This is a genomic window from Streptomyces sp. NPDC088745 (assembly GCF_044751045.1).
Taxonomy (GTDB): domain Bacteria; phylum Actinomycetota; class Actinomycetes; order Streptomycetales; family Streptomycetaceae; genus Streptomyces; species Streptomyces cremeus.
On record NZ_JBIVLB010000004.1, the window covers coordinates 1 to 57671 of the forward strand.

The 57671-nt window shown below is 72.2% G+C and carries 44 protein-coding genes, 1 tRNA gene, 1 rRNA gene and 1 pseudogene; 29 read left to right on the top strand and 18 right to left on the bottom strand.

All coding sequences use genetic code 11. The features are described 5' to 3' along the window. Together rrf and ACIP93_RS12940 are read left to right on the top strand one after the other, a co-directional pair. A 5S ribosomal RNA gene (rrf, locus tag ACIP93_RS12935) occupies positions 1-93 on the top strand; the annotation flags it as partial. A gap of 257 nt (positions 94-350) precedes the next feature. Then, a tRNA-Thr gene (locus ACIP93_RS12940) sits at positions 351-423 on the top strand. Positions 424-517: 94 nt separating this feature from the next. Here the strand turns inward: ACIP93_RS12940 and ACIP93_RS12945 are convergent. Continuing rightward, complete coding sequence (locus ACIP93_RS12945; protein WP_401757967.1) at positions 518-3157, bottom strand: SpoIIE family protein phosphatase; 2640 nt, start codon at positions 3155-3157, stop codon at positions 518-520. A gap of 387 nt (positions 3158-3544) precedes the next feature. Here ACIP93_RS12945 and ACIP93_RS12950 point away from each other — a divergent pair, with 387 nt between their 5' ends. From ACIP93_RS12950 to ACIP93_RS12995, 10 genes are all read left to right on the top strand, one after another. Further along, complete coding sequence (locus ACIP93_RS12950; RefSeq protein WP_345217311.1) at positions 3545-8965, top strand: HAMP domain-containing protein; 5421 nt, start codon at positions 3545-3547, stop codon at positions 8963-8965. A gap of 327 nt (positions 8966-9292) precedes the next feature. Next, complete coding sequence (locus tag ACIP93_RS12955; RefSeq protein WP_345217312.1) at positions 9293-9976, top strand: response regulator; 684 nt, start codon at positions 9293-9295, stop codon at positions 9974-9976. A gap of 254 nt (positions 9977-10230) precedes the next feature. Further along, positions 10231-13080 carry a DNA translocase FtsK gene (locus ACIP93_RS12960; RefSeq protein ID WP_401757969.1) on the top strand — a complete coding sequence of 950 codons (2850 nt, stop codon included), beginning with the start codon at positions 10231-10233 and terminating at the stop codon, positions 13078-13080. A 296-nt stretch (positions 13081-13376) separates the two neighbouring features. Further along, a complete protein-coding gene (locus ACIP93_RS12965) occupies positions 13377-14234 on the top strand; it encodes a helix-turn-helix domain-containing protein (RefSeq protein WP_401757971.1) in 858 nt (285 codons plus the stop codon). Between the two features lie 194 nt (positions 14235-14428). Beyond that, positions 14429-15937 carry a 30S ribosomal protein S12 methylthiotransferase RimO gene (rimO, locus tag ACIP93_RS12970; RefSeq protein WP_401757973.1) on the top strand — a complete coding sequence of 503 codons (1509 nt, stop codon included), beginning with the start codon at positions 14429-14431 and terminating at the stop codon, positions 15935-15937. Further along, positions 15934-16590: a CDP-diacylglycerol--glycerol-3-phosphate 3-phosphatidyltransferase gene (pgsA, locus tag ACIP93_RS12975; RefSeq protein ID WP_401757975.1), complete on the top strand. Its 657-nt coding sequence runs from the start codon at positions 15934-15936 to the stop codon at positions 16588-16590. Before rimO ends, pgsA begins: the two co-directional genes overlap by 4 nt. Then, positions 16587-17099 carry a CinA family protein gene (locus tag ACIP93_RS12980; RefSeq protein WP_380836529.1) on the top strand — a complete coding sequence of 171 codons (513 nt, stop codon included), beginning with the start codon at positions 16587-16589 and terminating at the stop codon, positions 17097-17099. Before pgsA ends, ACIP93_RS12980 begins: the two co-directional genes overlap by 4 nt. Before the next feature lie 109 nt (positions 17100-17208). Then, complete coding sequence (locus ACIP93_RS12985; protein ID WP_345217317.1) at positions 17209-17604, top strand: helix-turn-helix transcriptional regulator; 396 nt, start codon at positions 17209-17211, stop codon at positions 17602-17604. A 233-nt stretch (positions 17605-17837) separates the two neighbouring features. Then, positions 17838-18308, top strand: a complete 471-nt coding sequence (locus tag ACIP93_RS12990; RefSeq protein ID WP_345217318.1) for a DNA starvation/stationary phase protection protein — start codon at positions 17838-17840, stop codon at positions 18306-18308. Between the two features lie 134 nt (positions 18309-18442). Further along, complete coding sequence (locus tag ACIP93_RS12995; protein ID WP_401757978.1) at positions 18443-18754, top strand: hypothetical protein; 312 nt, start codon at positions 18443-18445, stop codon at positions 18752-18754. On the opposite strand, the gene ACIP93_RS13000 is transcribed toward ACIP93_RS12995, so the two are convergent. The 3 genes from ACIP93_RS13000 to ACIP93_RS13010 all read right to left on the bottom strand — a co-directional run bounded on the left by ACIP93_RS13000 (position 18702) and on the right by ACIP93_RS13010 (position 25552). Then, the gene (locus tag ACIP93_RS13000; protein WP_401757980.1) at positions 18702-19499 is read right to left on the bottom strand and encodes an SDR family NAD(P)-dependent oxidoreductase; all 798 of its coding nucleotides are present in this window, start codon (positions 19497-19499) and stop codon (positions 18702-18704) included. The two genes, ACIP93_RS12995 and ACIP93_RS13000, sit on opposite strands and share 53 nt — an antisense overlap. Positions 19500-19532: 33 nt before the next feature. Next, positions 19533-20387: an Fpg/Nei family DNA glycosylase gene (locus ACIP93_RS13005; RefSeq protein WP_401757982.1), complete on the bottom strand. Its 855-nt coding sequence runs from the start codon at positions 20385-20387 to the stop codon at positions 19533-19535. A 479-nt stretch (positions 20388-20866) separates the two neighbouring features. Continuing rightward, positions 20867-25552: a DEAD/DEAH box helicase gene (locus tag ACIP93_RS13010; RefSeq protein ID WP_401757984.1), complete on the bottom strand. Its 4686-nt coding sequence runs from the start codon at positions 25550-25552 to the stop codon at positions 20867-20869. A 91-nt stretch (positions 25553-25643) separates the two neighbouring features. Here ACIP93_RS13010 and ACIP93_RS13015 point away from each other — a divergent pair, with 91 nt between their 5' ends. From ACIP93_RS13015 to ACIP93_RS13025, 3 genes are all read left to right on the top strand, one after another. After that, the gene (locus ACIP93_RS13015) at positions 25644-26519 is read left to right on the top strand and encodes an AraC family transcriptional regulator (protein ID WP_401757986.1); all 876 of its coding nucleotides are present in this window, start codon (positions 25644-25646) and stop codon (positions 26517-26519) included. 223 nt (positions 26520-26742) lie between these two features. Beyond that, positions 26743-27522, top strand: a complete 780-nt coding sequence (locus ACIP93_RS13020) for an AzlC family ABC transporter permease (RefSeq protein ID WP_345217323.1) — start codon at positions 26743-26745, stop codon at positions 27520-27522. Then, complete coding sequence (locus ACIP93_RS13025; RefSeq protein ID WP_345217324.1) at positions 27519-27827, top strand: AzlD domain-containing protein; 309 nt, start codon at positions 27519-27521, stop codon at positions 27825-27827. Before ACIP93_RS13020 ends, ACIP93_RS13025 begins: the two co-directional genes overlap by 4 nt. A 16-nt stretch (positions 27828-27843) precedes the next feature. On the opposite strand, the gene ACIP93_RS13030 is transcribed toward ACIP93_RS13025, so the two are convergent. After that, entirely contained in the window at positions 27844-28803 is a 960-nt protein-coding gene (locus ACIP93_RS13030; protein ID WP_401757989.1) for a hypothetical protein, read from the bottom strand. A gap of 79 nt (positions 28804-28882) precedes the next feature. Between ACIP93_RS13030 and ACIP93_RS13035 the strand changes: the two genes are divergently transcribed. The 4 genes from ACIP93_RS13035 to recX all read left to right on the top strand — a co-directional run bounded on the left by ACIP93_RS13035 (position 28883) and on the right by recX (position 32680). Continuing rightward, on the top strand, positions 28883-29077 hold the full coding sequence (locus tag ACIP93_RS13035; protein WP_345217326.1) for a DUF3046 domain-containing protein: 195 nt from the start codon (positions 28883-28885) through the stop codon (positions 29075-29077). Between the two features lie 242 nt (positions 29078-29319). Then, complete coding sequence (locus ACIP93_RS13040) at positions 29320-30465, top strand: AI-2E family transporter (RefSeq protein WP_380836613.1); 1146 nt, start codon at positions 29320-29322, stop codon at positions 30463-30465. A gap of 292 nt (positions 30466-30757) precedes the next feature. After that, positions 30758-31894: a recombinase RecA gene (gene recA / locus ACIP93_RS13045; RefSeq protein ID WP_345217327.1), complete on the top strand. Its 1137-nt coding sequence runs from the start codon at positions 30758-30760 to the stop codon at positions 31892-31894. A 3-nt stretch (positions 31895-31897) separates the two neighbouring features. Further along, positions 31898-32680: a recombination regulator RecX gene (gene recX / locus ACIP93_RS13050; RefSeq protein ID WP_401757992.1), complete on the top strand. Its 783-nt coding sequence runs from the start codon at positions 31898-31900 to the stop codon at positions 32678-32680. A gap of 271 nt (positions 32681-32951) precedes the next feature. Here recX and ACIP93_RS13055 read toward each other — a convergent pair whose 3' ends face one another. The 8 genes from ACIP93_RS13055 to ACIP93_RS13090 all read right to left on the bottom strand — a co-directional run bounded on the left by ACIP93_RS13055 (position 32952) and on the right by ACIP93_RS13090 (position 39327). Then, on the bottom strand, positions 32952-33365 hold the full coding sequence (locus ACIP93_RS13055; protein ID WP_345217329.1) for a rhodanese-like domain-containing protein: 414 nt from the start codon (positions 33363-33365) through the stop codon (positions 32952-32954). Next, positions 33362-33898 (bottom strand): cysteine dioxygenase, encoded by a 537-nt coding sequence (locus ACIP93_RS13060; protein WP_345217330.1) that lies wholly within the window; start codon positions 33896-33898, stop codon positions 33362-33364. Before ACIP93_RS13060 ends, ACIP93_RS13055 begins: the two co-directional genes overlap by 4 nt. A 107-nt stretch (positions 33899-34005) precedes the next feature. Continuing rightward, positions 34006-34092: a putative leader peptide gene (locus ACIP93_RS13065; RefSeq protein WP_380836616.1), complete on the bottom strand. Its 87-nt coding sequence runs from the start codon at positions 34090-34092 to the stop codon at positions 34006-34008. A 32-nt stretch (positions 34093-34124) separates the two neighbouring features. Continuing rightward, the gene (locus tag ACIP93_RS13070) at positions 34125-35762 is read right to left on the bottom strand and encodes an FAD-dependent monooxygenase (RefSeq protein WP_401757994.1); all 1638 of its coding nucleotides are present in this window, start codon (positions 35760-35762) and stop codon (positions 34125-34127) included. Between the two features lie 225 nt (positions 35763-35987). Continuing rightward, a complete protein-coding gene (locus tag ACIP93_RS13075) occupies positions 35988-36878 on the bottom strand; it encodes an amino acid ABC transporter permease (RefSeq protein WP_401757996.1) in 891 nt (296 codons plus the stop codon). Beyond that, complete coding sequence (locus ACIP93_RS13080) at positions 36875-37549, bottom strand: amino acid ABC transporter permease (protein WP_401757998.1); 675 nt, start codon at positions 37547-37549, stop codon at positions 36875-36877. The genes ACIP93_RS13075 and ACIP93_RS13080 overlap by 4 nt, the downstream gene beginning before the upstream one ends. A gap of 78 nt (positions 37550-37627) precedes the next feature. Continuing rightward, entirely contained in the window at positions 37628-38458 is an 831-nt protein-coding gene (locus ACIP93_RS13085) for a glutamate ABC transporter substrate-binding protein (RefSeq protein ID WP_401758000.1), read from the bottom strand. Positions 38459-38541: 83 nt separating this feature from the next. Next, the gene (locus tag ACIP93_RS13090) at positions 38542-39327 is read right to left on the bottom strand and encodes an amino acid ABC transporter ATP-binding protein (RefSeq protein WP_345217335.1); all 786 of its coding nucleotides are present in this window, start codon (positions 39325-39327) and stop codon (positions 38542-38544) included. 292 nt (positions 39328-39619) lie between these two features. Here ACIP93_RS13090 and ACIP93_RS13095 point away from each other — a divergent pair. Next, positions 39620-40321: pseudogene (locus tag ACIP93_RS13095) on the top strand (response regulator transcription factor); the annotation flags it as partial. 207 nt (positions 40322-40528) lie between these two features. Then, on the top strand, positions 40529-41941 hold the full coding sequence (locus ACIP93_RS13100; protein WP_401758003.1) for a sensor histidine kinase: 1413 nt from the start codon (positions 40529-40531) through the stop codon (positions 41939-41941). A gap of 60 nt (positions 41942-42001) precedes the next feature. On the opposite strand, the gene ACIP93_RS13105 is transcribed toward ACIP93_RS13100, so the two are convergent. Continuing rightward, the gene (locus ACIP93_RS13105; RefSeq protein ID WP_401758005.1) at positions 42002-43000 is read right to left on the bottom strand and encodes a TAXI family TRAP transporter solute-binding subunit; all 999 of its coding nucleotides are present in this window, start codon (positions 42998-43000) and stop codon (positions 42002-42004) included. A gap of 118 nt (positions 43001-43118) precedes the next feature. Here ACIP93_RS13105 and miaB point away from each other — a divergent pair, with 118 nt between their 5' ends. Then, positions 43119-44603, top strand: coding sequence for a tRNA (N6-isopentenyl adenosine(37)-C2)-methylthiotransferase MiaB (miaB, locus tag ACIP93_RS13110; protein ID WP_345217338.1), 1485 nt, complete (start codon positions 43119-43121; stop codon positions 44601-44603). Between the two features lie 125 nt (positions 44604-44728). Further along, on the top strand, positions 44729-45445 hold the full coding sequence (locus tag ACIP93_RS13115) for a class III extradiol dioxygenase subunit B-like domain-containing protein (protein WP_401758007.1): 717 nt from the start codon (positions 44729-44731) through the stop codon (positions 45443-45445). A 112-nt stretch (positions 45446-45557) separates the two neighbouring features. Here ACIP93_RS13115 and ACIP93_RS13120 read toward each other — a convergent pair whose 3' ends face one another. Together ACIP93_RS13120 and ACIP93_RS13125 are read right to left on the bottom strand one after the other, a co-directional pair. Further along, entirely contained in the window at positions 45558-45806 is a 249-nt protein-coding gene (locus tag ACIP93_RS13120; protein ID WP_345217340.1) for an antitoxin, read from the bottom strand. Between the two features lie 73 nt (positions 45807-45879). Beyond that, entirely contained in the window at positions 45880-46203 is a 324-nt protein-coding gene (locus ACIP93_RS13125; RefSeq protein WP_401758009.1) for a hypothetical protein, read from the bottom strand. A gap of 183 nt (positions 46204-46386) precedes the next feature. Between ACIP93_RS13125 and miaA the strand changes: the two genes are divergently transcribed. The 6 genes from miaA to hflX all read left to right on the top strand — a co-directional run bounded on the left by miaA (position 46387) and on the right by hflX (position 54694). Next, positions 46387-47325, top strand: coding sequence for a tRNA (adenosine(37)-N6)-dimethylallyltransferase MiaA (gene miaA / locus ACIP93_RS13130; RefSeq protein WP_401758011.1), 939 nt, complete (start codon positions 46387-46389; stop codon positions 47323-47325). Positions 47326-47431: 106 nt separating this feature from the next. After that, complete coding sequence (locus tag ACIP93_RS13135; protein WP_401758815.1) at positions 47432-47944, top strand: hypothetical protein; 513 nt, start codon at positions 47432-47434, stop codon at positions 47942-47944. 147 nt (positions 47945-48091) lie between these two features. After that, positions 48092-48997 (top strand): diaminopimelate epimerase, encoded by a 906-nt coding sequence (dapF, locus tag ACIP93_RS13140; protein ID WP_401758013.1) that lies wholly within the window; start codon positions 48092-48094, stop codon positions 48995-48997. A 162-nt stretch (positions 48998-49159) separates the two neighbouring features. Further along, positions 49160-51352: a RelA/SpoT family protein gene (locus ACIP93_RS13145; RefSeq protein ID WP_401758015.1), complete on the top strand. Its 2193-nt coding sequence runs from the start codon at positions 49160-49162 to the stop codon at positions 51350-51352. Positions 51353-51455: 103 nt separating this feature from the next. Further along, complete coding sequence (locus ACIP93_RS13150) at positions 51456-52934, top strand: M1 family metallopeptidase (RefSeq protein ID WP_401758017.1); 1479 nt, start codon at positions 51456-51458, stop codon at positions 52932-52934. Positions 52935-53215: 281 nt separating this feature from the next. Next, entirely contained in the window at positions 53216-54694 is a 1479-nt protein-coding gene (gene hflX, locus ACIP93_RS13155; protein WP_345217347.1) for a GTPase HflX, read from the top strand. 135 nt (positions 54695-54829) lie between these two features. Here the strand turns inward: hflX and ACIP93_RS13160 are convergent, their stop codons facing one another. Continuing rightward, positions 54830-56014 (bottom strand): trypsin-like serine peptidase, encoded by a 1185-nt coding sequence (locus ACIP93_RS13160; RefSeq protein ID WP_401758019.1) that lies wholly within the window; start codon positions 56012-56014, stop codon positions 54830-54832. A 173-nt stretch (positions 56015-56187) separates the two neighbouring features. Beyond that, positions 56188-57411, bottom strand: a complete 1224-nt coding sequence (locus ACIP93_RS13165) for a trypsin-like serine peptidase (protein WP_401758021.1) — start codon at positions 57409-57411, stop codon at positions 56188-56190. Positions 57412-57671: the final 260 nt, after the last annotated feature.

The window sequence follows — 57671 nt, forward strand, 5'->3', positions numbered from 1 at the left end:
ACGCCCGGTTACATTCCGAACCCGGAAGCTAAGCCTTTCAGCGCCGATGGTACTGCAGGGGGGACCCTGTGGGAGAGTAGGACGCCGCCGAACAAGTTTTGATACGGGAAAGCCCCGCACCATTCATGGTGCGGGGCTTTTCTGCGTTCGGGGTCGCTTGGGGGGAGGCATGGGGGGCACGGGGAGTGGGTTCGCCGGCCGTACGGCAAGGGCCTTGTCAGGGTTTGGCCGTATGTGTGCCTGGCGGCAGAGGTGAGCGCGGGGGGCCAGAAGATGTGGTTCGGAGTTCTGACTTTTTATGGGTATGATCTATCTCGTTGAAGCCGAGCAGAACAGCAAGGCGCAACGAGGCCCCTATAGCTCAGTCGGTAGAGCGTCTCCATGGTAAGGAGAAGGTCTGCGGTTCGATTCCGCATGGGGGCTCAGCAGAAGGAAGAAGGCCCCCCGCCACCAGGCGGGGGGCCTTCTTCGTGTTGGGAGTCGGGGGAGAGGCCGCGGGCCGCAGTGCGCGCGGCAGTCAGTTCTGGAGGGGCTCCGGGACGCGCATGGCGAGGATGGCCATGTCGTCGGAGGCGGGTTCCGCGGCGAAGCGTTCCACGGTGCGCAGGACGCGGGCGGCGATGGCGCCAGCGGTCAGGCCCGTACAGCCGGAGAGGACTTCGGCCAGGCCGTCGTCGCCGAGCATGCGGGTGCCCTCGCGGCGCTCGGTGATGCCGTCCGTGACGCAGAGGAGGACGTCGCCGGGGTAGAGGGTCAGGGTCTCCTCGTAGAGCTCCAGGTCGTCCATGACGCCCAGAAGGGGCTGGGGTTCGGCGGCGGGCGTGACCGTGCCGTCCTGGCGGAGGCGGAGTGGGAGGGGGTGGCCCGCGCAGACCAGTTTGAGGACGGAGCTGCCGTCCTCCTGGGGCCACAGCTCTCCGTACAGGAGGGTCAGGAAGCGGCTGCGCTCGCCCTCGTCGAGGATGGCGGCGTTGAGGCGTTCCAGGACGGCTGGGCCGCCGAAGCCCTCACGGGCCAGGAGGCGCAGGGCGTGCCGGGCGAGGCCCGTGACGGCGGCGGCCTGGGGGCCCGTGCCGCAGACGTCGCCGATGGCGAAGCCGTAGACCCCGTCGCGGATCGGGAAGATGTCGTAGAAGTCGCCGCCGACCTCGTTGCCCTCGCCGGCCGCGCGGTAGATGACCTCGACCTCCATGCCCGGCACGTTCGGCCGCTCCGGGGGGAGCAGGCTGCGCTGAAGGGACTGGCTGATGGCCATGCGCTCGGAGTAGAGGCGGGCGTTGTCCAGGGCCAGGGCGGCGCGGCGGGAGAGGTCCTCGGCGAGTTCGAGGATCTCCTGGCGGAAGTGGTCGTCGGTGGGCTTGCCGAGGGTCAGCATGCCGATGACGCGGTTGCGGGCCACCAGCGGGAGGACGACGGTTTCGCCGCCGACGGCTGCGGCCGTCGCGAGGGTGGTGCCGATTCCGGAGCCCAGCTGGGGGGTCGAGCCCAGGCCGAGGCTGCGCATGGAGGTGCGGAGAGCCGCCTGGTGGGCGGCCTCGCCGGGGACGTTCCAGATGCGGGCGCCGGGGGTGGGGACCGGGTCGGGCGGGCTGACGCGGGACAGGAGGGCCTTGAGGCCGTCGATGCGTTCCTCGTCCTCGTGGAGGACGTAGGAGAGGTAGGGGGCGGACGCCGGGTCGGCGATCGTGTAGACCGCGCACCAGGTGGCCAGGGTGGGGACCGTCATCTGCGCCATCAGGGCGAGGGTCTGGTCGCGGTCGAGGGTGCCGGCCAGCAGGTCGGAGGCCTCGACGAGGAAGGAGAGGGAGCCGCGGCGGAGGCGTTCGAGTTCGCCGAGGCGGGCGGACTCGACGGCGAGCGCGATGCGGTCGGCGGCGAACTGCAGGCGCAGCGCCTCGTCGTTGGTGTACCGGCCGGGGGCTTCGGCGGCGACGCCGAGCGAGCCGGTGAGGCGGCCCTCGACCTTCAGCGGGACGGTCACGACGGAACGCATCCCGGTGCCGCCCAGGAGGGGCACCGCGCCGGGGACGGCGATCAGGTCCTCGTGGACGGCGGGCATGCGGGCGGAGCCGTACCTGCCGGTGCCGGCCTCGACGGGGACGCGGGCGAAGCGCTGGCGGGCGGAGGGCAGGCCGGTGGTGGCCCGTACCTCCAGTTCGGTTTCGTCGTCGGTGGCCAGGAGGAGGAAGGCGGAGTCGGCGTCGAGCATGTCGCGGGCGCGCTCGACGGTGCGCTGGAGGAGGCCGTCCAGGTCGTCGGGGGCGGGGGAACCGATGAAGACCTCGAAGGGGTCGGTGGTGCGGCCCTCGGTGAGGGAACCGCCCGCCGGGTCGGCCGCCGCGGTGCGCTGGGGGGTCTGCAGGACGGCGCGCTCCACTTCCCGCACCAGGAGGCAGATGGTGGACGGCTCGCCCTCGTTGTCGCGGACGCGCAGGTGGGAGGCGTACACGGGGATGACGCGGCCGTCCGCGCCGCGGATGCCGTAACTGCCCTCCCAGCGGGACATCTGGAGGGCCTCGGCGATGCCCGTGCCGATGCCGGGGGTCTGCGGCCAGGCGGTGAGGTCGGTGAGGGGCTTGCCGGTGACCTGCTCGGCGGCGTAACCGAAGAGGTCCTGCGCGTCCTCGTTCCAGGAGGCGATGGACCCGCCGCGGTCTATCTGCACGACGGCGACGCGGATGCGGCCGTCGGCGACCGGGAGCAGCCGGTCGGGGAGGACCGGGCCCGCGACGCGGGTGCCGACCGGGCGCTGGGGGAGGTCGAGTTGGAACCAGACGTGCTTCTGGGTCGGGGTGTACTCGACGCCCCACTTGGAGGCGAGGGCGGCGCACAGGAGGAGGCCGCGGCCGCCCTCCCGGTCGGGGCCGCCCAGATTGAAGCCGGCGCCCTGGAGGGGGACCTCGCGCTCGGGGTAGCGGTCGCCGACCTCGACGCGGATGCCTTCCTCGGTGCGCAGGCACAGGACGTCCGCCTGGGTGCCCGCGTGGACGACCGCGTTGGTGACGAGTTCGCTGGTGAGGACGACCGCGTCGTCGACCAGCTCGGAATGCCCCCAGCCCTGGAGCGTGTCGCGTACGAAGGCCCGGGCAGTCGCCACCGACCGTCCGACCGGGTCGAAAGTGGCCGCCGCCCGCGCCGTGATCACAGCACTCCCCATGTGGTGTTCGTCGCTTCCCCGAGTCCTGTGCCCGTTTCTCGCGGCTTCGATTCGCCTTTGCCAGGCTAGACGGTCGCCCGACGCGTTGTGCCACTGCGTCCCGAGAACGTACGGGGAAGGGCCGGGCGACGGGGCGGGCCGACCCGGTGACTGTATGCTTCAACGATTTGGCGCCGGAGGCGTCACGCGTCGCCTGCCGAACACGGCGGTGCGGCAAGGTGGAAGACTGGGAAAGCTTCCAGCGAAGACCTGGGAAGTACGGTCGATCCCTGCGGGAGGGACACGGTGGAGTCTGGCGTGGCGGCGCGGGGCAGGAGCACGCGCACAAAGGGCGGACGGTCCCGGAACAGTGGGACGACCGAGGTGGACACGGCTGCGCTGAACCGCATGCTGGCGGCCTTGGTGTCGATGCGGGACGGGAACTTCAGGAAGCGGCTGACGGTCTCCGGCGACGGGGTGATGGCCGAGATCGCCGCTGTGTTCAACGAGGTCGCCGACCGGAATCTCCATCTGACGGGTGAGCTGGCACGGGTGCGGCGCATGGTCGGCCGGGAGGGCAAGCTCGCGGAGCGGCTGGAGACCGGGTCCTGCGAGGGGTCCTGGGCGGCGGCGATCGACGCGTCGAACGCGCTGGTGGAGGACCTCGTACGACCGGTGTCCGAGGTCGGGCGGGTGCTGTCGGCGGTGGCGGAGGGCGACCTGGAGCAGCGGATGGAGCTGCGGTCGCAGGCGCGCGAGGAGGGCGCCGGGCATCCGTTGCGCGGTGAGTTCCTCAAGGTCGGGCGGACGGTCAACAACCTCGTCGACCAGTTGTCGGCGTTCACGGACGAGGTGACGCGGGTCGCGCTGGAGGTCGGCACCGAGGGCAAGCTCGGCGGGCAGGCGCAGGTGCGCGGGATGTCCGGGTCGTGGAAGGACCTCACGGACTCCGTCAACACGATGGCGTACCGGCTGACGGCTCAGGTGCGCGACATCGCGCTCGTGACGACGGCGGTGGCCAAGGGCGATCTGTCGCGCAAGGTCACGGTGCACGTGGCCGGTGAGATGCTCCAGCTGAAGAACACCGTGAACACGATGGTGGACCAGCTCTCGTCGTTCTCCTCCGAGGTCACGCGGGTCGCGCGGGAGGTCGGCACCGAGGGCGAGCTCGGCGGTCAGGCGCAGGTGCCCGGGGTGGCGGGGGTGTGGAAGGACCTCACGGACTCCGTGAACCTGATGGCGGGGAACCTCACCTCGCAGGTGCGGGGCATCGCGGAGGTCACCACGGCGGTGGCGAGCGGCGACCTGTCGCGGAAGGTCACGGTCAACGCGCGCGGCGAGGTCGCGCAGCTCGCCGAGACGATCAACCAGATGACCGAGACGCTGCGGACGTTCGCCGACGAGGTCACCCGGGTCGCGAGCGAGGTCGGCGGGGAAGGACTGCTCGGCGGGCAGGCGCAGGTGCCGGGGGCGGCGGGGACCTGGAAGGACCTCACGGATTCCGTGAACACCGCCTTCCGCAACCTCACCGACCAGGTGCGCAACATCGCGCAGGTGACGACGGCGGTGGCCAACGGCGACCTGTCGCAGAAGGTCACCGTCGACGTGGCCGGCGAGATGCTGGAGCTGAAGAACACCGTCAACACGATGGTGGACCAGCTCCAGTCCTTCGGTTCCGAAGTGACGCGGGTGGCCCGCGAGGTCGGCGTCGAGGGGCAGTTGGGCGGGCAGGCGCAGGTGCCGGGGGCGGCCGGGACCTGGAAGGACCTGACCGATTCGGTCAACACGGCTTTCCGCAACCTCACCGGGCAGGTGCGCAACATCGCGCAGGTGACGACGGCGGTCGCCAACGGCGACCTGTCGCAGAAGGTCACCGTCGACGTGTCCGGCGAGATGCTGGAGCTCAAGGTCACCGTCAACACGATGGTCGACCAGCTGTCCGCGTTCGCCGATCAGGTCACGCGGATGGCCAGGGACGTGGGCACGGAGGGGCGGCTCGGCGGGCAGGCGCGCGTCGACGGCGTCAGCGGTACGTGGAAGGAACTCACCGACTCCGTCAACTTCATGGCGGGGAACCTGACTTCGCAGGTGCGCCAGATCGCCCAGGTGACGACGGCGGTGGCGCGGGGCGACCTGTCGCAGAAGATCGACGTGGACGCGCGCGGCGAGATCCTGGAGCTGAAGAACACCATCAACACGATGGTCGACCAGCTCTCGGCCTTCGCGGACCAGGTGACGCGGGTCGCGCGCGAGGTGGGTACGGAAGGGCGGCTCGGCGGGCAGGCGCAGGTGCCGGGCGTCGCCGGTGTGTGGCGTGATCTGACCGACTCGGTGAACGGCATGGCCGGGAACCTCACCGCCCAGGTGCGCAACATCGCGCAGGTCGCCACGGCGGTGGCGCGCGGCGACCTGTCGCAGAAGATCGACGTGGACGCGCGCGGCGAGATCCTGGAGCTGAAGAACACCCTCAACACGATGGTCGACCAGCTCTCGAACTTCGCGGAGCAGGTGACCCGGGTGGCCCGGGAGGTGGGCACCGAGGGCATGCTCGGCGGTCAGGCCGAGGTGCAGGGAGTGAGCGGGACCTGGAAGGACCTCACTCAGTCCGTGAACTTCATGGCGAACAACCTGACCTCTCAGGTACGGAACATCGCCGAGGTGACGACGGCGGTGGCCAAGGGCGACCTGTCGAAGAAGATCACCGTGGACGCGAAGGGCGAGATCCTCGACCTCGTCACGACCGTGAACACGATGGTGGACCAGCTCTCCAACTTCGCCGACGAGGTCACCAGGGTGGCCCGCGAGGTGGGCACCGAAGGCATCCTCGGCGGTCAGGCCAGGGTGCGCGGGGTCACCGGCATCTGGAAGGACCTCAGCGACAACGTCAACACGATGGCCAACAACCTGACCTCGCAGGTGCGGAACATCGCCCGGGTGTCCTCCGCCGTCGCCAACGGCGACCTGACGAAGAAGGTCACCGTCGAGGCGCGCGGCGAGGTCGCCGAGCTGGCCGACACGGTGAACACCATGGTGACGACCCTGTCGTCGTTCGCCGACGAGGTCACCCGGGTGGCCCGCGAGGTGGGCACGCAGGGCCAACTGGGCGGCCAGGCCCGGGTGCCCGGAGTCGCGGGTACGTGGAAGGACCTCACCGAGTCGGTGAACTCGATGGCGTCCAACCTGACCGGCCAGGTGCGGCAGATCGCGACCGTCACGACGGCCATCGCGAAGGGCGACCTGACGAAGAAGATCGACATCGACGCGCGGGGCGAGATCCAGGACCTGAAGGACACCATCAACACGATGGTCGACCAGCTGTCGTCGTTCGCCGAGCAGGTGACGCGGGTGGCCCGCGAAGTGGGCACCGACGGGCAGTTGGGCGGCCAGGCGCGGGTGCGGGACGTCGACGGCACCTGGCGCGACCTCACCGAGTCGGTGAACGAGATGGCCGGCAACCTGACCCGTCAGGTGCGGGCCATCGCGAAGGTCGCCACCGCGGTGACCAGGGGCGATCTCAACCTGAAGATCGACGTGGACGCCGCCGGGGAGATCCAGGAGCTCCAGGACAACATCAACACGATGATCTCCAACCTGCGCGACACCACCCTCGCCAACGAGGAGCAGGACTGGCTCAAGGGCAACCTGGCCCGCATCTCGGGCCTGATGCAGGGCCGCCGCGACCTGGACGACGTCGCCTCGCTGATCATGAGCGAGCTGACGCCGGTCGTCTCGGCGCAGCAGGGCGCGTTCTTCCTGGCGATGCCGTCGGGGTCGTCCGCGGCCAAGGGCGCGGAGGTCGGCGCGGACGCGGAGCGCTCGTACCAACTGCGGATGCGCGGGAGTTACGGGTACTCGGCGGGTTCGATGCCGACGGTCTTCCGGCCGGGGGAGACCCTGATCGGGACCGCCGCCGAGGAGAAGCGGACCATGCAGTTCAAGGCGCCCGAGGGGTATCTCAAGATCTCCTCGGGGCTCGGGGAGGCACCGCCGGCGCACGTGATCGTGCTGCCGGTGCTCTTCGAGGGGCAGGTGCTGGGCGTGATCGAGCTGGCGTCGTTCCAGCCGTTCACGCAGATCCAGCGGGACTTCCTGAACCAGATCGCCGACCTGATCGCGACCAGCGTCAACACCATCAGCGTCAACACGAAGACCGAGGTGCTGCTGGAGCAGTCGCAGGAGCTGACGGAGCAACTGCGCGAACGCAGCGAGGAGTTGGAGAACCGGCAGAAGGCCCTCCAGGAGTCCAACGCCGAACTGGAGGAGAAGGCCGAGCTGCTGGCGCGGCAGAACCGCGACATCGAGGTGAAGAACACCGAGATCGAGGAGGCCCGGCAGGTCCTGGAGGAGCGGGCCGAACAGCTCGCCGTCTCCATGCGGTACAAGTCGGAGTTCCTGGCGAACATGTCGCACGAGCTGCGCACCCCGCTCAACTCGCTGCTGATCCTGGCCAAGCTGCTCGCCGACAACGCCGACGGGAACCTCTCCCCGAAGCAGGTGGAGTTCGCCGAGACCATCCACGGGGCCGGTTCCGACCTGCTCCAGCTCATCAACGACATCCTCGACCTGTCCAAGGTCGAGGCGGGCAAGATGGACGTCTCGCCGACCCGGATCGCGCTGGTCCAGCTCGTCGACTACGTGGAGGCCACCTTCCGGCCGCTCACCGCGGAGAAGGGACTCGACTTCTCGGTACGGGTCTCCCCGGAGCTGCCCGCCACCCTGCACACCGACGAGCAGCGCCTCCTCCAGGTGCTGCGCAACCTGCTGTCCAACGCGGTGAAGTTCACCGACACCGGAGCCGTCGAGCTGGTGATCCGGCCCGCCAACGCGGACGTACCGCACGAGATCCGCGAGCAACTGCTGGAGGCGGGGTCGCTGCGGGACTCCGACGGGGACCTGATCGCCTTCTCGGTCACCGACACCGGCATCGGCATCGCCGCCAGCAAGATGCGGGTCATCTTCGAGGCGTTCAAGCAGGCCGACGGGACGACCAGCAGGAAGTACGGCGGTACGGGCCTGGGCCTGTCCATCAGCCGGGAGATCGCCCGCCTGCTCGGCGGCGAGATCCACGCGGCGAGCGAGCCGGGCCGCGGCTCGACGTTCACCCTGTACCTGCCGCTGCACCCCAGTGAGCTGCCCCCGCAGGGCTATCCGCAGGTCAGTCCCGGCGGGCTCGAACTGCCGCGCCGGGCGCAGCAGCAGGAGGCCCCGACGTCACCGGACGCGGCGTCCCCTCCGTACCACCTGGGTGTCGTACGCAACGAACCGCAGACGGGTTCGGCCGGGCTCTTCCGGCGGCGGCGCAAGGCGATCGGGCAGGCCGAGGAGCGGCCCGCGCTGCCCGGCAGGACCGCCGCCCCGGCAGCGGCCGGCAGCACGCCGCAGGAGCCGTGGGCCGGACAGCAGCAGGGCGGGCAGGAGAGTGCGCCCGAGGAGCGGCGGACGTTCGGGTTCTCCGGTGAGAAGGTGCTCATCGTCGACGACGACATCCGCAATGTCTTCGCCCTGACGAGCGTTCTGGAGCAGCACGGGCTCGCGGTGCTGTACGCGGAGAACGGACGCGAGGGCATCGAGGTCCTGGAGCAGCACGACGACGTGACGGTCGTGCTGATGGACATCATGATGCCGGAGATGGACGGTTACGCGACGACGACGGCGATCCGCAGGATGCCGCAGTTCGCCGGGCTGCCGATCATCGCGCTCACCGCGAAGGCGATGAAGGGCGACCGGGAGAAGGCGATCGACTCGGGTGCCTCGGACTACGTGACGAAGCCGGTGGACCCGGACCATCTGCTCGGTGTGATGGAACGGTGGATGCGCGGGGAGGAGTAGAGCCCCGGCGCTCCGTGGGCGCGCGCCTGACCGTACGGTGGTGTGTGCACCGGACCGTGCGGCGGTGCGTGCCGCGGGCGGTCGTGCTGACGGGCCGGGTCGCCGGGACGTGCTGACTGACTGTGGCCGACGGCGTGTGAGAGCACGGGAATCGGGGAACCTATCGGTCTCCCGATGCGTTTTTGCTACGTGCACAGTGACATCGCGGTGACAGGGTGTGGCGACCGGCAGGGTACGGCTACCATGACCGGCACAAGGACGGGCGACGCAAGGGAGTCGTCCTCCGGGGCGGCGCCCGGTGCACTGCCGGGGCGAGGAGGACGGGCCATGGTGCAGAAGGCCAAGATCCTCCTGGTCGATGACCGGCCGGAGAATCTGTTGGCGCTGGAGGCCATTCTCTCCGCGCTCGATCAGACACTGGTGCGGGCATCGTCAGGGGAGGAAGCGCTCAAAGCACTGCTTACCGATGACTTCGCGGTCATCCTGCTGGACGTGCAGATGCCGGGCATGGACGGGTTCGAGACCGCCGCGCACATCAAGCGGCGGGAGCGGACGAGGGACATCCCGATCATCTTCCTCACCGCGATCAACCACGGTCCGCATCACACCTTCCGGGGTTATGCGGCCGGCGCGGTGGACTACATCTCGAAGCCGTTCGACCCCTGGGTGCTGCGCGCCAAGGTGTCGGTCTTCGTCGAGCTGTACATGAAGAACTGCCAACTGCGGGAGCAGGCGGCACTGCTGCGCCTCCAGTTGGAGGGTACGAACCGGGCGGACGCGGGAGCGGTGAAGGAGCCCGCGGGGCTGCTCGCCGAGCTGTCCGCGCGGCTCGCGGCGGTCGAGGAGCAGGCGGAGGCGCTCTCCAAGCAGCTCGACGACGAGTCCGCGGACGCGGCGGCGGTCGCCACGGCGGCGCATCTGGAGCGCAAGCTCACGGGACTGCGCCGGGCGCTCGACGCGCTGGAGCCGGGGACCGGCGGGGGCGCGGGGACGCTGCCCTCGCAGAACTGACGGAGTGCTCGGCGCGCGGGTGGGCGTTGGCCGTGCACGTGACCGTTCGTCAGGTGGGCGACCGCTCGTCGGGCGTGTGAAGGAATGTGAGGGAGCGTGAGCCCCATACCTGGTGTTGTGTCAGGTATGGGGCTTTCGTGCGGCCGGGTGCGGTCGACGGGGCGTCAATTTCGCTGTCTGCGAAGGGCGACACGGTCGGGTGAACCCGTAGGCGCTCCTGTCCGCAGGCGTCTCCCCAGGTAACCTCTTGCCCCATGGCCTCACGTACGTCCGGCAAGGGTTCCCAGGGCACGACGGGCACCGCCAAGCCGCGCGCCGGTCGTACGCCGGGCGCTGCGAAGAAGGCGGCGCCCGCGAAGGCCGTGGCGAGACCGCCCGCGAAGAAGACCGCCGCCAGGAAGGCCCCGGCGAAGAAGGCGCCCGCCAAGAAGGCGGTCCGCCCCGCGCCCCGGCCCGCCCCGTCCCCCACCGGGGGCGTGTACCGGCTGGCGCGCGGCGCCTACCTGGGTCTCGCGCACGGTGTCGGCGCGATGTTCCGCGGCATAGGGCGGGGCGCGAAGGGGCTCGACCCGGCGCACCGCAAGGACGGCCTCGCGCTGCTGCTGCTCGGCCTCGCGCTGATCGTCGCGGCCGGCACCTGGGCGCATCTGCGCGGGCCGGTCGGGGACCTGGTCAAGATGCTGGTCACCGGTTCCTTCGGGCGGCTCGACCTGCTGGTGCCGCTGCTGCTGGGCGCGATGGGAATCCGGCTGATCATGCACCCGGAGCGGCCGGAGGCCAACGGGCGCATCGTCATCGGGCTCTCCGCGCTGGTCGTCGGCGTGCTCGGACAGGTGCACATCGCGTGCGGGTCGCCGGGGCGCGGCGACGGCACCGAGGCGATGCAGGACGCGGGAGGGCTGATCGGCTGGGCGGCGTCGGTGCCGCTGACCTTCACGATGGGCGAGGTGCTGGCCGTACCGCTGCTGCTGCTCCTGACCGTCTTCGGGCTGCTGGTGGTGACGGCGACACCGGTCAACGCGATTCCGCGGCGGCTGCGCCAACTCGGCATCCGCCTCGGGGTCGTCGAGCCGCGGCCGGAGGAGCTCGCCGCCTACGTCGCGGAGGACGACGAGCGGTACGACGAGCAGTGGCGTGAGGCGCTTCCCGCCGACGCACGCGGCGCCTCCGCGCGCCGGAGCGAGGCGGGGGAGTACGACGTCGACGCGGTGGAGCAGGAGGCGCCGGGACGGCGCAGGAGGCCGCGCAGGGCCCCGTCCGCGCAGCCGTCGTCCCCGTACGCCCGGCCGCAGGACGCGGTGGACGTCGCGGCGGCCGCGGCGGCCGCGCTGGACGGCGCGGTGATGAACGGGCTGCCGCCGTCGCCGATCGTCGCGGACCTCACCCAGGGCGTCTCGCAGGAGCCCGAGCGCACCTCGTCCGTGCCGTCGGCGCGGGAGGCGGTGCAGGCGCCGCCGGTGAAGCCCGCGCTGCCCGCCGCGCCGGAACCGGGCCGCCCGGCCGGCGCCGCGCCGGCACCCGGCCGTCCCGCCGGGGCCGCGCCGCCCAAGGTCGCGGACCTCACCAAGGAGCCGCCGAAGGAGCCCTCGGTGCTCCCGGCGCGCGCCGAGCAGCTCCGGCTGTCCGGCGACATCACGTACGCGCTGCCCTCCCTGGACCTCCTGGAGCGCGGCGGGCCCGGCAAGACGCGCAGCGCGGCCAACGACGCAGTCGTGGAGTCGCTGCAGAACGTCTTCTCCGAGTTCAAGGTCGACGCGGCCGTCACCGGCTTCACGCGCGGTCCGACGGTCACCCGGTACGAGGTCGAGCTCGGCCCCGCCGTCAAGGTCGAGAAGATCACCGCGCTGACCAAGAACATCGCGTACGCGGTGGCCTCCCCGGACGTGCGGATCATCTCGCCGATCCCCGGCAAGTCCGCGGTCGGCATCGAGATCCCCAACAGCGACCGCGAGATGGTCAACCTCGGCGACGTCCTGCGCCTGGCGGACGCGGCGGAGGACGACCACCCGATGCTGGTGGCGCTCGGCAAGAACGTCGAGGGCGGCTACGAGATGGCCAACCTCGCGAAGATGCCGCACGTCCTGGTCGCCGGAGCCACCGGCTCCGGCAAGTCGTCCTGCATCAACTGCCTGATCACCTCGATCATGGTCCGGGCCACGCCCGAGGACGTACGGATGGTCCTCGTGGACCCCAAGCGCGTCGAGCTGACCGCCTACGAGGGCATCCCGCACCTGATCACCCCGATCATCACCAACCCCAAGCGGGCCGCCGAGGCGCTCCAGTGGGTCGTACGGGAAATGGACCTGCGGTACGACGACCTCGCCGCGTTCGGGTACCGGCACATCGACGACTTCAACGCGGCCGTGCGCTCGGGGAAGCTCAAGACGCCGGAGGGCAGCGAGCGGGAGCTCCAGGCGTATCCGTACCTGCTGGTGATCGTGGACGAGCTGGCGGACCTGATGATGGTCGCGCCGCGGGACGTGGAGGACTCGATCGTCCGCATCACCCAGTTGGCCCGCGCCGCCGGCATCCACCTGGTGCTCGCCACGCAGCGGCCTTCGGTGGACGTCGTCACCGGTCTGATCAAGGCGAACGTGCCCTCCCGGCTCGCCTTCGCCACCTCCTCGCTCGCCGACAGCCGGGTCATCCTCGACCAGCCGGGCGCCGAGAAGCTGATCGGCAAGGGCGACGGGCTCTTCCTGCCGATGGGGGCCAACAAGCCGACCCGCATGCAGGGCGCCTTCGTCACCGAGGACGAGGTCGCGGCGGTCGTCCAGCACTGCAAGGACCAGATGGCGCCGGTCTTCCGGGACGACGTCGTGGTCGGCACCAAGCAGAAGAAGGAGATCGACGAGGAGATCGGCGACGACCTGGACCTGCTGTGCCAGGCCACCGAGCTGGTCGTCTCCACCCAGTTCGGGTCGACGTCGATGCTCCAGCGCAAGCTGCGGGTGGGCTTCGCCAAGGCGGGCCGGCTGATGGACCTGATGGAGTCGCGGAACATCGTGGGGCCGACCGAGGGGTCCAAGGCGCGTGACGTCCTCGTGAAGCCCGACGAATTGGATGGCGTGCTGGCCGTGATCCGGGGAGAGTCTCCTTCGTAGGGCGTGCGCGGTTTCCCGGGTGCGTGCGAGTGGCCCAGTGATCATCACTCGTACGGGTTCGGAGGCAACCGTTTCCCCTGCGGACACGTCCAGTTGAGGGGAGGGAGGCGTCATGGACCGTCAGCGGTGGGACCATGGACGGCGCCGTGGTGCCTCCGGGGTGCCGGGCTGGTGCGACGGCGTACGAAAACGCCGTTCCGATGGCGTACAAAGACAGCTCTCCCGCTTGCCCCACCCTTTCGTCACCCCCCTAGACTGAACCTCCAGCAGGTGGCTCACGCTCGAAAGGCGCCCCCGTGTCCATCGGCAACTCCCCGGACGGCAACGTCCCGGACTCCCCCGGCAACTCCCCCGAAGACGACCGGCCCACCATCGGCCGTGCCCTCCAGCAGGCCCGGATCGCCGCAGGTCTGACGGTCGACGAAGTCAGCACGTCGACCCGGGTGCGCATTCCGATCGTGCACGCCATCGAGGCCGACGACTTCACCCGCTGCGGCGGCGACGTCTACGCCCGCGGGCACATCCGTACGCTCGCCGCCGCCGTCGGCCTCGACGCCTCGGCGCTCGTCGCGCAGTACGACGGCGAGCACGGCGGACGGCCCGCGCCGACCCCCGCCGCCCCGCTGTTCGAGGCGGAGCGGATCCGTCCCGAGCCGCGCCGGCCCAACTGGACCGCCGCCATGGTCGCCGCGATCGTCGCGGTGATCGGATTCGTCGGGTTCACGATGTTCAGCGGGGGCGACGAGCCCGGCGGGACGCGCAGCGTCGCCGAGGGGGCCACCGCCACCGCGCCCGCCCCCAGGCCCAAGCCGGGCAGGACCATCAAGCCCGCCCTTCCCAAGACCGACGTGACGCCCGGCCCGGCGGACAGCGCCATCGCGGCCGCCCCCAAGGACCGGGTCACCGTCAAGATGGTCGCGACCGGCACCAAGAGCTGGGTCTCGGCGCGGGCGTCCAACAACCGGATCCTCTTCGACGGCTTCCTGAACAAGGGCGACTCCAAAACCTTCACCGACCCGAAGAAGCTCGACCTGGTGCTCGGCGACGCCGACGCCGTCCAGCTCTTCGTGAACGGCAAGGAGGTCGAGGACGACTTCAGCCCCGGCCAGGTCGAGCGGCTCACCTACACCAAGGGCGACCCCGAGGTCGGCTGAGACACCGGGCGCACACGGGGGCGCGCCGGCCCCGCCTCCTGCTTCCACCGCTTCTGCCCGCTTCCACCTGCGGCGATCCGATCACGGACACGGTCGGTACGTCGTCGCAGGTCGGAAGGGGTACATCCGTCGAGGAGCGGCGCACGGCCCCCTCGCGGCCCGGGCGTGCGCCGGAACGAAGTAGGCTTGAGTCCATGCCCGAACGCCGCACCGTCGCCCTTGTCACTCTTGGCTGCGCCCGTAACGAGGTGGACTCGGAGGAGCTGGCAGGCCGCTTGGCAGCGGACGGCTGGGACCTCGTCGAGGACGCCTCGGACGCGGATGTCGCCGTCGTCAACACCTGCGGATTCGTCGAGGCCGCCAAGAAGGACTCCGTCGACGCCCTGCTCGAAGCCAACGACCTGAAGGACCACGGCCGCACCCAGGCCGTGGTCGCCGTGGGCTGCATGGCCGAGCGGTACGGCAAGGACCTCGCCGAGGCCCTGCCGGAGGCCGACGGCGTCCTCGGCTTCGACGACTACGCCGACATCTCCAACCGCCTCCAGACCATCCTCGCCGGTGGTTCCGTCGAGGCGCACACCCCGCGCGACCGGCGCAAGCTGCTGCCGATCAGCCCGGCCGAGCGGCAGGCCGCCGACGTGTCGCTGCCGGGGCACGCGCAGGAGGCCGCCCCCGTGCCCGAGGACCTGCCGGAAGGCGTCGCCCCGGTCTCCGGGCCGCGCGCGCCGCTGCGCCGCCGGCTGGGCACGAGCCCGGTCGCCTCGGTGAAGCTGGCCTCCGGCTGCGACCGGCGGTGCTCCTTCTGCGCCATTCCGTCGTTCCGCGGCTCCTTCATCTCGCGCCGCCCCAGCGACGTGCTGGGCGAGACGCGCTGGCTGGCCGAGCAGGGCGTCAAGGAGGTCATGCTGGTCTCCGAGAACAACACCTCGTACGGCAAGGACCTGGGCGACATCCGCCTGCTGGAGACCCTGCTGCCCGAGCTGGCGGAGGTCGACGGCATCGAGCGGGTGCGGGTCAGCTACCTCCAGCCCGCCGAGATGCGGCCCGGCCTGATCGACGTCCTCACCTCGACGCCGAAGGTCGCCCCGTACTTCGACCTGTCCTTCCAGCACTCGGCGCCCAAGGTGCTGCGCGCGATGCGCCGCTTCGGGTCCACCGAGCAGTTCTGGGGCCTGCTGGAGACCATCCGCGGCAAGGCCCCGCAGGCCGGTGTGCGCTCCAACTTCATCGTGGGCTTCCCCGGCGAGACCGAGGAGGACTTCGCGGAGCTGGAACGCTTCCTCACCGGGGCGCGGCTGGACGCCATCGGCGTCTTCGGCTACTCCGACGAGGAGGGCACGGAGGCCCTGACGTACGAGGACAAGCTGGACGACGACACCATCGCCGCGCGGCTCGCGCACATCTCCCGGCTCGCCGAGGAGCTCACCGCCCAGCGGGCGGAGGAGCGCATCGGGGAGACGCTGGAGGTGCTGGTCGAGTCCGTGCGCCCGGCGGACTCCGACGACGCCGAGGACGAGCCCGCGACCGGCCGTGCCGCCCACCAGGCACCGGAGACGGACGGCCAGGTGGTGTTCACCACCGGCCACGGGTTGACGCCCGGTCGTATGGTCATGGCGAAGGTGGTCGGCACCGAGGGCGTGGACCTCGTCGCCGAGCCCCTGCCCAGTGCCAGTGACGAGGTTCCCAAGGAGGCGGCCAGATGAGCGGAATCCCGGCGTCCGCGGCGGGCGGTACCGGCAGGGCCGCGTCGGTGGCCGGTGGGAAGCTGGGTGCCGTGGCGGTGAATCAGGCCAGTCTGTGGAACATCGCGAACATCCTCACGATGGTCCGGCTCGTGCTGGTGCCGGGCTTCGTGCTGCTGCTGCTCGCCGACGGCGGGTACGACCCGATCTGGCGGGCGTGGGCGTGGGCGGCGTTCGCCGTCGCCATGATCACGGACGTCTTCGACGGCCATCTGGCGCGGGCGTACAACCTGGTCACGGACTTCGGGAAGATCGCCGACCCGATCGCCGACAAGGCGATCATGGCGGCCGGGCTGATCTGCCTGTCCGGGCTCGGGGACCTGCCGTGGTGGGTGACCGGGGTCATTCTCTTCCGGGAGCTCGGGATCACCCTCATGCGGTTCTGGGTGATCCGGCACGGGGTGATTCCGGCCAGCCGCGGCGGCAAGATGAAGACCCTCGCGCAGGGCACGGCGGTCGGCATGTACGTGCTGGCGCTGACCGGGCCGCTGGCGACGTTCCGGTGGTGGGTGATGGCGGTGGCCGTGGTGCTCACCGTGGTGACGGGCCTCGACTACGTACGGCAGGCGATCGTGCTGCGGCGGGCGGGGCTGGCGGCGGAGCGGTCCGGGTGAGTTCCACGGCCGCAGGGGTGCTGGCGGCGCTCGCCGCGCGGGGGGAGACCCTGGCGGTGGCCGAGTCGCTGACCGGGGGCCTGGTCGCCGCGGAGCTGACCGGGGTGCCGGGGGCCTCCCGGGTCTTCCGGGGCTCCGTGACGGCGTACGCGACGGAGCTGAAGCGGGACGTCCTGGGGGTCTCCGGTGATCTCCTGCGGGAGCGCGGGGCGGTGGACGCCGAGGTCGCGCGGCAGATGGCGGCAGGGGCGCGGCGGGTGCTGGGGGCCGACTGGGGTGTCTCCACGACCGGTGTCGCGGGCCCCGATCCCCAGGACGGGCAAGCTGTGGGCACCGTCTTCGTGGCCGTCGCGGGACCGGACGGCAACCGGAAAGTGGCCGCGCTTGGGTTGAACGGCAGCCGATCGGACATCCGTAGAGAGAGCGTACGGGCCGCTTTCGAGCTGCTCTCCGGTGAACTGGTCGAGAATGCGCGGGCACAGGATACGGAACACAACGGGGGGATCTGATGTTTGCAGCCCTGAGTGAACACGACATAGCTCCCCGCACGGCTGCACCGCGAGGCGGTACGGTGGGGCGTGAAGGATGCGGCTACGCGGTCCGAGGAGGGAGCCACCGATGATTCTGCTCCGTCGCCTGTTGGGTGACGTGCTGCGTCGGCAGCGCCAGCGCCAGGGCCGTACTCTGCGCGAAGTCTCCTCGTCCGCCCGGGTTTCGCTCGGCTATCTCTCCGAGGTGGAGCGGGGGCAGAAGGAGGCATCCTCCGAGCTGCTTTCCGCTATCTGCGACGCGCTTGATGTACGGATGTCCGAGCTCATGCGGGAAGTGAGCGACGAACTCTCCCTGGCCGAACTGGCGGCGTCGGCTGCGGCCGGCGAGACGCCGGTGCGCCAGCCGGTACGACCGATGCTCAATTCGGTCTCCGTGACGTCGGTAGCCGGGGTGTCCGGCGTGCCGACCGAGCGAGTGACGATCAAGGCACCTGCGGAAGCGGTGGACGTCGTCGCTGCCTAGCGAAGGAAAGAGTGCGGGACCGGTGCTCCGGTCGACCCCTGTGGGGTCGGCCCGGGTGCCGGTTTTTGCGTTTCGGGGCTGTGCGGTGGGCGCGCCATGGCTGTTCGGGGCCGTTGCGACGCCGCTCTGCGGTCGCTGCTCCGCGCCCGGACCCTGGATGACCGAAATGGATCAGTTGTGGCAGGGTTGATGGTGCTGATCCGGTTTTTCGGTATTCCTGAGGAGGACGCTCCATGTCAGTCGTGAAGAGCACGCTGCCCGAGGCCGATCTCAAGGCCGTCGGCGAGGCGCTGCAGGGCGCGCTGGTGGACCTGGTCGACCTGTCGCTGGTCGCCAAGCAGGTCCACTGGAACGTGGTGGGTCCGCGCTTCCGCTCCGTGCACCTTCAGCTCGACGACGTCGTGACCTCGGCCCGGCTGCACTCCGACTCCGTGGCCGAGCGGGCCTCCGCGCTCGGTGTGAACCCCGACGGCCGGGCCGCGACGGTCGCCGGGTCCTCGGCGATCGGGGAGACGCCCACCGGGTGGATCAAGGACAGCGACGCGGTGCGCATCCTGGTCGACGCGCTCGGTGCGGTGATCGTCCGGATGCGTGAGCGGATCGAGTCGACCGGTGACCCGGACCCCGTCACGCAGGACCTGATCATCGGGCTCACGGCGGACCTGGAGAAGCACGCATGGATGTTCCAGGCGGAGAGCGCCTGAGGGCTGACGCCCGGGACGCCGGGCTGCTGAAGGCCCGGGGCGTGCGGGTGGGGTGCGCCGGAAGCTTCCTGTGCTTCCGGTGCGCCCTCCCGGGCGTGGACGACCGCCGCTAGCGTCGGTCCGAGGAGGCAGCGATGGAGCGACCGCTGGAGGGCCGGTGCCCGGGGCGCAGGGTCGTCCTGGGGACGCTGGTGCTGCTGTTCGGGGTGCTGTGGTGGTGGGCGGTGCTGCGGCTCGCGCTGGTGCCGCAGGAGGCCGGGCCGGTGGAGGGGGCGGTCGCGGCCGGGGGATGGGGCCTGAGCCTGCTGCCGGTGCATGTGGCGGGGCGGGACCGGGTGGGCCGGGTGCGGGCGGGGTCCGTTTCGGCCGGGGCGCGGGTTGCCGGGTCGCGGGCTACCAGGGCATGGCGACGCCGCCGTTCGGGCGGAGGATCTGGCCCGTCGTGAAGGCGGAGGCGTCGCAGGCCAGATGGAGCACCGTCTGGGCGACGTCCTCGGGTTGGCCGACGCGGCCGAGCGGGGTGATGCGGACCATCCTCGCCTCGGTGCTCTCCTGGAGCGTGGCGTCGTGTCTGTCCGTCATGGGGGTGCGGATCCAGCCCGGGGCGACCGCGTTGACGCGGATGCCGTGCGGGCCCAGTTCGGTGGCGAGGGTTTTCGTGAGCTGTACGACCGCGGCCTTGCTGGTGCTGTAGGCGAAGAGCCCGGCGTTGGCGGCGTCCACGGCTCCGGAGGCGACGGTCACGATGCTGCCCGGGCTCCGGGCCCGGAGCATGAGGCGGGCCGCTTCCTGGCAGGCGTACAGGACTCCCTTGAAATTGACCGCCAGGACGCGGTCGAGGTCTGCGTCGCCGGTGTCCAGGACGCTGCTGACGTGCATGATTCCGGCCGCGGCGACCAGGATGTCGAGGCGCTCGGCGCTCTCCATCGCGGTCTTGAGTCCGGCGCGGGACGTCACGTCGAGTGTGTGGGTGCGGGGCGTGCCGTCGGTGGACTCGGTGATGAGGGCGGCCGTCTCGGCGAGGGCGGCCGTCTCGGCGAGGCCCGCCGCGTCGCGGTCCGCACAGTGCACGGTGGCCCCGGCTCCGGCGAGGAGCACGGCGGTGGCGCGGCCGATGCCGCCGGCCGCGCCGGTGACGAAGGCGGTGCGGCCGGTCAGGTCGTACGCGGGGACGCGTACCGCAAGGGGCATGCCGGTGACCGTACGACTCAACCTGACGACCCGTCAACCAGTGGGGCCCGCCTGGCACTTCGGGCACCAGTAGGTGGGACGGTCGCGGGAGCCGTCGCCCTGGTCGGCCTTGCGGACGGGGGTGCGGCAGCGCAGGCAGGGGCGGGACCGGCGGCCGTAGACGTAGAGGAGTTCGGGGGAGGTGACGGTGCGGGTGGCGGGTGAGGTGCGGGCGACGGTGGTGGTGCGGCGGTCGGGGTGGTCCTTGTTGAAGTCCAGCAGGCGGTGGGCGGTGGCGACGAGGCGGGCGGGGACGTCGGGGGCCAGTTCGCCGACCGGGAGCCAGGGGGTGACGCGGGCGAGGAAGCAGAGCTCGGACTTGTAGACGTTGCCGATGCCCGCGAGATTGCGCTGGTCCAGGAGGGCTTCGCCGAGGGGGCGGTCGGGGTCCGCGAGGAGATTGCGTACGGCGCGGGCGGGGAGGGAGTCGGGGGCGTCGGGGTCGTCGGGCCAGGTGGGGGAGAGGAGGTCCGGGCCGAGGTGGCCGATGACGGTGTGTTCTTCGGCGGTGGGCAGGAGTTCCAGGACGGGGAGGCGGTAGCCGACGGCGGTGGCGTCCGTGTTCTGGAGGACCGCGCGGATCTGGTGCTCGGGGCCGCCGCGCCAGGGGGCGCCGGGGGCGAAGACCCGCCAGGTGCCGTCCATGCGGAGGTGCGAGTGCAGGGTGAGGCCGCCCTCGATGCGGGTGAGCAGGTGTTTTCCGTTCGAGGTGACGTCGAGTACCTCGCGGCCGGTCAGGTCGGAGGTGGCGAAGCGGGGGACGCGGAGGTCGGCGTGGGTGAGGGTGCGTCCGGCGAGGGCCGCGTGCAGACGGGCGGCGGCGTGCCAGACGGTGTCTCCTTCGGGCATGTGTCCATGATGCGGGAGAGGGGGGTGTGCGGGGGTGCGCTCGGGGTGCGGGGTGCGGCGTCGAGGGTGTGGGGAGGCGTGTTGTGGGGGGCGAGGGCGCTGAGGCGGGGCCCGGGGAGGCGTGCTGTGGGGTGGGCTCCGCCCGGGGTACCGCGTCGGGAGTGCGGCAGGTCGTGACGTGGGGGCGGGCTTCCGCTGCGGGGCGCTGGGGCGGTATGCGGAGAGCTGCGCCGTGGGGTGCGCCCCTGCTGCGGGGGTGTCGCGTCGGGGGCGCTTGGAGCCCTGCCGTGGGGGTGGGGCGCTGCTGCGGGGATGTCGCGTCGGGGTGTGGAGGGGCGCGGGGCCCCGCACTCGGTCGCCCGTGCGGGGGCCGGTCGGGCCTGTGGGGGCGGGGTGGGGATGGGGGGCGGTGGGTCGCCTTTGCGGTGCGGGACGCGTCGGGGGCCTTTGTGCGGAGGTGGGCGACCCCCTCGTGGGGGTCAGATGCGGATGCGCAGGCCCTTCGGGGTGGCGTGGAAGCCCGCCGCTTCCAGGGTGCGGCTCAGGGGGGAGGTCAGGGCGGGGCCGTTGTTGATGCGTTCGACGGTGACGGTGCCGAGGGCGCCCGCGCGGGCGGAGGCGGTGAGGGCCTCGGTGGCGGCCCGGACGCGGTCGTCGGGGGTTTCGTCGGGGGCGGGGGTGGCTGCCGCCGGGTCGGTGGCGGAGGGGGCCGGCTGGGCGGGCCAGGCCAGGAGGGTCTTGCCGCCGCGTTCCATGTAGAGGGTGAGTTCGCCGTCGACCAGGACGACCAGGGAGCCCGCCTTGCGGCCCGGCTTGTGGGTGACGCCGGCGGGCGGTTCGGGCCAGGGCAGGGCCGCCCCGTACGCGTTGGCGGGATCGGCGGCGGCCAGGACGACGGCCCGGTTCGGGGCGTCGCCCTCGGTGCGGTCGCGGGCGGTCGCCGCGGCGCGCAGGCGGTCGACCGCGCCGTCCATGGCGAACTGGGCCGCGCCGAGCCCCTCGACCACGTAACCCCGGCGGGCCTGCCCGCTGTCCTCGAACGCGGCGAGGACGCGGTAGACCGCGGAGAAGCCGCCCGCGACGCCCTCGGCGGCCACCGCGCCGCGCGTGACGACGCCGTGCCGGTCCAGGAGGGTACGGGCCAGGGCGTGGGCGCGGTGGGTGGGGTCGGGCTCCGGGGCGGGCAGCCGGGACCAGCGGCCGGAGACCGTGGGCGGTCCCGTACGGGACACGGCGCGGGCGGCGCCGGTGAGGGAGCCGTAACGGCCGCGGGGGACCGAGCGTTTCGCGCGGTGCGCCGTGGCCCCGGCGGTGCGGCCCGAGCCGAGGACGGCGCGCAGCGGGGCGAGCGTGTCGTTGGTGAGGCGGCCCGACCAGGCCAGGTCCCACAGCGCGTCGGCCAACTGCGGGTCGGAGGCGTCGGGGTGGGTGGTGGCGCGGACCTGGTCGGCGATCTGGCGGAAGAAGAGCCCGTAACCGCCGGAGAGGGCGGTCAGGATCGACTCGTGGAGCGCCGAGAGTTCCAGGGGGTGCGGCGCGGGGAGGAGCAGGGGGGCGGCGTCGGCGAGGTAGAGGGAGACCCAGCCGTCCTTGCCCGGGAGTGCGCCCGCGCCCGCCCAGACGACCTCGCCGGTGGTGGTGAGCTCGTCGAGGAGGGCGGGGGTGTAGCCGGAGACGCGGTGCGGCAGGACGAGCTTCTCCAGGGCGGACGCGGGGACCGGTGCGCCCTGCAACTGCTCGACGGCGCGCACCAGCCCGTCGATGCCGCGCAGACCGCCGCTCCCGTAGCCCTGCCACTGGGGGAGGAACGTGGCGAGGGCGGCCGGGTCGACCGGCTCCAGCTCCTGGCGCAGCGCGGCCAGGGAACGCCGGCGCAGGCGGCGCAGGACCGTCGCGTCGCACCACTCCTGGCCGATGCCGGCCGGGTGGAACTCGCCCTGGACGACCCGGCCGCTCGCGGCGAGCCGGTGCAGTGCCCCGTCGGTGACGGCCGCGCCGAGGCCGAAGCGGGCGGCGGCGGTGGCGGAGGTGAACGGGCCGTGGGTGCGCGCGAAGCGGGCGAGGAGGTCGCCGAGGGGGTCCTTGACCGGCTCGGTGAAGGACTCGGGGACGCCCACCGGGAGCGCGGTGCCCAGCGCGTCGCGCAGACGCCCGGCGTCCTCGACGGCGGCCCAGTGGTCCTCTCCCGCGATACGGACCTGGATCGCGCGGCGTGCGTCGGCGAGGTCGCGCGGCCACCGGGCGTCCGCGCCGCGGGCGGTCAGCTCGGCGGTGGTGAGCGGGCCGAGCATCCGCAGCAGGTCGGCGACGCCCTCCACGTCCTTGACCCGGCGGTCCTCGGTGAGCCACTGGAGTTCCTGCTCCAACTGGGTCAGGACGTCGGCGTCGAGCAGTTCGCGCAGCTCCGCCTGGCCGAGGAGCTCGGCGAGCAGACGGGAGTCCAGGGAGAGTGCCGCCGCGCGCCGTTCGGCGAGGGGGGAGTCACCCTCGTACAGGAACTGGGCGACGTAGCCGAAGAGGAGGGAGCGGGCGAAGGGGGACGGCTCGGTGGTGGTGACCTCGACCAGGCGCACCCGGCGGGCCTCGATGTCGCCCATCAGCTCGGTCAGGCCGGGGACGTCGAAGACGTCCTGGAGGCACTCGCGGACCGCTTCCAGCACGATCGGGAAGGAACCGAACTCGGAAGCCACCTGGAGGAGCTGCGAGGCGCGCTGGCGCTGCTGCCACAGCGGGGTGCGCTTGCCGGGGCTGCGCCGGGGCAGCAGCAGCGCGCGGGCGGCGCACTCGCGGAAGCGGGCGGCGAACAGGGCGGAGCCGCCGACCTGGTCGGTGACGATCTGCGCGACCTCGCCCGCGTCGAAGAGGGTGTCGGCGGCACTGATCGGGGCCTGGTTGTCGTCGTACTCGGCGCCCAGGGGTTTCGCCGGGGCGTCGAGCGGGTCCAGCCCCATGAGGTCGAGGCCCATCAGGTCCGCGTCCGGCAGCCGCAGCACGATGCCGTCGTCGGCGTGCATCACCTGGGCGTCCATGCCGTACTTCTCGGCGAGGCGGGCCCCGAGCGCCAGCGCCCACGGGGCGTGCACCTGGGCGCCGAACGGGGAGTGCACGACCACTCGCCAGTCGCCGAGCTCGTCGCGGAACCGCTCGACGACGATCGTGCGGTCGTCCGGCACGTGCCCCGCGGCGCGGCGCTGCTCGTCGAGGTACGACAGGACGTTGTCGGCCGCCCAGTCGTCCAGGCCCGCCTCCTGGAGGCGGGCGCGGGCCTTGTCGGGCTTCAGGTTGCCGATCTCGCGGAGGAACGCGCCGAGCGCTCGGCCCAGTTCGAGGGGGCGGCCCAGTTGGTCGCCCTTCCAGAACGGGAGCCGGCCGGGGACGCCCGGGGCGGGGGAGACCAGCACGCGGTCGCGGGTGATGTCCTCGATGCGCCAGGACGTCGTGCCGAGGGTGAAGACGTCGCCCGCGCGGGACTCGTACACCATCTCCTCGTCCAGCTCGCCGACCCGGCCGCCGCCCTTCTTCGGGTCGGACCCGGCGAGGAAGACGCCGAACAGTCCGCGGTCGGGAATGGTGCCGCCGGAGGTGACGGCCAGGCGCTGCGCCCCCGGGCGGCCGGTGACCGTGCCCGCGACGCGGTCCCAGACGACGCGCGGGCGCAACTCGGCGAAGGCGTCCGAGGGGTAGCGCCCGGCGAGCATGTCGAGAACGGCGGTGAAGGCCGAATCGGGGAGAGCGGCGAAGGGCGCGGCACGGCGGGTGAGGGCGAGGAGGTCGTCCACCTGCCAGGAGTCCAGCGCGACCATCGCGACGAGCTGCTGGGCGAGCACGTCGAGGGGGTTGGCCGGGACGCGGAGCGACTCGATGGACCCGGACCGCATGCGCTCGGTGACCACGGCCGCCTGCACGAGGTCGCCGCGGTACTTGGGGAACACGACGCCCGTCGACACCGCGCCCACCTGGTGGCCGGCCCGGCCCACGCGCTGGAGGCCGGAGGCCACGGACGGCGGGGACTCGACCTGGATCACCAGGTCCACCGCGCCCATGTCGATGCCCAGTTCGAGGCTGGAGGTGGCGACCACGGCGGGCAGGCGGCCCGCCTTGAGGTCCTCCTCCACGAGGGCGCGCTGCTCCTTGGAGACCGAGCCGTGGTGCGCGCGGGCCAGGAGCGGCGGGGCTCCCTGGGCGGCCCCGGCCTGCCCCATCAGCTCGGCCGGGGAGCCGCCCTCGGGAAGGGCCTCGCCGGTGGCCCTCTCGTACGCGATCTCGTTCAGCCGGTTGCACAGGCGCTCGGCGAGGCGGCGGGAGTTGACGAAGACGATCGTCGAGCGGTGCGCCTGGACGAGGTCGGCGATCTTCTCCTCCACCTGCGGCCAGATGGAGGGCTTGTCGCCCTGGTCGTCGTCCTTGGCGGGGGAGCCGCCCAGTTCGCCCATGTCCTCGACCGGCACGACCACCGACAGGTCGAAGACCTTGCCCGAGGGCGGCTGGACGATCTCGACCCGGCGCTGCGGGGACAGGAAGCGGGCCACCTCGTCGACCGGCCGGACGGTCGCGGACAGGCCGATCCGGCGGGCCGGCCGGGGCAGCAGCGCGTCCAGCCGCTCCAGGGACAGGGCGAGGTGCGCGCCGCGCTTGGTGCCCGCGACGGCGTGCACCTCGTCCAGGATCACCGTCTCCACGCCCTCCAGGGCGTCGCGCGCGGACGAGGTGAGCATCAGGAACAGCGACTCGGGGGTCGTGATGAGGATGTCCGGCGGCTTGTTCGCGATCGCGCGGCGGTCGGCCGGGGAGGTGTCCCCGGAGCGGATGCCGACCTTGATGTCCGGCTCGGGCAGGCCGAGGCGGACGGACTCCTGGCGGATGCCCGTCAGCGGACTGCGGAGGTTGCGCTCGACGTCGACCGCCAGGGCCTTCAGCGGGGAGATGTACAGCACCCGGCAGCGCTTCTTGGCCTCCGCGGGCGGGGGAGTGGAGGCCAGGGAGTCCAGTGAGGCGAGGAACGCGGCGAGCGTCTTGCCCGAGCCGGTCGGGGCGACGACCAGCACGTCGGAGCCCTCGCCGATGGCCCGCCACGCCCCCTCCTGCGCGGCCGTGGGCGTACGGAAGGCCCCCGTGAACCAGCCCCTGGTCGCGGGGGAGAACGAGTCGAGCGCGGTCCTCACCATGGCCCCATCGTGCACCTTGGCACTGACAATTCCCGGTCCGGACTGTGGACACGCAGGTCAGCGGCGTGGGGCCGGGGCGCAGAATGGCCTGATGGCGAGGGGTTCGACGCCCACCGGGCGCGACGGGGAGTGGGCGCGGCACTGGAGTTACGCCGGGGTGCCGGGCCTCGACCTGCTGCGCGCCCGTTACGTCCGGCACACCTTCCCGCGCCACAGCCACGAGGGGTTCGTGCTCGCCGCCGTGCGGCGCGGCATCGAGGACCTGCGCATGCCGGACGGGACCGTCAGCGTGCTGCCCGGCAGCGTCGTCATGATCAACCCGGAAGTGCCGCACTCCGCGCACGCCGGAGTCCCCGAGGGCTGGTCGTACGGCACCCTCTACCCGTCGCGGGAACTGGTCGCCGACGTCGCCGCCGAGATCACCACGCTGCGCGGCACGGTGGGGTTCGCCGAGACGATCGTCCACGACCCCGACACCGCGCGGCTCGTGCACGAGGTGCATCTCGCCGCCGAGGCGGGCAACGCGCTCGCCGCCGACACCGCCTTCCGCCTCGCCATCGCCCGGATGCTGCGCCGCCACGGCCGCTCCCTGCCCGCCCGGGGCCCGCTCCCGGCGGCCGCCCGCACCGCGGCGCTCGCCCGGGAGATCCTGGCCGACCGGATGACGGACCCGCCGTCCCTGGAGCGTCTGGCCCACGAACTCGGCACCAGCCCCTTCGCGCTGCTGCGCGCCTTCAAGGCGGCCTACGGGATGCCCCCGCACACCTGGCTCACCAACGCCCGCGTCCGCCGCGCCCAGCACCTGCTGAACACCGGGACCGCGCCCGCCGACGCCGCCGTCATGGTCGGTTTCACCGACCAGCCGCACCTCAACCGCCACTTCACCCGCATCGTCGGGGTGCCGCCGGGGGCCTACCGGCGCGAGCGCGCAAGAACGTACAAGACCGCGGGCACGGTCCCCTCGTAGCGTCCCGGGCGTGGCAGAACAGACAGCGTCCGCGGCATCCGCGGACAGACGCGCAGCGGACAGGTGCACGACGGCCGACAGACACGCAGCGGACATGTGCACGACGGCCGACACACGCGCTGTAGACGGGTGCACGACGACGGACACACGCGCTGTAGACGGGTGCACGACGACGGACACACGCGCAGCAGACACGCGCACGACGGCGGGCATACGCACACCAGTGCGTGCCGTTCCGGACGGCACGTCCAGGCCCGACGCCGCCGTCGTACGGGACGCGCTCGGCGTCGGCGTCGCGGTGGGCCTCTCCGGCTTCGCCTTCGGCGTCACCTCCGCCGGCGCCGGGCTCACCGTCGCGCAGACCTGCGCGCTCAGCCTGCTGGTGTTCACCGGCGCCTCGCAGTTCGCCCTCGTCGGAGCGCTCGCGGCCGGGGGCAACCCGCTCACCGCGGCGGCGGGCGCCTTCTTCCTGGGCGTGCGCAACACCTTCTACGGGCTGCGCCTGTCGCAACTGCTCGCGCTGCCGGGGCCGGTGCGCCCGTTCGCGGCACAGGGGGTGATCGACGAGACGGCCGCGGTGGCGCTGGCCCAGTCGACCCGGCGCGGCGCCCGCATCGGCTTCACCGTCACCGCCGTCACCCTGTACGTACTGTGGAACCTCACCACCCTGCTCGGGGCACTGGGCGCCGAAGCGATCGGCGACACCAAGGCCTGGGGCCTGGACGCGGCAGGTCCCGCGGTCTTCCTGGCGCTGCTCGCCCCCATGCTGCGCTCCGCCACGGAGCGCGCCGTCGCCGGTGTCGCGGTCCTGGTGATGCTCGGGCTGCTGCCCGTGCTGCCGGGCGGAGCGCCGGTGCTGGTGGCAGCGCTCGCGGCACCGCTGGTGCTCTACGCCAAGGGGCGCACCGGGCGTCGTGACAGCGACGGCCCCGGCAGCGGTGATGGCGATGGCAACGGCAACGGCAGTCGTCACAGTGACAGCGGCACGGGAGCGGCACAGTGAGCGTCTGGATCGCGATCATCGCCACGGCGGTGGGCTGCTACCTCGTCAAACTGCTCGGGCTCCTCGTCCCCGCGAACGCCCTGGAACGTCCGCTGGTGCGCGACCTCTCCGCCCTGCTGCCCGTCGCCCTGCTGGCGGCGCTCACCGCGCAGCAGACCTTTGCCACGGGACAGGCGCTCGTACTGGACGCACGGGGCGCGGGTCTCGCGGCGGCGGCTGTCGCGCTGGTGCTGCGAGCGCCGTTCCTGGTGGTCGTCGGCGCCGCCGTGGCGGTCACCGCGGGGGTGCGCGCGCTGGGCGGCTGAGGGCACGGCGGCCGGCTCAGCCGATCTCCCTGCCGTACGCCCGCAGTGTCAGCAGGGCGTCGATGGTGACCAGGGGGCGCGCCTCCAGTACGTTCCCCGGGGCCCACGACCGCCGGCGCACCGGCCAGCCGCCGTCCTCCTGCTGCTCGGCGGCCAGGAAGTCCAGGGCGCGCGCCATCTCCCCGTCCGTGAACCAGCCGCGCGCCAGCGACTCGGGCACGCGCGCGTAGTCGTGGGCGAAGTGGTGCTCACCCGGGGCGTACCCGGGTGCCACCGGGATCTCGTCCCGTCGCGCGGGATCGAGCACGACCAGCCCCCGCGCCCGCGTGAGACGCCCCAGCCGGTCCGCCGCCGCCCGGGCCCGGGAGCGGTCCGGCACGCCGTCCAGGAAGGCGACGGCGGCCTGGATCTCGTACGGATGCGACTCCTCCAGCGTCTCGACGGCCGCCCAGCAGAAGTCCGTGGCGCGAAACAGCCAGGCGTGCCAGACCTTGTTGCGGTGCAGCGTGCCCACCACCGGGCCCGTCGCCAGCAGTTCGCCGGGCGGATCGTCCACAACGGGCACGAAGGGTGCGGCGGGGTACCCCCGCTGCGAGGGGTGCACCGCGGGCAGTGCGCCCTCCTTGGTGGAGACCCCGGTCAGATAGCGGCAGACGCGCTCCACGCGCGTGCCGCCGCACCTGCCGATGGACTCCAGCACCCGCAGGGCGTGGGCGGTGTGCGGGGGCTGGCTCACCGGCCCCCGCAGATCGGGCTCCAGGGCGTGCCCGAATCCGCCGTCCTCGCCGAGGTACGCGTGGAGCGCGGCCTCGACGGGATCGGCGCCGCCGCCGAGGAAGTGGTACGCGAACCGGCGCTGCTCCAGGACCCGGGCCGTCAGCCAGACGAAGTGCGCGGCGCGGCCGAGCGGGGACGCCGCGCCGGGAGAGGCCGCGCGCGGGGCGGCCCCGGGGGGTGATGCTCCATTTCCAGCCATGTGCCGACGGTGCGGGTGCGCGGCGCTCCCCGCAAGGGTGCGGACCGGGCTGCACTCTCAGGGGCGCGATACTGGTGTCATGCGGTTGACGATTTTCTGGGAGCGCATGGCGGCGCACTTCGGCGAGGCATATGCGGACTCCTTCGCGCGCGACCACGTGATGTCCGAGCTCGGCGGTCGTACGGTGCACGAGGCGCTGGACGCGGGCTGGGACGCGAAGAGCGTGTGGCAGGTCGTGTGCCGGGCGATGGACGTTCCGTACGACAGGCGCTGACCGTTTCCCTGTCTTCCTCCAGGAAGGCACGGGTCCGCCCCTGAGGAGGCGCCGGGGACGGGCGCGCCCCGTGCGGCGGCAGGGGCGTGTGGTCGACGCACTCATGGGTGACACTTGGCCCCGTGCCACCGACTGATGAGACCGCCCAGGACCAGGCGAAACCCCAGCACGACGACGGGCCGGCCGCCCCGCCGGGCACCGCGCCGCCCACGCCGCCCGTGGTTCCCGCGGGGCCGGCCCGCATGCCCCGCTGGCTGCCGCGCGCGATGGTGCTCGCACTGGCCCTGTTCGCCTGTTACCAACTGGGTGAGTGGGCGTTCCACCAACTGATCACCCTGCTGCTGAACATCGTGATCGCCTTCTTCCTGGCGCTCGCGGTGGAGCCCGCCGTGAGCCGGATGGCCGCGCGCGGGATGCGCCGGGGCCTCGCCACCTTCCTGGTGTTCTTCGGCGTGATGCTGGCGGGCATCGGCTTCGTGGTGATGCTCGGATCGATGCTGGCGGGTCAGATCCTGACCATGGTCGACGAGTTCCCCAAGTACCTGGACTCGGTGATCAGCTGGGTCAACCACACCTTCAACACCGAACTCTCCAGGGTGGAGGTGCAGGACAGCCTGCTGCGCTCCGACTGGCTGCAGAAGTACGTGCAGAACAGCGCGAGCGGCGTCCTGGACGTCTCGACGACCGTGCTGGGCGGCCTGTTCAAGCTCCTGACGATCTTCCTGTTCTCGTTCTACTTCGCGGCCGACGGCCCCCGGCTGCGCCGCGCGCTGTGCTCGGTGCTGCCGCCGGCCCGGCAGGCGGAGGTGCTGCGCGCCTGGGAGATCGCCGTCGACAAGACCGGCGGCTACCTCTACTCGCGCGGCCTGATGGCACTCGTCTCCGGCATCGCGCACTACGTCCTGCTGGTGGTCCTGGACGTGCCGTACGCACCGGCGCTGGCCGTGTGGGTGGGCCTGATCTCCCAGTTCATCCCCACCCTCGGCACCTACCTCGCGGGCGCCCTGCCGATGCTGATCGCGTTCACGGTGGACCCCTGGTACGCGCTGTGGGTGCTCTGCTTCGTCGTGGTCTACCAGCAGTTCGAGAACTACATCCTCCAGCCGAAGCTGACCGAGAAGACGGTCGACATCCACCCCGCCGTCGCCTTCGGCTCGGTCGTCGCGGGGACGGCACTGATGGGCGCCGTCGGCGCGCTCATCGCGATCCCGGCCGTCGCCACGCTCCAGGCGTTCCTCGGGGCGTACGTCAAGCGCTACGACGTGACCGACGACCCCCGGGTGCACGGCCACCGGGACCGCCGGGCGTCCGCCCTGGCGCGGCTGCGCGCCGCGCTGCGGCACGACCGGAACCGGACGCCGCCGCCCGGGGCGGGGCACGACGCCTGAGCGGCGCGGCTTTCCGGCCCGATCCCCCCGTGGGTGCCGTCGGCGATGTCGGGCCGTCTTGAGGCGCCGTTCCGTTCGGCGTGCGCAGTCGGTCCGAGCCGCCCGGCGGGTGCCGCGTGGCTCGCTTGACACAAAAATCGAACATCCATTCTTATTGGTGTTGCGGCCTTGTGACCTCGGGGTTCCCGACCGGGTTGTCCACAGGTCAGAGCGACGCCGAGGCCGATTGTCAGTGGCAGGCGTTAGCGTCATTGACGTGAAGCGATCGACTCAAGCAAATCGGGTGGAACCCATGGCAGCAGGCACCGACCGCGAGAAGGCGCTGGACGCCGCTCTCGCGCAGATTGAACGACAATTCGGCAAGGGTGCCGTGATGCGGCTCGGCGACCGGCCGAACGACCCCATCGAGATCATCCCCACCGGGTCGACCGCCCTGGACATCGCGCTCGGCGTCGGCGGGCTCCCCCGCGGCCGTGTGGTGGAGGTCTACGGCCCGGAGTCCTCCGGAAAGACGACGCTGACGCTGCACGCCGTGGCGAACGCGCAGAAGGCCGGCGGCACCGTCGCCTTCGTGGACGCCGAGCACGCGCTCGACCCGGAGTACGCCAAGGCGCTGGGCGTCGACACGGACAACCTGATCCTCTCCCAGCCGGACACCGGCGAGCAGGCGCTGGAGATCGTGGACATGCTGGTCCGCTCCGGCGCGCTCGACCTGATCGTCATCGACTCCGTGGCGGCGCTCGTGCCGCGTGCGGAGATCGAGGGCGAGATGGGCGACTCGCACGTCGGCCTCCAGGCCCGGCTGATGAGCCAGGCGCTCCGCAAGATCACCAGCGCGCTCAACCAGTCCAAGACCACCGCGATCTTCATCAACCAGCTCCGCGAGAAGATCGGTGTGATGTTCGGCTCGCCGGAGACCACGACCGGTGGCCGCGCGCTCAAGTTCTACGCCTCGGTGCGCCTCGACATCCGTCGCATCGAGACCCTCAAGGACGGCACGGACGCGGTCGGCAACCGCACCCGCGTCAAGGTCGTCAAGAACAAGGTCGCGCCGCCCTTCAAGCAGGCCGAGTTCGACATCCTCTACGGGCAGGGCATCAGCCGCGAGGGCGGCCTGATCGACATGGGCGTCGAGCACGGCTTCGTCCGCAAGGCGGGCGCCTGGTACACGTACGAGGGCGACCAGCTCGGCCAGGGCAAGGAGAACGCCCGCAACTTCCTGAAGGACAACCCCGACCTCGCCGACGAGATCGAGAAGAAGATCAAGGAGAAGCTGGGGGTCGGCGTCAAGCCCAAGACGGACGCCCCCGAGGGCGAGCCCGGCGCGGACGCGGCGGGTGCGGGTGCGGCTGCGGCAGCCGACGCGAAGTCCGTACCGGCTCCGGCGGTCAAGGCCAAGACGGCCAAGGCCGCGGCGGCCAAGAGCTAGCCCGTGACCCGCAGGACGGACTGGTCGGGCAGCACCGGGGAGCCCGGCGGGCACGACACCCCCGCCGGGTACGGCGGCACCCCCGCGCACGACGGAGGCGCGGGGGGCCCGGGGGAGGCCGACGGGCCTCCCCGGCTCCCCTGGTCCTCCCGGGAAGCCGGGGGGACCGGAGGGCCCAAGGGGTTCGGGGAGTCCGGGAGGGGACGCAGGGACGCCCGGGGCTCCCGCTCCTCGCGGGGCTCCGGTGCCGCAGGGGAGGGCCGGGAAGCCGCATCGAAGCCCCCGCAGGACCCGGCGGAGCAGGCGCGGAACATCTGCCTGCGTCTGCTCACCGGCACCCCGCGCACCCGCAAGCAACTGGCGGACGCCCTGCACAAGCGGGAGATCCCCCAGGAGGTCAGCGACGAGGTGCTGTCCCGCTTCGAGGAAGTGGGCCTGATCGACGACGCGGCGTTCGCGGGCGCCTGGGTCGAGTCCCGCCACCACGGCAAGGGCCTGGCCCGCCGGGCGCTCGCCCGCGAGCTGCGCACCAAGGGCGTCGACCCGGTACTGATCGACGAGGCCGTCGGGCAGCTCGACTCCGACCAGGAGGAGGCGACCGCCCGCGAGCTCGTCGCCCGCAAGCTGCGTTCCACCCGCGGACTGGAGCGCGACAAGCGGCTGCGCCGGCTGGCGGGGATGCTGGCCCGCAAGGGCTATCCGGAGGGCCTGGCCATCCGGGTGGTCAGGCGGGCGCTGGAGGAGGAGGGCGAGGACACGGACGGTCTCGACTATGAGCCGTTCTGACTCCTGGGCTCCTGGGCGTCCGCGTGCTCGCGTGCCCGCCCGCCCCTGCGCACCTGGCGTCCCCACGGCCCGGGTGCCCCCGCGCCCCGGCGCACCTGTGCCTCCCGCGACGCCCTCCGTGCCTCGGTGCCCTGTGCCCCTCGCGACACCTCCCGTGCCCCAGCGCCCCCCCGTACACCCATGGACGTCCCGCCCTCCCAGACATCGGACTCCGCCGCCGGACCCCCTGAGCTCCAGGGGGTCCGCGGGACGGGCGCGGCCGCTCTCGGCGTCAGCCCTTCCCGGGCAGCACCGGCAGGCCCGCCGCGCGCCAGGCCTGGAAGCCGCCGTCCAGGTCCGTCGCCCGGTGCAGGCCGAGCTGGTGCAGCGAAGCCGCGGCGAGGCTGGACGCGTACCCCTCGTTGCAGATCACCACGACGCGCAGGTCGTGCCCGGTGGCCTCCGCCGCCCGGTGACTGCCCCGAGGATCGAGCCGCCACTCCAATTCGTTGCGCTCCACCACCAGCGCGCCCGGAATCAGCCCGTCCCGCTCGCGCAGGGCCGCGTACCGGATGTCCACCAGCAGCGCCCCGGCCTCCGCCGCCGCGTACGCCTCCCCGGGGCCGACCCGGTCGAACCCGGCCCGTACCCGCTCCAGCAGGGCGTCGATCCCCACCGGACCCTGCGGCTCTTCGACGTGCGTCACTGCCACTCCTCCGGAATCTCCACCTGCTCCAGGCGCAGCACCGCGCCCGTGCGGCTGTAGCGCCGCATCAGCGGCAGCGGCGGGTAGTACGCGTGCACCGAGACGGCGTGCGCGTCGGCGGACTCGTTGAGCACCTGGTGCACATGGTGTTCCCCGAAGGCGCGCCCCTGACCCGGCCGCAACTGCCGCTGCCGGTCGACGCCTTCGGCCAGTTCCAGGGTCTTCCACCCCTCGGTGGGCAGCCGCACGGCCAGTGACTGTTCGGTCAGGCCGCCCGACGCCGTGGCGAACGCGCCGCGCGAGCCGCCGTGGTCGTGCCAGCCGGTGCCGGTGCCCGGCGGCCAGCCGATCAGCCAGGCCTCGCTGCCGCCCGGCCCGTCGAGGCGCGCCCAGGTGCGTCCTTCGGGGTCGAGCGGCAGGGACGCCACCAGCTCGGCGTCGGAGGCGACGCCTCGTGCGAAGTCGAGGAGCTGGGCGGAGGAGGGCCCGGCCGACACGGCGGCAGGGGAGTGCGGGGATGCGGAAAACGTCATGGAGAGACCGTCCTGGGGGAGTTCGCGAGGACGCACGGGCATCTCACCGGCCGGACCCGTGGGTCGACGGCCAGGAGAGGGCGCACCGCGCGTGAGGAGGGGGCGAATCAGCAGGACGGGCGACAGACGCAGCCCGCATAACGGACCAGGTCCATATGGACCCTCCGCCACAGGCTCACATCGGTGTCGCTCATGATCGGGAGTACACCATGCGAGCCCGGGCCGGTCAATTGACGTCCGCGGTCCGATCGGTGTGCACGGGGGCGTCCGGAGCCTCGTCGAGCGCCTCGGGTTCCCGGCGAGCGCCGCCGCGCGCCGCGTCCGCCGCCGCGTACAGCTCCGCCGGATGCACCCCGTCGAAGGCGGCCACCAAATGCCCGTCCGGGCGTACGAGAAGGACGGTGTGCGCCGTCGCTCCCGGGTAGCCCTCGGCGACGAGCAGCTCCGCCGGCACCGGCAGCGCGGTCACCGCGGTCGCCAGCCGAGGCATCACCCCGGCCTGCATCCAGTGCCGGCGGTCCCACACCCCGGTGCCGGGCGCCACGAGCACCACCAGCAGATGCCCCTGGCCGAGCCGCTCCCACAGGCGCACGGCCGTGCCGTCGGGAGCGGTCACCGTGACGTCCACCACCGGAGCACCGACAGGGGTGTCCACGTCGGCCCTCGCCTCCGGGGACGGCGGCGGGGGAGCGAGGGGGGAGTGCGGGTACGCCGGGAGGGCGCCCAGCGCGCCGTTGCCGAGGTGGCCGTCGGCGAGCAGGTTGTCGTGGCTCCTGCCCGCCCCCGGCAGGACCGCGCGCAGCCCGCCGCCGCCCCGCAGTATCGGCAGCACCTGGTCGGCGGCGCGCAGCCGGGCGGCGACACACGTGCGGCGCTCGGCCTCGTAACTGTCCAGGAGTTCCTCGGAGGCCTCGTGGTGGAAGGCGTGCGTCAGCTTCCACGCCAGGTTCTCGACGTCCCGCAGGCCCTCGTCGACGCCCTGCGTGCCGAGCGCGCCCAGCAGGTGCGCCGCGTCGCCCGCCAGGAACGACCGACCCTCGCGCCAGCGCTGGGCGAGCCGGTGGTGCAGGGTGTAGACGCCGGTGTCGATCAGCTCGTACGGAGGGGTCGTGCCGCACCACCCGGCGAGGGTGTCGCGGATCCGGGCCACCAGGGCGTCCGGCGTCACCAGGTCACCGCGCGGCGGCAGCAGCCAGTCCAGCCGCCACACGTCGTCCGGCAGCGGACGCGCCGTCACCTCGGGGCCGCCGCCGCGCCACGGCGGCTGACGGTGCAGCAGGGCGGTCTCCGGCCAGGGGAGTTCGACGCGCAGGGCGGCGACGGCGTGCCGCTCGACGGCGGTGCGGCCGGCGAAGCGGATGCCGAGCAGCTTGCGGACGGTGGAGCGGGCGCCGTCACAGCCGACGAGGTAACTGCCGCGCCAGTACAGGTAACCCGGCTCGCGGGTGTGCACGGTGACGCCCTTGGCGTCCTGCTCGACGGTGTCCACGCGCGCGCGGATCGCCAGCTCGACCAGGGGGTGCGCCTCGGCGGCGGCGTACAGGCCGCGGGTGAGGACGTGTTGCGGAAGGTGCAGGGGGGCGGGGAACTCCTCCTGGTCACCGAGCGTTAGTTCCCGTACGAGCTGCTTGCGCCGCATCGACCGCCACGCGGCCCAGACGGCCCCCTCGGCCGGGGCGTCGGCGCAGCCGAGCCGCTCGACGAGAGCGGCTGTGTCGGGGCGCAGGACGACGGTCCGGGCGGTGCGTTCCTCCGGCGTGCCGTCGCCCTCGTCCAGGACGACGGAGGGGACTTGCTGTGCGGCGAGGGACAGGGCGAGCGCGAGCCCGACCGGGCCGGCGCCGACGACGATCACCGGGTCCACGGGGCGACGCCTCCGCTCCGTACGGTCCAGCGGGACGCTGCGCGAGAGGCAGTGGGAAGACGGTGCTCGATCACAGAACGTATGCAACCCACTGCAGGTGCTTGCGTCAAGTGACGGAGGCGAGTCCTTCGGGAGTGGGGCGTTCCGTTGGTGAATTGTCCTCGGGAATGAGCGAGGGGCCGGCCTCCGGGGAGAGGCCGGCCCCTGGCTGGGACGGTGTCGGGATCAGAGCGCGCCGCCGGCGCCACCGCCGCCGCCCGCTTCGATCGCATTCAGGTCGACCTTCGCTCCGCCGCTCTTCTTCGCGCGGCGCAGACGCCGTTCCAGCCAGCTCGCGAAGGAGGTCAAGGCGAAGTTGACGGCGATGAACAGCAGGGCGACCACGGTGAGTGCGGCGATGGTGTTCGAGCCGTAGTTCGCCGTGATGGTACGCACCTGGGAGAGCAGCTCGTTGAAGCCGAGCAGCGCACCGCCGAGCGCGGTGTCCTTCACGATGACCACGAGCTGGCTGACCAGTGCGGGCAGCATCGCGGTGACCGCCTGAGGCACCAGTACGAAGACCATCATCTGGCCCTTGCGCATACCGATCGCCTTCGCCGCGTCCGTCTGGCCGGCGGGCAGCGACTGGATGCCCGACCGGACGATCTCGGCGATGACCGAGGCGTTGTAGAGCACCAGACCCGTCACCACGGCCCACAAGGGGCGGACCTCGGAGTCCATGCTGGTGAACTGAGTGAACAGCGCACTGGCGAACACCATCATGATCAGGACCGGGATGGCGCGGAAGAACTCGACCACCACGCCCACTGGCACGCGGATCCAGGCGTGGTCCGAAAGACGGCCGATGCCGAGGACCGCGCCGAGGGGCAGCGCGATCACCAGCGACAGGGCGGCGGCCTTGAGGGTCTCCACGAGACCGGGCAGCAGGAAGGTGGTCCACACCTTGGAGTCCGCGACGAACGGGCTCCACTTCTCCCCGTCCAGCTGCTTCTTCTCCGCCATGGCGTCCAGGAGCCACCACCCCGCGAGGACGAAGACGACGACGAAGGCAACCGTGTAGATGATGTTGCGCCGTTTGGCGTTGGGCCCGGGGGTGTCGTACAGAACGGAAGTCATCGCTTCACCGCCACTCGCTTGGACACCCAGCCGAGCAACAGCCCCGTGGGCAGGGTGAGAACGATGAACCCGAGAGCGATCACGCCGAAGACGGCGAAGAGCGCGTCGGTCTCGTTCTCGATCATGTTCTTCATCAGGAACGAGGCTTCGGCCACACCGATCGCCGAGGCGACCGTGGTGTTCTTCGTCAGCGCGATCAGCACGTTCGCCAGCGGAGCGACGACCGAACGGAACGCCTGAGGAAGGACGATGAGCGTCAGTACCTGGGTGAAGCCGAGACCCAGCGCGCGGGCTGCCTCGGCCTGGCCGACCGGGACGGTGTTGATGCCCGAACGCAGCGCCTCACAGACGAAGGTTCCGGTGTACGCGACCATCGCGAGGACCGCCAGCCGGAAGCCGATGTCCGCGGAGAGGTCCGCCCCGAGCTTGAAGCCGAGCGTCTGGTAAAGACCGAGGAGCGAACCGACCATGATGATCGTCAGCGGCGTGTTGCGGACGAGGTTCACGTATGCGGTGCCGAAGCCCCGCATGAGAGGCACGGGGCTGACCCGCATCCCGGCCAGCAGGGTTCCCCATATGAGGGAGCCGATGGCCGAGTAGAGGGTGAGCTGAACCGTCACCCAGAAGGCACCGAGCAGGTCGTACCGCCCGGAGGAAAGAAATTCGAACACGATGCCCCGCGATCTCTCCTTGTTGGATCGTGGCGCGCGCCGCCGACCGGAGCCGGCGGCGCGTCAGTCACTGCTGGCTCAGCCCTTTTCGGTAATGGCCGGGGCGGGGTCGGCCTTGTAGTTGGCCGGGCCGAGGTTGGCGTCCACGGCCTTCTGCCACGAGCCGTCCTTCTGCATCTTCTCCAGCGCGGCGTTGATCTTGCCCTGAAGGTCCTTGTCGCCCTTCTTGAGGCCGATGCCGTAGGGCTCGTCGCTCAGCTTGAGGCCGACCAGCTTGAACTTGCCCTGGTTCTCCTTCTGCGCGGCGTAGCCGGCGAGGATGGTGCTGTCCGTGGTCAGGGCGTCAACAGTCTTGTTCTCCAGGCCGTTGAGGCACTCCGAGTAGCCGCCGAGCGTCTGCAGGTCGGCCTTCGGGGCCAGCTTCTCCTTGACGTTCTGCGCGGAGGTGGAGCCGGTGACCGAGCAGAGCTTCTTGGAGTTGAGGTCCTCGACCTTGGTGATCGTGTTGTCGTCCGCGCGGACCAGCAGGTCCTGGTGGGCCATGAAGTACGGGCCCGCGAAGTCGACCTTCGCCTTGCGCTTGTCGTTGATCGTGTACGTACCGGCGACGAACTTCACGTCACCGTTGCTGATCAGGTTCTCGCGCTCGGCGCTGGGCGCCTGCTTGAACTCGATCTTGTCCTCGGTGTAGCCGAGCTCCTTGGCGACGTAACGGGCCACGTCCACGTCGAAGCCCGTGAACTTGCCGTCCTGCGTCTTCAGACCCATGCCGGGCTGGTCGTACTTGATACCGATGACGATCTTGTCGCCGTCCTTGCCCTTGCCGCCCTTCTCGCCGCCACAGGCCGAGAGGGCGAGCGAGAGCGAGGCGACCGCCACGACGGCGGTGCTGACCTTGCGGAGCTTCATCGTGAACATCCCTTACGTCGTTGGAGCGTTGGTCGTCGGAGCCGTATCCCGCCTGGCAACGGTCGTACGGTGAACGGCAGTCGTCAGTGGTGCAGGATCTTCGACAGGAAGTCCTTGGCCCGGTCACTGCGAGGGTTGCTGAAGAACTGGTCCGGCGTGGCCTCTTCGACGATCTTTCCGTCGGCCATGAAAACGACCCGGTTCGCGGCCGAGCGGGCGAAGCCCATCTCGTGCGTGACGACGACCATGGTCATCCCGTCCCGCGCCAGTTGCTGCATGACTTCCAGGACCTCGTTGATCATTTCCGGGTCGAGCGCCGACGTGGGCTCGTCGAAGAGCATGACCTTCGGCTCCATGGCCAACGCCCGCGCGATGGCGACGCGTTGTTGCTGACCGCCGGAGAGCTGTGCCGGGTACTTGTCCGCCTGTGCGCCGACGCCCACCCGGTCCAGCAGGGCGCGGGCCTTGTCCTCCGCGGTCTTCTTGTCCGTCTTGCGGACCTTGATCTGGCCCAGCGTGACGTTCTCCAGGATCGTCTTGTGGGCGAAGAGGTTGAACGACTGGAACACCATGCCGACGTCGGAGCGCAGCCGCGCCAGCTCCTTGCCCTCCTGGGGCAGGGGCTTTCCGTCGATCCTGATGTCTCCTGAGTCGATCGTCTCCAGGCGGTTGATCGTGCGGCACAGCGTGGACTTCCCGGACCCGGAGGGTCCGATGACGACGACGACCTCGCCACGGGCGATGGTCAGGTCGATGTCCTGGAGCACATGCAGCGCGCCGAAGTGCTTGTTGACGTTGCTCAGCACGACCAGATCGCCCGACGCGGGTACCGCGTCCTCGACGCCCTTGGTCACTGAAACTCCGCTCATCGGCTTTTGCTCCGTCCTCCTCGGTTGGGAGGACCCTAGTCACCCAGTGCTACCAGCGTCATTACATCTGAGCGGAAATTGAGCATAACGATCCGGCCGCAACCGGACACTCTGCGTGAACGGGGCACCAGGTGGGGATACCGGCTCCATAACGGAACAAGCCCGTGACGGGAAGGGCCTTGACGCAGCGTGGCCGGATCGGCGTGGATGCCCTGGGGCCGTCCATCGGAAATGCTGTGGGCACGCGCCGGAACACACACCAGAACAGGGACGCGGGGGGAGGGCGAGGACCATGAGACTGCTGCTCGTCGAGGACGACAACCACGTCGCCGCCGCACTGTCCGCCGTCCTGACCCGGCACGGCTTCCAGGTCGTCCACGCCCGCAACGGCGAGGAGGCCCTCCAGGCCTTCCTCCCCGACGACCGCGGCCTCCAGGGGCAGGAGCCCTTCGGCGTCGTCCTGCTCGACCTCGGCCTGCCCGACCAGGACGGGTACGAGGTCTGCGGCAAGATCCGCAAGCGCACCGGCACCCCGGTGATCATGGTGACCGCGCGCGCCGACGTGCGCTCCCGGATCCACGGCCTCAACCTCGGGGCCGACGACTACGTCACCAAGCCGTACGACACCGGGGAACTCCTCGCCCGTATCCACGCGGTGAGCAGGCGCAACACCACCGGGGACGCGCCCGCCGCGGCCTCCGCCGCGACCGTCCGCCTCGGCCCCGTGGACATCGAACTGCCCACCCGGCGCGTCAGCGTCGACGGTACGGCCGTCCAGCTGACCCGCAAGGAGTTCGACCTGCTGGCGCTGCTCGCCCAGCGGCCCGGGGTGGTCTTCCGCCGGGAGCAGATCATCAGCGAGGTGTGGCGCACCAGTTGGGAGGGCACCGGGCGCACCCTGGAGGTCCACGTCGCCTCGCTCCGCTCCAAGCTGCGGATGCCCGCCCTCATCGAGACCGTGCGCGGCGTCGGCTACCGGCTGGTCGCGCCGAACGGCGCCCAGGCGTCCGCCGGCCCGGACCCCCAGGCGTCCGCCGGCCCGGACCCCCAGGCGTCCGCCGGCCCGGACCCCCAGGCGTCCGCCGGTGCGGACCCCCAGGCGTCCGCCGGTCCGGGCGCCCCGGACGGCGCCGGCCGTCCCGACACCGGCCGTCCCGACGCCCCGGGCGACGCCGGTGCGCCCCGGAACGCGTAACTCCTCGTGCGCACCCGCCTCCTCCCACTGCTGATCGTGCTGCTCGCGGGCATGCTGATCGCCTTCGGCTTTCCGCTCGCCGTACGGATGGCGGCCGCACAGCAGCAGCAGGTGGTCGTCGACCGCATCGACGACACTGCGCGCTTCGCCGCCCTCGCCCAGTTCGTCACCGACCGCCCGCCGACGGCAGGCGAGAGCGCCGCCGCCGAGGACGAGCGCCGCACCACCCTGGAGACCGAACTCGGCCGGTACCACGAGGTGTACGGAATCCGGGTCGGGGTCTTTCACCGCGGCGGCGACGCCATGGCCGCCGCCCCGCCCGGCTGGACGGTGCAGGCGGCGGGCAGGCTCGGCAAGGACGCCTTCCAGGAGGCCCTCGCCGGACGCCGCAGCCACGACCCGCCGCAGGTCTGGCCCTGGCAGGACCACACGCTGGTGGTGGCGTCGCCGGTGGTGCGGGACGGCGACGTGACGGCGGTGGTGGTCACCGAGTCGCCCACCGGGCACCTGCGGTCGCGCATCCTGCACGACTGGCTGCTGATCCTGGCGGGCGAGTCCGCCGCCCTGTTCGTGGCGATCGGGGCGGCCTTCCGGCTCACCGGCTGGGTCCTGCGTCCGGTACGGGTCCTGGACGCGGCCACGCACGACATCGCCACCGGACGCATGAACTCCCGGGTCGCGCCGGCGGGCGGCCCGCCGGAACTGCGCCGCCTCGCCCGCTCGTTCAACGAGATGGCCGACAACGTCGAGGACGTCCTGGAACAGCAGCGCGCCTTCGTCGCCGACGCCTCCCACCAACTGCGCAACCCCCTCTCCGCCCTCCTCCTGCGCATCGAACTGCTCGCCCTCGAACTCCCCGAGGGCAACGAGGAGATCGCCTCCGTGCGCACCGAGGGCAAGCGCCTGGCCCGCGTCCTGGACGACCTCCTCGACCTCGCCCAGGCCGAGCACGCCCCCGCCGACCTCCGCCTGGTCGACCTCGGCGAACTCGCCACCGAACGCGTCGCGGCCTGGGGGCCGCTCGCCGACGACAAGGGGGTGCGTCTGCTGCGCGACGGCCCGGAGGCCGTCACCGCGTGGGCGGACCCGGTGGCCCTCTCCAGCGCGCTCGACGCGGTGATCGACAACGCGCTGAAGTTCACGCCGCCCGGCGAGGAGGTCACGGTCACCGTCGCCCCGGGCGGTCACACCTGCACCGTCGTCGTCGCGGACGGCGGGCCGGGCCTCACCGAGGACGAGCTCGCCCGGGTCGGCGACCGGTTCTGGCGCAGCAACCGCCACCAGAACGTCAAGGGCTCCGGCCTCGGCCTCTCGATCTCCCGCGCGCTGCTCCTCGCGGGCCGCGGCACGATCACGTACGACGCCAACGAACCCCGGGGCCTGCGCGTGACGGTGACCGTCCCGCGCACCGAGCCGTGAGCACCGCGTGCCGGTGACCGCCCGGGGCTCCGAGCCCTTGCGCGCCGGCGCGGCGAGGAGCTACGGCTTCACGGACCGGTAGTAGCGGGCCGCGCCCTCGTGCAGCGGCAGCGGGTCCGTGTAGATGGCCGTCCGCAGGTCCACCAACTGCGCCGCGTGCACCTGCCGCCCGATCCGGTCCCGGCTGGCGATCACCGTCTGCGTGAACCGCTCGGTCAACACCGCGTCCGTGCGGTCCCGCGTCACCAGCAGGTTCGCCACCGCCACCGTGGGCACCGCCGCCTTGTTGCTGACGTGCGCGTACGCGTCGGCGGGCATCACCGCGGAGCGGTAGTAGCGGGTGGTGTCCCCGGGCTTCTGCAGCGCCTCCACCAGCTCGGGGCCGAGCGGAACCAGACGTACCGGCATCCGTCGCGACAGGTCGCGCACCGCGCTGGTGGGCAGCCCGCCCGACCAGAAGAAGGCGTCGATGCCGCCCTCCTCCAGCCGCCCCGGCATCGTGTCGATCCCTATCGACACCGGTTTCACGTCCCGCTCGGGGTCGAGCCCGGCGGCGGCCAGCAGCCGGTTCGACACCAGCCGCACCCCGGAGCCCTCCTGCCCGACGGCCACCCGTTTGTCCCGCAGGTCGCCGACGGCGCGGATCGCGGAATCGGTCGGCACCACGAGCTGCACGTAGTCGTCGTACAGCCGCGCGCACCCGCGCAGCCCCCCGGCGCCCTCGCTGCCGTCGCGCTGGTACTTGGCGACGGCGTCCGCGGTCGCCACCGTGAAGTCGGCCTCGCCGCGCGCCACCCGCCGCAGGTTCTGCTGCGAGCCCTCGCTGGTGCGCAGCGTCACCCCGACCTTCGGCAGGTGCTGCCGCAGCGCCTCCTCCAGGAGCGTCCCGTACCGCTGGTAGACCCCCGTGGGCACCCCCGTGCTGAAGGTGATCCGCCCCTCCGGCGACGGCGTGCGGGACGGCAGCAGCCACCACAGCAGCAGTCCGCACACGGCGAGCAGCGCCGCCGCCCCCTGGAGGGCACGACGACGACCGATGCGGGGCAATGAGGGGAGCATGCGCGCGATCCTGCCAGCTCGACTCCCCGCCCGGCCAGAGGGAACCCGCACCGGCCCCTCCGCGGAGGCCCCCGCGCGACACCCCCCACCCGGTGCGCCCCGTACCCTGGTGGGCGAGATGAGCGAGAAGACATACGAGGTGCGCACTTACGGGTGCCAGATGAACGTCCACGACTCCGAGCGCCTGTCGGGCCTCCTGGAGGGCGCGGGATACGTCCGTGCGCCCGAAGGGGCCGACGGTGACGCCGACGTCGTGGTCTTCAACACGTGCGCGGTCCGGGAGAACGCCGACAACAAGCTGTACGGCAATCTCGGGCGGCTCGCGCCGATGAAGACCAAGCGGCCCGGCATGCAGATCGCCGTCGGCGGCTGCCTGGCGCAGAAGGACCGCGACACCATCACGCAGCGGGCCCCCTGGGTGGACGTCGTCTTCGGCACGCACAACATCGGCAAGCTGCCGGTGCTGCTGGAGCGCGCCCGCGTCCAGGAGGAGGCGCAGGTCGAGATCGCCGAGTCGCTGGAGGCGTTCCCCTCGACGCTGCCCACGCGCCGCGAGAGCGCCTACGCCGCCTGGGTCTCCATCTCGGTCGGCTGCAACAACACCTGCACCTTCTGCATCGTGCCCGCCCTGCGCGGCAAGGAGAAGGACCGCAGGACCGGCGACATCCTCGCCGAGATCGAGGCCCTGGTCGCCGAGGGCGTCTCCGAGATCACGCTGCTCGGCCAGAACGTGAACGCGTACGGCTCCGACATCGGCGACCGCGAGGCCTTCAGCAAGCTGCTGCGCGCCTGCGGGAAGATCGAGGGCCTGGAGCGCGTCCGCTTCACCTCGCCGCACCCGCGCGACTTCACCGACGACGTCATCGCCGCCATGGCCGAGACGCCGAACGTCATGCCGCAGCTGCACATGCCGCTGCAGTCCGGCTCGGACACGATCCTCAAGGCGATGCGCCGCTCGTACCGCCAGGAGCGCTTCCTCGGGATCATCGAGCGGGTGCGCGCCGCGATGCCGGACGCCGCCATCTCCACCGACATCATCGTGGGCTTCCCCGGCGAGACCGAGGAGGACTTCCAGCAGACGCTGCACACGGTCCGCGAGGCCCGCTTCACCAACGCCTTCACCTTCCAGTACTCCATCCGCCCCGGCACCCCCGCGGCCACCATGGACGGCCAGATCCCCAAGGAGGTCGTCCAGGAGCGCTACCTGCGGCTGGTCGCCCTCCAGGAGGAGATCTCCTGGGAGGAGAACAAGAAGCAGGTCGGCCGCACCCTGGAGGTCATGGTCGCCGAGGGCGAGGGCCGCAAGGACGGTGCGACGCTGCGCCTGTCGGGCCGCGCCCCGGACAACCGCCTGGTGCACTTCACCAAGCCCGACCAGGACGTGCGCCCCGGCGACGTGGTGACCGTCGGGATCACCTACGCCGCCCCGCACCACCTGCTCGCCGAGGGCGAGGCCAAGGCCGTGCGCCGCACCCGCGCCGGCGACGCCTGGGAGAAGCGCAACGCCGAGCCGCAGCAGGGCCCCGGCGTCATGCTGGGCCTGCCGAAGATCGGCGTGCCGGAACCCCTGCCGGCGGCGACCGGCGGGTGCAGCATCGCCTGACGGTCACCGGCGGGGTCCCGCGGGGCCGCCGGGCCCCGCAGGTTTGTGAGGCCGCGGGTCCACGGCCCCTCGCCCCCGCAGGTCCGCCCCGGGCCCGTGCGGGCTGCCGCGTTAGGCTGCCGCTCATGCTCGTAGCCGCCGCCGTATGCCCCAGTCCGCCGCTGCTCGTCCCCGAGGTCGCCGCCGGTGCCGCACCGGAACTGGACGCCGCCCGGAACGCCTGCGCGGACGCCCTGGGAGTGCTCGCCGCCTCCCGGCCCGACCTGCTCGTCGTGGCCGGACCCGCCGGGCGGGACCGGCGCGGCCCGCACCCCGAGGGCGCCCGGGGGAGCTTCGGGGGCTTCGGTGTGGGCCTGGAGGTGCGCCTCGGCGAGGACACCCCCGAGGGGGCCGCGGCCGGGCCCCTGCCGGACTCGCTCGCGGTGGGCGCCTGGCTCCTCGGCCGTACGGGGTGGAACGGCGCTCCCGTCGAGGGCCTGGGCGTCGGGGAGTCCCTGGAGGCCGCCCGCTGCGCCGACGCCGGCCGGGAGCTGGCCCGGCGGGCGGACCGGGTGGCGCTCCTGGTGATGGGCGACGGCAGCGCCTGCCGCACGCTCAAGGCCCCCGGCTACCTGGACGAGCGCGCCGAGGACTTCGACGCCGGGGCCGCCCGCGCGCTGGGCGACGCCGACACCGCCGCGCTGCTGGCGCTGGACGCCGGCCTGGCGCGGACCCTGAAGGTGTCCGGCCGGGCCCCCTGGCAGGTGCTCGCGGGCGCCGCGGCGGGGACGGGCCTGGGCGGGCGCCTGCTGTACGCGGAGGCTCCGTACGGCGTGGGCTACTTCGTGGCGGCCTGGTCCTGACCGGGACCGGTCGCCCGCTGCCCGGTGGAGCCGCCGAGGTGTGCTTCGTGGCACGGGAACGGCCGCGGAACCGAAAGGGTTCCGCGGCCGTTCCCGTGCGCGCGCCGGACCGTCAGGAAGCCGGCGGCGGAGGCGGCGGAGTGCCGCCGTCGTCCTTGGCCGAGAGACGGTCCAGGGCGTCCTTCGCCTTGCCCGTGCCCGACTGGATCTGGTTGCTGTACTTGCCCTTGGTCTTGGAGTCGACCGCCTGAGCCGCCTTGTCGAGGCCCTGTTCGATCTTGCCCCCGTGCTGCTGCGCGAGGTCCGCGGCCTTCTCCTTGGCCGGAGCCAGCTTGGCCTTCAAATTGTCCAGGAAGCCCATGGGTTCACCTTCCCTCGTGGGGATCGTTCGGTTTCACGTCCGGGCCGGTCCGTGAGGGCGGAGCCGATCCGGGCTACTTGCGGGCGCTTTCGCCGACCTCATTGTCCGCGGCCTCGTCCGCGGACTGCTGCTTGGGGATCTCCGTCCCCTCCGTGTCGTCCGCACCGGCCGCCGCCTCCGCGGCCTCCGGAGCGTCCTTGGCGGCCTCGGCACGGACGTCCGCCGCGGTGCTCTCCGGAGCCTTCGCCCCGGACTGCGCCTCGTCGGCCTTCTCCGCGGAAGCGGCCGCGGCGGGGGCGTCGGCCGACGGAGCGGCGGTCTGCTCCGCCTCGGCCGACGCCGCTGCGGCGTTCTCAGGATTCTTGGACTTGCGGCGGAACATTGCAAAAACGCCCATAACTACTCCATAACGTACTCGTGTGGGCGAAATACCGCGCTTTCCGGGGCGTCCCATTGCGCCGCCCGGAGAAACCGGTGCGTGAAACCGGCGTGCGGAACCTCGCAACAGGCAACGAACCCGCAGGCGTGCCGTCACGTCGCTCGTTCGGGGACACTCCCCGGTGTTTGCGAGACTGGGGCGGTGAGAACAGCAGCTCCCGCACCGCGGGTCATCGCCGTCGTCGGCCCCACCGCGGCCGGCAAGTCCGATCTGGGCGTCGCCCTCGCCCGGCATTTCGGCGGCGAGGTCGTCAACGCCGACTCCATGCAGCTCTACCGGGGGATGGACATCGGCACCGCGAAGCTGACGCCCGAGGAGCGCGGCGGCATCCCGCACCACCTCCTCGACATCTGGGACGTCACCGTCACGGCGAACGTCGCCGAGTACCAGCGACTCGCCCGCGGGGAGATCGACCGCCTCCTCGCCGAGGGCCGCACCCCCGTCCTCGTCGGCGGCTCCGGCCTGTACGTGAAGGGCGCCATCGACGCCATGGAGTTCCCGGGCACCGACCCCGGGGTGCGCGCCCGCCTGGAGGCGGAACTCGCCGCCGAGGGCCCCGGGGCGCTCCACCTGAGGCTCGCCGCCGCCGACCCCGACGCCGCCCGCGCGATCCTCCCCAGCAACGGCCGCCGCATCGTCCGCGCCCTCGAAGTGATCGAGATCACCGGACGCCCCTTCACCGCCAACCTCCCCGGTCACGAGTCGGTGTACGACACCGTGCAGATCGGCGTCGACGTGGCCCGCCCCGAACTCGACGAGCGCATCGCCACCCGCGTGGACCGCATGTGGGAGGCGGGCCTGGTGGCGGAGGTGCGCACCCTGGAGGCACAGGGGCTGCGCGAGGGCGTCACCGCCTCGCGCGCCCTGGGGTACCAACAGGTGCTCGCCGCCCTCGCGGGGGAGTGCACCGAGGAGGAGGCGCGGGCCGAGACCGTGCGCGCCACCAAGCGGTTCGCCCGCCGTCAGGACTCCTGGTTCCGGCGCGATCCGCGGGTCCACTGGCTGAGCGGCGCGGCCGAGCACCGCGCGGAACTCCCGCACCTGGCGCTGGCGTTGCTCGAACGAGCGGTCACAGCCTGATCACGTGATGGCATCGGGACGCTTCTCCCGTCAATGGGGCGCCCGCGCGCGTGCCATCATCGAGCTTCGATCGACTGTTGGAGTCCGAGTGGGAGGGCGCGTGGCGATGGAGGCCGGCCCTCGCGACAGAGCACAGGAAGAACCGGAGCGGTTGAGTCCTGACGGGCCCGAAGAGCTGAGTCCTGACGGACCCGACGACCGGCCCCGGCTGCCGGGCGAGCACTCCCAGGTGCCGGAGCTGACAGAACTGTCGGAGGGGCCCGGGCTGCCCGCCCCCGAGGCGGAGGTCGAGGTCGAGCTGCGCCCGCAGCGGCGCCTGCGGATCTGGCAGCTCGCCCCCATCGTCGGGCTCGCGGCGGTCGGCTCGCTGATGTTCGCCTTCCCGCTCGCCTTCGAGATCGGCGACGGCGGCGCGGTCGTCGCCATGCTCGGACTGCTGATCAGTTGCTGCGCGGCGGGCTGGGGCATGATGGCCGCCCGCCGGGTCGGCTACACCTGGCCCGGACTGCCCGCCAAGGGGACCGGCGGCCGTGCGAACTGGCGCGTCGCGCTCCTGTACGCGGCGGTGTGCGTGGCACTCGTCGCCCTGGCGGTCTGGCGCGTGGCCCGGCTCCGCTGAGCCCTGCCGCAGCGGGCCGGCCCCGTCGCGGCCGGGACTCCCTTCGCGGCGGGCTGATCCCCGTCGAGGCGGGTCGGCTCCCGTCGCGGCGGGCTGATCCCGTCCCGGTGGGCCGTGGAAGATCCGTTGTCCGGACCGCCCCGTACGATGGACCGCGTGACCACCGCACCCGCCGCCCCCGCGCCGATCGCCTTCCTCAAGGGCCACGGAACCGAGAACGACTTCGTGATCGTTCCGGACCCGGACAACGCCCTGGACCTGCCGCCGGCCGTGGTCGCCGGGCTGTGCGACCGCCGGGCCGGAATCGGCGGCGACGGACTGCTGCACGTCGTGCGCTGCGCGGCGCACCCGGACGCGCGGGCGATGGCCGGCGAGGCCGAGTGGTTCATGGACTACCGCAACGCCGACGGCTCCGTCGCCGAGATGTGCGGCAACGGCGTACGCGTCTTCGCCCGGTACCTCCAGCACGCCGGAACCGTCGGCAGCGGCGACCTCGCCGTCGCGACCCGGGACGGCGTCAAGCACGTCCACCTCGACAAGGACGGCGACGTCACCGTCTCCATGGGCCGGGCGGTCCTCCCCGCGGGCGACGTCACCGTCTCCGTCGACGGCCGCCAGTGGCCCGCCACCCACGTGAACATGGGCAACCCGCACGCGGTCGCCTTCGTCGAGGACCTCGCCCACGCCGGGACCCTCCACGACCCTCCGCCGTTCAGCCCCGCGAGCGCCTACCCCCACGGGGTCAACGTCGAGTTCGTCGTCGACCGGGGCCCGCGCCACGTCGCGATGCGCGTGCACGAGCGCGGGGCCGCCGAGACCCGCTCCTGCGGCACCGGCGCGTGCGCCGTCGCGGTGGCCGCCGCCCGGCGCGACGGGGCCGACCCGGCCGTCACCGGCGCCCCCGTGACGTACACCGTGGACGTGCTCGGCGGACGTCTGGTGATCACCGAACGACCGGACGGCTCCGTCGAGATGACCGGCCCGGCGGTGATCGTCGCCGAGGGGCAGATCGACCCCTCCTGGATCGAAGGGGTGCAAAACGGCCACGCCTGAACGTTCGCTCGAATGGGTGATCCGATTCACGCCGGGCAGGACCCGGTCAGCACCGCATGGTGGGCTCGGTAGCATCAAGCACCGGCCCGGACGGGACACTCCCGACGAAGGCAGGGGGAGCCACCACCCGCCCGCCGCCGGTCGAGGCTGCCGGAGGTGCCCATGAGTGCAGAGGCCACCAATCCCAACGGTGTGTCCCCGGAGTTCCGCCCGCTGACCCAGCCGGCGGCCCTCCCGAAGACCGCCCAGGGCCGCAGGCGCGGCCGTCCCAGGATCGATCTGCGGCGGCTGGGCCGGGCCGCGCTGCTCGGTCCCACCACGCGCGGCCGGACCCCGGACGCCATCGCCCATGTGGCCGAGGCCCACCGCGCCCACCATCCGGACGCCGACCTGTCGATCCTCAGCCGCGCCTACGTGCTCGCCGAGTCCTCGCACCGCGGCCAGATGCGCAAGAGCGGCGAGCCGTACATCACGCACCCGCTGGCCGTCACCCTGATCCTGGCCGAACTGGGCGCCGAGACCACCACCCTGACCGCCTCCCTCCTCCACGACACCGTGGAGGACACCGAGGTGACGCTCGACCAGGTGCGCGAGCAGTTCGGCAACGAGGTCTGCTTCCTCGTCGACGGCGTCACCAAGCTGGAGAAGGTCGACTACGGGGCCGCCGCCGAGCCCGAGACCTTCCGCAAGATGCTCGTCGCCACCGGCAACGACGTACGCGTGATGTCGATCAAACTCGCCGACCGACTGCACAACATGCGCACGCTCGGTGTGATGCGCCCCGAGAAACAGGCGCGCATCGCCAAGGTCACCCACGACGTCCTCATCCCGCTCGCCGAACGGCTCGGCGTCCAGGCGCTCAAGACCGAACTCGAAGACCTCGTCTTCGCGATCCTCCAGCCCGACGACTACGCCCGCACCCGCGCCCTCATCGACGGCAACGCCGCCGGGGGCGACCCGCTCGCCCCCATCGCCGAGAACGTGCGCGGCGTCCTCAAGGAGGCGGGCATCACCGCCGAGGTCCTCGTCCGGCCCCGGCACTCGGTCTCCGTGCACCGGGTCTCGCGCAAGCGCGGCGAACTGCGCGGCACGGACTTCGGCCGCCTGCTGGTCCTGGTCGGCGAGGACGCCGACTGCTACGCGGTCCTCGGCGAACTGCACACCTGCTTCACGCCGGTGATCTCCGAGTTCAAGGACTTCATCGCCTCGCCCAAGTTCAACCTGTACCAGTCGCTGCACACCGCCGTCGCGGGCGCCGACGGGGCGGTCGCCGAGATCCTCATCCGTACGCATCAGATGCACAAGGTGGCGGAGGCCGGCGTCGTCGCCCTCGGCAACCCCTACGCGCAGCCCGACGGCAGCGACGCCGCCGCCGACGGCGAGCGGGCCGACCCCACCAGGCCCGGCTGGCTGTCGCGGCTGCTGGAGTGGCAGGAGTCCACCCCCGACCCCGACGCCTTCTGGTCCTCGCTGCGCGCCGACCTCGCGCAGGACCGCGAGATCACCGTGTTCCGCTCCGACGGCGGCACCCTGGGACTGCCCGCCGGGGCAAGCTGCGTGGACGCCGCGTACGCGCAGTACGGAGAGGCCGCGCACGCCTGCATCGGCGCCCGCGTCAACGGCCGCCTGGCCACCCTCAGCACCGTGCTGCGCGACGGCGACAGCGTGGAGCTGCTGCTCGCGCACGACGCCGCCTCCGGCCCCTCGCCCGACTGGCTGGAGCACGCCCGGACCCCGGCCGCCCGCATCGCCATCGAGGGCTGGCTCGCCGACGCGGACAGCGCGCACGACGCGGGACCCACGAAGGACGCGCAGCCGGGCGCGGAGACCGTCAGGGCGACCGGGGCCGCGCCCGCCCTGCCGTGCGCCCCGGCGGCCGCCGAGGGCGACTCACGGCCCGTCGTGGACAACGCCGTGGCGGACCTGCCGGACGCCGGCGTGCGGCTCGCCGGGTGTTGTACGCCCGTACCGCCCGACCAGGTGCTCGGCTTCGTCGTCCGGGGCGGTGTCGTCACCGTGCACCGGGAGGGCTGCGCCGCCGTCGCCCGGATGCGGGCCCTGGGCCGCGAACCGGTCGGGGTGCGCTGGCAGGAGGGCACCGCGGAGCTGCGCGTCACCCTGGTCGCCGAGTCCTTCGGCCGGCCGCACCTGCTGGCCGACCTCACCGAGGCGATCGCCACGGCCGGCGCCGAGGTGGTCTCCGCCACCGTGGAGCCGCCGTCGGAGCAGCGGGTGCGGCACACGTACACCCTGCAGCTCACCGACGCCGCCGGACTCCCGGCACTGATGCGCGCCATGCGGGAGGTCGCCGGCGTGTACGACGTCAGCCGCGCGCAGCACCCGGCGACGGCCTGACGCCGCTCCGGGGGAGTGGGCGGGCCAGCCCGGCCGACCCCGTTCGAGTGGTGCGGTGCGTGCCGTCCCCGCTCCCGGACTTCGGCGCTGATAGCGGTGGTGCATGCTGCTCACCTCCCGGCGCCTGCGCGCCGCCCTGCTGGCCGTCGCCTCCGCGTCCCTCGTCGGCGCCGTCCTGCCCGCACCCGTCCCCCTGGGGATCGGCGACCCCCTCTTCCCGCACCTGGGCAATCCCGGCTACGACGTCCTCTCGTACGACATCGGACTCACCTACGGCGGTGACAACAGCGAGCCGCTGGAGGCGGAGACCCGGATCGAGGCGCGGGCGACCCAGACGCTGGAGCAGGTCAATCTCGACTTCGCGCGCGGCACCGTGCGGTCCGTCGAGGTGAACGGCGCGCACGCGGCGTTCGCCACGACCGGCGAGGACCTGGTGATCACCCCGGCGAAGCCCGTGCGCCGGGGAACCCGCACCGTCATCACCGTCCAGCACACCAGCGACCCCGTCGGCGACGCCTCCGACGGCGGCTGGGTGCGCACCGGCGACGGACTCGCCATGGCCAACCAGGCGGACGCCGCGCACCGGGTGTTCCCCTGCAACGACCACCCCTCCGACAAGGCGTACTTCACCTTCCGGGTGACCGCGCCCAAGAGCCACACCGTCGTCACCAACGGACTGCCCGCCGCGAAGCCCCGCGCGGCGAAGGGGACCGAGGGGGCCGAGGGGGCCGTGGTCTGGTCGTACCGCACCAGCCACCCCATGGCCACCGAACTCGCCCAGGTGTCGATCGGCACGTCCGCCGTCCTGCACCGCGAGGGACCGCACGGGCTGCCCGTGCGGGACGTGGTCCCGGCCGCCGACGCGAAGACGCTGGAGCCGTGGCTGAAGAAGACCCCGGCACACCTGGAGTGGATGGAGAAGCGCGTCGGGCGCTATCCGTTCGAGACGTACGGAGTGCTGGTCGCGGCGGCCGACACCGGCTTCGAGCTGGAGACGCAGACGCTGTCGCTCTTCGAGCGCTCCCTGTTCACCGGTACCGGACGCCCGGAGTGGTACGTCGAATCGATCATGGTGCACGAGCTGGCCCACCACTGGTTCGGCAACAGCGTCTCACCGCGCTCCTGGTCGGACCTGTGGCTCAACGAGGGGCACGCCACCTGGTACGAGGCGCTGTACGCGGACCAGGAGCGCCCCCTTGAGCAGCGCATGAAGGCGGCGTACGCCAACTCCGACGCCTGGCGCCGCGCGGGCGGACCGCCGGCCGCGCCGAAGCCCTCGCAGCCCGGCCAGAAGATCAGCATCTTCCGGCCGGTCGTGTACGAGGGCAGCGCGCTCGTGCTGTACGCGCTGCGCCAGGAGATCGGGGCGGAGGCCTTCGAGACGGTCGAACGGCGCTGGGTGCGCGAGCACCGCGACGCGGTGGCCGCCACGTCCGACTTCGTGGAGCTCTCCTCGGAGGTCGCCGGACGGGATCTCTCCGGGTTCTTCCGGAGCTGGCTGTACGGACCGACCACCCCGCTGATGCCCGGCCACCCCGACTGGCGGAGCGCCGCGCCCGAGGGCCCGGGGAAGCAGCGCTGAGGACGGCCGCGAACGGCCGGGGCGGTCGGCGCGGCGGGCCGCAGCCCGTGTGCGGTGGGCCGTAAACCCGTGTGACGACAGGGCCGTGCCGTGCGACCATCGACGGGTCGACGGCACGGCCAGGTGGAAGAACCGATTCCGGGAAACGGGCGGAAATCACCGGCGCCCCCCGGGAATCATCCGGGACCGTCACGCGTTGTGACTGTCGACGGGACCCACCGGTCTCCCCGTGAGGGGGGCCTGCGGCCCCTTCCCCGATCGCACTACGACGTTAGGACCCAATGACCCCCTCCACTTCTTCCCCTTCCACGAACGACAACATCACAGACAGCCTGCGGGCCGATGCCCTGATGGAAGAGGACGTCGCCTGGAGCCACGAGATCGACGGAGAGCGGGACGGCGACCAGTTCGACCGCTCCGAGCGCGCCGCGCTGCGCCGCGTGGCCGGCCTCTCCACCGAGCTCGAGGACGTCACCGAAGTCGAGTACCGGCAGCTTCGCCTGGAGCGCGTCGTGCTGGTCGGTGTGTGGACCTCGGGGACCGCGCAGGACGCGGACAACTCCCTCGCGGAGCTGGCGGCGCTCGCCGAGACCGCCGGAGCCCTCGTGCTCGACGGTGTCGTGCAGCGGCGCGACAAGCCCGACCCGGCGACGTACATCGGCTCGGGCAAGGCGCAGGAACTGCGGGACATCGTCCTGGAGACCGGTGCCGACACCGTGGTCTGCGACGGTGAGCTGAGCCCCGGCCAGCTCATCCACCTCGAAGACGTCGTCAAGGTCAAGGTGGTCGACCGCACCGCCCTGATCCTGGACATCTTCGCCCAGCACGCCAAGTCCCGCGAGGGCAAGGCGCAGGTCGCCCTGGCGCAGATGCAGTACATGCTGCCCAGGCTCCGGGGCTGGGGCCAGTCGCTCTCCCGTCAGATGGGCGGCGGCGGCGGTGGCGGCATGGCCACGCGTGGTCCCGGTGAGACCAAGATCGAGACCGACCGGCGCCGGATCCGCGAGAAGATGGCGAAGATGCGCCGGGAGATCGCGGAGATGAAGACCGGCCGCGACCTCAAGCGCCAGGAACGCAGGCGCAACAAGGTGCCCTCGGTCGCCATCGCCGGGTACACCAACGCGGGCAAGTCCTCGCTGCTCAACCGCCTCACGGGCGCGGGCGTGCTGGTGGAGAACGCGCTGTTCGCCACCCTCGACCCGACCGTGCGCCGGGCCGAGACGCCCAGCGGGCGGCTCTACACGCTGGCGGACACCGTCGGATTCGTCCGGCACCTGCCGCACCACATCGTCGAGGCGTTCCGCTCCACCATGGAGGAGGTCGGCGACTCCGACCTCATCCTGCACGTGGTGGACGGCTCGCACCCGGCGCCGGAGGAGCAGCTGGCCGCCGTGCGCGAGGTGATCCGTGACGTCGGCGCGCTCGACGTCCCGGAGATCGTCGTCATCAACAAGGCGGACGCGGCCGACCCGGTCGTCCTCCAGCGGCTGCTGCGCATCGAGAAGCGCGCCATCGCGGTCTCGGCCCGCTCGGGCCAGGGCATCGAGGAGCTCCTGGAGCTCATCGACCGCGAACTGCCGCGCCCCTCGGTCGAGGTCGAGGTGCTCGTGCCGTACATCCAGGGCGCCCTGGTCTCGCGGGCGCACGCCGAGGGCGAGGTGATCTCCGAGGAGCACACCGAGGAGGGCACGCTGCTCAAGGCCCGGGTGCACGAGGAACTGGCGGCGGAGTTCGCCACGTTCCTGCCGGCCGCCTCCTGAGCCATGGCAGGCGCGTGCGGCCCGGCGTCGTGCGGTGAGCCGCGTGCGGCCCCGCGTCGTACGGTGAACGAAGGCCGGTGGCCCGCACCCTCATGACGAGGGTGCGGGCCACCGGCCTTTCACGTGCGGGCCGCCTCAGCTCCTGCCGAACCGCCTGCTCACCGTCGTGTAGACCTGCTCAGCCCCCTTGCCCAGCCGCGGGCCGGCCAGCCAGCCGCTGGTGACCGGCTTGATCGAGGTGTTGGAGACCAGCTTCAGCCCGCCGGTCCCGTCGTTGACGAACCAGCCGCCGCCGGACGAACCGCCGGTCATGGTGCAGCCGATGCGGTGCATCGTCGGCGTGGTCGGGCTCAGCGACAGCCTGCCCGGCCGGTCCACGCACTTGTGCATGACGTAGCCGTTGTACGGCGCGCCCGCCGGATAGCCCCAGGCGCCCATCGCGCTGATCCGGCGGGTGTCGGGAGCCCGGAAGTCGACCGCCACCGCGGTGCCGACGGTCTCCTCCAGCGACCTGCCGCCCCTCTGCGGCTTCACGTGCATGACCGCGTAGTCGTACGGAGCGCCGCTGCCGCCGGTCGGGCCGCCGCCCCGGATCCACTCGCCGGAGGTCGTCACCCAGTCCGCCCAGTAGGCGCCGTAGGGGGCCTCCTCCCGCGGCGGGGCCGCCTGGAGCGCGTCAGGCGCCAGGGCGTTGTTGTTGTACGCCGGGACGAAGACGATGTTGCGGTACCAGCCGCCCGTGCCGCCCGCGTGCACGCAGTGCCCGGCCGTCCAGACGAGGTTGGACCTCCCGGGGTTGTTCACGTCCTTGACGACGGTTCCGGAGCAGACCATGGAGCCCTGCGGGGAGTCGAAGAAGAGCTTCCCCACCGGAGCGCCGTGCCGGGTGTACGGGGTCTTCTCGGGCTGCGCCCGCACCGGACGCGGCGTCGGATCGCTCACGCCCTGACCGCTGGAGAGGTCACTGGCGGTCATCGTCTTCGCCGGGTCCTTGGCGGTGCGCATCCGCTCCGGTTTCCACAGCCCCTCGATGACCGGGTTGACGAAGTCCTTGGCCTCGCGCAGCCAGGTGTCCTTGTTCCAGTTCCGCCACTCCCCGTTCTTCCACTTTTCGGGGTCGACGCCGTGTTCCCTGAGCTTGTCGGCGAGGTCCTTGGGCAGGGCGTGGTCACCGTCGCCCGCGGGGGTGGGAGCCGAGGCGGCCGGGGAGGACGGCTTGTCGCCGCGGGCCTTGTTCTCGGTGGGGCCGCAGGCCGTGGTCGTCAGCGCGAGCGCCGCGACGAGGCCGGTGGCGGCCAGCAGCGGACGTATGGATGGCATGGAGACGTTTCCCTCTGGAGGTACCGGACGCGCCGAGGTGTCATGCGCGTGTCATGCGTGGGCGTGGAACGTGCGCAACTGTCGTACGGAAGGGCGGCGGACGGGACCCGTTGCAGGTCGCGGGCCGGATGCCCGTGCGGGCGCACCGCAGCGGCGCGCCCGCACGGAGGGGCTCAGCGAGAGCCGGCCTTCTCGTAGATGGCCTTGGCCTCGGGGCCGAGCCGCGGGCCGGCCAGCCAGCCCGCGGTGACCGGGCCGATCGAGGTGTTGGAGACCAGCGCGGGCTTGCCGTCCTGGCCCCGCGCCACCCAGCCGCCGCCGGACGAACCGCCGGTCATGCTGCAGCCGATGCGGTACATCGTGGGCTGGGCGGGCTTGATCGCGAGCCGGCCGGGCTTGTCCTCGCACTGGTACATGCGCTCGCCGTCGAAGGGCGGCGCCGCCGGGTAGCCGGTCGCCTCCATGCTCGCGATCTTCGGCACGGCCGGAGCGTCGAAATCGACCGGGAGCGCCGAACCGACCGTCTCCTCCAGGGACTTGCCCGCGCCCTTCTCCGAGGTCACGCTCAGCACCGCGAAGTCGTACGGAGCGCCGTTGCCGCCCGTCGGGCCGCCCTGGGAGATCCACTGGGCGGAGGTGTAGGCCCGCTTGGCCCACCACACGCCGTACGGCGCGACCTGCTCGCGGGTCGTCTCCTTGGAGACGGTGCGGGCCCCGTCGTTGTACGAGGGAACGAAGGCGACGTTGCGGTACCAGCCGCCCTTCGCGCCCGCGTGCACGCAGTGGCCCGCGGTCCACACCAGGTTGGACCTGCCCGGGTGCGCCGGGTCCCGCACGACCGTGGCGGAGCAGGACATGGACCCCTCGGGGCCGTCGAAGAGCAGCCGGCCCGACTCCGGGGCGGCGGAATGGTACGGGGCCTTGGCGGCCTTCGCCGGGAGGCGGGCGGGGACCGGGTCGGTGACGCCCGCGTCCCCCGAGATGTCATTGGCAACGGGCTGCTTCGGAGGCTTCTCGGCCTCCTTCATGCGGTCCGGGTTCCACAGCCCCGCGATGATCGGATTGACGAAGTCCTCGGCCTCGCGCAGCCAGTCGTCCTTGTTCCAGTTCTTCCACTCGCCGTTCTTCCACTTGTCCAGGTCGATCCCGTGCTCCTTGAGCCGGTCCTTGAGGTCGTCCGGGATCTGGATCTTGTCGTCGCCCGAACCGCCCGCCGCGGCCGCCGAGCCGGTGGCCGGGGCGGCCGGCGCACCGGCGGCGCCGTCGTCGGTCGGCCCGCAGGCAGTGACGGTCAGGGCGAGCGCGGCGGCGAGTCCCGCGGCGGACATCAAGGGCGCACTGGCGCGACGTGCGCTCCTCCCCTGACGAGCGGCGCGGGTCGGGCGTATGGGTCGCATCTCTGGAATCCCCCTGGGACTTCGAACATGACGGGCGAGGCGGTACGGCTCGGGCGGCGCCACCGGCGCGGTGCCGCCGGCGCCGGAGACCGGCCACCACTATGCCGGTGCCGGAGGGGACGGCCAACGGCAGGGCGGCGGTTCCCCCGCCGGAAGGATCTTCTGATTGCCCGTGATCCTTCGGGGTCACTGTCGTTGATACGTACGAGGGACACCCGGTCGGCGTTCAACCCTGCGGGGCGAGGTGTGCCGAACCGGAC

Coding starts and splice junctions, on each gene's coding strand:
- ACIP93_RS13005 (WP_401757982.1), bottom strand. CDS start 20,387: ATGCCCGAAGGAGACACCGTCTGGCACGCCGCCGCCCGTCTGCACGCG.
- ACIP93_RS13105 (WP_401758005.1), bottom strand. CDS start 43,000: ATGCTCCCCTCATTGCCCCGCATCGGTCGTCGTCGTGCCCTCCAGGGG.
- ACIP93_RS12990 (WP_345217318.1), top strand. CDS start 17,838: ATGTCAGTCGTGAAGAGCACGCTGCCCGAGGCCGATCTCAAGGCCGTC.
- ACIP93_RS13160 (WP_401758019.1), bottom strand. CDS start 56,014: ATGCCATCCATACGTCCGCTGCTGGCCGCCACCGGCCTCGTCGCGGCG.
- ACIP93_RS12945 (WP_401757967.1), bottom strand. CDS start 3,157: ATGGGGAGTGCTGTGATCACGGCGCGGGCGGCGGCCACTTTCGACCCG.
- ACIP93_RS13000 (WP_401757980.1), bottom strand. CDS start 19,499: ATGCCCCTTGCGGTACGCGTCCCCGCGTACGACCTGACCGGCCGCACC.
- ACIP93_RS13010 (WP_401757984.1), bottom strand. CDS start 25,552: ATGGTGAGGACCGCGCTCGACTCGTTCTCCCCCGCGACCAGGGGCTGG.
- recA (WP_345217327.1), top strand. CDS start 30,758: ATGGCAGCAGGCACCGACCGCGAGAAGGCGCTGGACGCCGCTCTCGCG.
- ACIP93_RS13145 (WP_401758015.1), top strand. CDS start 49,160: ATGAGTGCAGAGGCCACCAATCCCAACGGTGTGTCCCCGGAGTTCCGC.
- rimO (WP_401757973.1), top strand. CDS start 14,429: ATGCCCGAACGCCGCACCGTCGCCCTTGTCACTCTTGGCTGCGCCCGT.
- pgsA (WP_401757975.1), top strand. CDS start 15,934: ATGAGCGGAATCCCGGCGTCCGCGGCGGGCGGTACCGGCAGGGCCGCG.
- ACIP93_RS13060 (WP_345217330.1), bottom strand. CDS start 33,898: ATGACGTTTTCCGCATCCCCGCACTCCCCTGCCGCCGTGTCGGCCGGG.
- ACIP93_RS13135 (WP_401758815.1), top strand. CDS start 47,432: ATGGAGGCCGGCCCTCGCGACAGAGCACAGGAAGAACCGGAGCGGTTG.
- ACIP93_RS13030 (WP_401757989.1), bottom strand. CDS start 28,803: ATGGCTGGAAATGGAGCATCACCCCCCGGGGCCGCCCCGCGCGCGGCC.
- ACIP93_RS12960 (WP_401757969.1), top strand. CDS start 10,231: ATGGCCTCACGTACGTCCGGCAAGGGTTCCCAGGGCACGACGGGCACC.
- ACIP93_RS13115 (WP_401758007.1), top strand. CDS start 44,729: ATGCTCGTAGCCGCCGCCGTATGCCCCAGTCCGCCGCTGCTCGTCCCC.
- ACIP93_RS13035 (WP_345217326.1), top strand. CDS start 28,883: ATGCGGTTGACGATTTTCTGGGAGCGCATGGCGGCGCACTTCGGCGAG.
- ACIP93_RS13125 (WP_401758009.1), bottom strand. CDS start 46,203: ATGGGCGTTTTTGCAATGTTCCGCCGCAAGTCCAAGAATCCTGAGAAC.
- ACIP93_RS13015 (WP_401757986.1), top strand. CDS start 25,644: ATGGCGAGGGGTTCGACGCCCACCGGGCGCGACGGGGAGTGGGCGCGG.
- ACIP93_RS13090 (WP_345217335.1), bottom strand. CDS start 39,327: ATGAGCGGAGTTTCAGTGACCAAGGGCGTCGAGGACGCGGTACCCGCG.
- ACIP93_RS13120 (WP_345217340.1), bottom strand. CDS start 45,806: ATGGGCTTCCTGGACAATTTGAAGGCCAAGCTGGCTCCGGCCAAGGAG.
- miaB (WP_345217338.1), top strand. CDS start 43,119: ATGAGCGAGAAGACATACGAGGTGCGCACTTACGGGTGCCAGATGAAC.
- ACIP93_RS12950 (WP_345217311.1), top strand. CDS start 3,545: ATGCTGGCGGCCTTGGTGTCGATGCGGGACGGGAACTTCAGGAAGCGG.
- ACIP93_RS12955 (WP_345217312.1), top strand. CDS start 9,293: ATGGTGCAGAAGGCCAAGATCCTCCTGGTCGATGACCGGCCGGAGAAT.
- ACIP93_RS13075 (WP_401757996.1), bottom strand. CDS start 36,878: ATGACTTCCGTTCTGTACGACACCCCCGGGCCCAACGCCAAACGGCGC.
- ACIP93_RS13150 (WP_401758017.1), top strand. CDS start 51,456: ATGCTGCTCACCTCCCGGCGCCTGCGCGCCGCCCTGCTGGCCGTCGCC.
- ACIP93_RS13040 (WP_380836613.1), top strand. CDS start 29,320: ATGCCCCGCTGGCTGCCGCGCGCGATGGTGCTCGCACTGGCCCTGTTC.
- ACIP93_RS12985 (WP_345217317.1), top strand. CDS start 17,209: ATGATTCTGCTCCGTCGCCTGTTGGGTGACGTGCTGCGTCGGCAGCGC.
- hflX (WP_345217347.1), top strand. CDS start 53,216: ATGACCCCCTCCACTTCTTCCCCTTCCACGAACGACAACATCACAGAC.
- ACIP93_RS13065 (WP_380836616.1), bottom strand. CDS start 34,092: ATGAGCGACACCGATGTGAGCCTGTGGCGGAGGGTCCATATGGACCTG.
- ACIP93_RS12995 (WP_401757978.1), top strand. CDS start 18,443: ATGGAGCGACCGCTGGAGGGCCGGTGCCCGGGGCGCAGGGTCGTCCTG.
- ACIP93_RS13085 (WP_401758000.1), bottom strand. CDS start 38,458: ATGAAGCTCCGCAAGGTCAGCACCGCCGTCGTGGCGGTCGCCTCGCTC.
- ACIP93_RS13165 (WP_401758021.1), bottom strand. CDS start 57,411: ATGCGACCCATACGCCCGACCCGCGCCGCTCGTCAGGGGAGGAGCGCA.
- dapF (WP_401758013.1), top strand. CDS start 48,092: ATGGACCGCGTGACCACCGCACCCGCCGCCCCCGCGCCGATCGCCTTC.